This window comes from Lentzea sp. NPDC059081 (assembly GCF_042738015.1).
In the GTDB taxonomy this organism is placed as follows: domain Bacteria; phylum Actinomycetota; class Actinomycetes; order Mycobacteriales; family Pseudonocardiaceae; genus Lentzea.
Window position 1 is genome coordinate 600,694 of the sequence record NZ_JBHYGW010000001.1, and the last position, 57,671, is coordinate 658,364.

35 protein-coding genes (2 of these 35 only partly in view) are annotated in these 57,671 nt (G+C 70.9%); 12 read left to right on the forward strand and 23 right to left on the reverse strand.

What is annotated here, in order from left to right; all coding sequences use genetic code 11:
- The 10 genes from ACFWV3_RS02850 to eccD all read right to left on the reverse strand — a co-directional run.
- A protein-coding gene (locus ACFWV3_RS02850) for a hypothetical protein (protein WP_382407513.1) crosses the window boundary here: on the reverse strand, window positions 1-8,877 show its 5' portion. It extends 21,951 nt beyond the left edge of the window; only the first 8,877 of its 30,828 coding nucleotides appear in the window; its start codon is at window positions 8,875-8,877; its stop codon lies off the left edge, out of view.
- A 49-nt stretch (window positions 8,878-8,926) separates the two neighbouring features.
- Window positions 8,927-9,244: a WXG100 family type VII secretion target gene (locus ACFWV3_RS02855; protein WP_382407515.1), complete on the reverse strand. Its 318-nt coding sequence runs from the start codon at window positions 9,242-9,244 to the stop codon at window positions 8,927-8,929.
- Window positions 9,237-9,698 carry a YbaB/EbfC family nucleoid-associated protein gene (locus ACFWV3_RS02860; RefSeq protein ID WP_382407517.1) on the reverse strand — a complete coding sequence of 154 codons (462 nt, stop codon included), beginning with the start codon at window positions 9,696-9,698 and terminating at the stop codon, window positions 9,237-9,239. The genes ACFWV3_RS02855 and ACFWV3_RS02860 overlap by 8 nt, the downstream gene beginning before the upstream one ends.
- Before the next feature lie 2 nt (window positions 9,699-9,700).
- Complete coding sequence (locus ACFWV3_RS02865) at window positions 9,701-11,698, reverse strand: hypothetical protein (protein ID WP_382407519.1); 1,998 nt, start codon at window positions 11,696-11,698, stop codon at window positions 9,701-9,703.
- A gap of 2 nt (window positions 11,699-11,700) precedes the next feature.
- The gene (locus ACFWV3_RS02870) at window positions 11,701-14,316 is read right to left on the reverse strand and encodes a hypothetical protein (RefSeq protein ID WP_382407521.1); all 2,616 of its coding nucleotides are present in this window, start codon (window positions 14,314-14,316) and stop codon (window positions 11,701-11,703) included.
- A gap of 65 nt (window positions 14,317-14,381) precedes the next feature.
- Window positions 14,382-14,867, reverse strand: a complete 486-nt coding sequence (locus ACFWV3_RS02875; RefSeq protein ID WP_382407523.1) for a hypothetical protein — start codon at window positions 14,865-14,867, stop codon at window positions 14,382-14,384.
- Window positions 14,868-15,120: 253 nt separating this feature from the next.
- The gene (locus ACFWV3_RS02880) at window positions 15,121-15,408 is read right to left on the reverse strand and encodes a WXG100 family type VII secretion target (protein WP_382407525.1); all 288 of its coding nucleotides are present in this window, start codon (window positions 15,406-15,408) and stop codon (window positions 15,121-15,123) included.
- A gap of 48 nt (window positions 15,409-15,456) precedes the next feature.
- Window positions 15,457-15,792, reverse strand: a complete 336-nt coding sequence (locus ACFWV3_RS02885) for a hypothetical protein (protein WP_382407527.1) — start codon at window positions 15,790-15,792, stop codon at window positions 15,457-15,459.
- A gap of 102 nt (window positions 15,793-15,894) precedes the next feature.
- Complete coding sequence (gene eccB, locus ACFWV3_RS02890) at window positions 15,895-17,316, reverse strand: type VII secretion protein EccB (RefSeq protein ID WP_382407529.1); 1,422 nt, start codon at window positions 17,314-17,316, stop codon at window positions 15,895-15,897.
- Complete coding sequence (eccD, locus tag ACFWV3_RS02895) at window positions 17,316-18,713, reverse strand: type VII secretion integral membrane protein EccD (protein WP_382407531.1); 1,398 nt, start codon at window positions 18,711-18,713, stop codon at window positions 17,316-17,318. The genes eccB and eccD overlap by 1 nt, the downstream gene beginning before the upstream one ends.
- Window positions 18,714-18,845: 132 nt before the next feature.
- Here eccD and eccCa point away from each other — a divergent pair, with 132 nt between their 5' ends.
- A complete protein-coding gene (eccCa, locus tag ACFWV3_RS02900; protein ID WP_382407533.1) occupies window positions 18,846-22,820 on the forward strand; it encodes a type VII secretion protein EccCa in 3,975 nt (1,324 codons plus the stop codon).
- Between the two features lie 93 nt (window positions 22,821-22,913).
- Here the strand turns inward: eccCa and mycP are convergent, their stop codons facing one another.
- From mycP to ACFWV3_RS02925, 5 genes are all read right to left on the reverse strand, one after another.
- Window positions 22,914-24,137 (reverse strand): type VII secretion-associated serine protease mycosin, encoded by a 1,224-nt coding sequence (gene mycP, locus ACFWV3_RS02905; protein ID WP_382407535.1) that lies wholly within the window; start codon window positions 24,135-24,137, stop codon window positions 22,914-22,916.
- An 8-nt stretch (window positions 24,138-24,145) separates the two neighbouring features.
- Window positions 24,146-26,671, reverse strand: a complete 2,526-nt coding sequence (locus ACFWV3_RS02910; protein WP_382407537.1) for a hypothetical protein — start codon at window positions 26,669-26,671, stop codon at window positions 24,146-24,148.
- Window positions 26,672-27,113: 442 nt separating this feature from the next.
- On the reverse strand, window positions 27,114-27,650 hold the full coding sequence (locus tag ACFWV3_RS02915; protein WP_382407539.1) for a type VII secretion system-associated protein: 537 nt from the start codon (window positions 27,648-27,650) through the stop codon (window positions 27,114-27,116).
- A complete protein-coding gene (locus ACFWV3_RS02920) occupies window positions 27,647-29,509 on the reverse strand; it encodes a hypothetical protein (protein WP_382407541.1) in 1,863 nt (620 codons plus the stop codon). Before ACFWV3_RS02920 ends, ACFWV3_RS02915 begins: the two co-directional genes overlap by 4 nt.
- A 249-nt stretch (window positions 29,510-29,758) precedes the next feature.
- Complete coding sequence (locus ACFWV3_RS02925; protein WP_382407543.1) at window positions 29,759-31,504, reverse strand: hypothetical protein; 1,746 nt, start codon at window positions 31,502-31,504, stop codon at window positions 29,759-29,761.
- Window positions 31,505-31,746: 242 nt separating this feature from the next.
- Here ACFWV3_RS02925 and ACFWV3_RS02930 point away from each other — a divergent pair, with 242 nt between their 5' ends.
- Window positions 31,747-33,267 (forward strand): nuclear transport factor 2 family protein, encoded by a 1,521-nt coding sequence (locus ACFWV3_RS02930; protein ID WP_382407545.1) that lies wholly within the window; start codon window positions 31,747-31,749, stop codon window positions 33,265-33,267.
- A 98-nt stretch (window positions 33,268-33,365) separates the two neighbouring features.
- Here the strand turns inward: ACFWV3_RS02930 and ACFWV3_RS02935 are convergent, their stop codons facing one another.
- The 3 genes from ACFWV3_RS02935 to ACFWV3_RS02945 form a co-directional block, all read right to left on the reverse strand.
- Window positions 33,366-33,908 carry a LuxR C-terminal-related transcriptional regulator gene (locus ACFWV3_RS02935; RefSeq protein ID WP_382407547.1) on the reverse strand — a complete coding sequence of 181 codons (543 nt, stop codon included), beginning with the start codon at window positions 33,906-33,908 and terminating at the stop codon, window positions 33,366-33,368.
- Window positions 33,909-33,952: 44 nt separating this feature from the next.
- Window positions 33,953-34,420 (reverse strand): sigma-70 family RNA polymerase sigma factor, encoded by a 468-nt coding sequence (locus ACFWV3_RS02940; RefSeq protein ID WP_382407549.1) that lies wholly within the window; start codon window positions 34,418-34,420, stop codon window positions 33,953-33,955.
- Window positions 34,421-34,797: 377 nt separating this feature from the next.
- On the reverse strand, window positions 34,798-37,020 hold the full coding sequence (locus ACFWV3_RS02945) for a right-handed parallel beta-helix repeat-containing protein (protein ID WP_382407551.1): 2,223 nt from the start codon (window positions 37,018-37,020) through the stop codon (window positions 34,798-34,800).
- 461 nt (window positions 37,021-37,481) lie between these two features.
- Between ACFWV3_RS02945 and ACFWV3_RS02950 the strand changes: the two genes are divergently transcribed.
- Entirely contained in the window at window positions 37,482-40,169 is a 2,688-nt protein-coding gene (locus ACFWV3_RS02950) for an AAA family ATPase (RefSeq protein WP_382407553.1), read from the forward strand.
- A 293-nt stretch (window positions 40,170-40,462) separates the two neighbouring features.
- On the opposite strand, the gene ACFWV3_RS02955 is transcribed toward ACFWV3_RS02950, so the two are convergent.
- A complete protein-coding gene (locus ACFWV3_RS02955; protein ID WP_382407555.1) occupies window positions 40,463-41,083 on the reverse strand; it encodes a response regulator transcription factor in 621 nt (206 codons plus the stop codon).
- A gap of 449 nt (window positions 41,084-41,532) precedes the next feature.
- On the opposite strand from ACFWV3_RS02955, the gene ACFWV3_RS02960 reads away from it, so the two are divergent.
- Both ACFWV3_RS02960 and ACFWV3_RS02965 read left to right on the forward strand, forming a co-directional pair.
- Window positions 41,533-42,309: a hypothetical protein gene (locus ACFWV3_RS02960; protein ID WP_382407557.1), complete on the forward strand. Its 777-nt coding sequence runs from the start codon at window positions 41,533-41,535 to the stop codon at window positions 42,307-42,309.
- Between the two features lie 195 nt (window positions 42,310-42,504).
- On the forward strand, window positions 42,505-43,026 hold the full coding sequence (locus tag ACFWV3_RS02965) for a hypothetical protein (RefSeq protein ID WP_382407559.1): 522 nt from the start codon (window positions 42,505-42,507) through the stop codon (window positions 43,024-43,026).
- A 203-nt stretch (window positions 43,027-43,229) separates the two neighbouring features.
- On the opposite strand, the gene ACFWV3_RS02970 is transcribed toward ACFWV3_RS02965, so the two are convergent.
- Both ACFWV3_RS02970 and ACFWV3_RS02975 read right to left on the reverse strand, forming a co-directional pair.
- The gene (locus tag ACFWV3_RS02970; protein WP_382407561.1) at window positions 43,230-45,893 is read right to left on the reverse strand and encodes a LuxR C-terminal-related transcriptional regulator; all 2,664 of its coding nucleotides are present in this window, start codon (window positions 45,891-45,893) and stop codon (window positions 43,230-43,232) included.
- Between the two features lie 131 nt (window positions 45,894-46,024).
- Window positions 46,025-47,209: a WXG100 family type VII secretion target gene (locus tag ACFWV3_RS02975; RefSeq protein ID WP_382407563.1), complete on the reverse strand. Its 1,185-nt coding sequence runs from the start codon at window positions 47,207-47,209 to the stop codon at window positions 46,025-46,027.
- A 392-nt stretch (window positions 47,210-47,601) separates the two neighbouring features.
- On the opposite strand from ACFWV3_RS02975, the gene ACFWV3_RS02980 reads away from it, so the two are divergent.
- Window positions 47,602-48,879 carry an FAD-dependent oxidoreductase gene (locus tag ACFWV3_RS02980; protein ID WP_382407565.1) on the forward strand — a complete coding sequence of 426 codons (1,278 nt, stop codon included), beginning with the start codon at window positions 47,602-47,604 and terminating at the stop codon, window positions 48,877-48,879.
- Window positions 48,880-48,937: 58 nt separating this feature from the next.
- Here the strand turns inward: ACFWV3_RS02980 and ACFWV3_RS02985 are convergent, their stop codons facing one another.
- A complete protein-coding gene (locus ACFWV3_RS02985) occupies window positions 48,938-49,561 on the reverse strand; it encodes a LuxR C-terminal-related transcriptional regulator (protein ID WP_382407567.1) in 624 nt (207 codons plus the stop codon).
- Window positions 49,562-49,963: 402 nt separating this feature from the next.
- Between ACFWV3_RS02985 and ACFWV3_RS02990 the strand changes: the two genes are divergently transcribed.
- The 3 genes from ACFWV3_RS02990 (at window position 49,964) to ACFWV3_RS03000 (ending at window position 54,002) form a co-directional block, all read left to right on the forward strand.
- Window positions 49,964-50,389, forward strand: coding sequence for a cold-shock protein (locus ACFWV3_RS02990; protein WP_382407569.1), 426 nt, complete (start codon window positions 49,964-49,966; stop codon window positions 50,387-50,389).
- A 222-nt stretch (window positions 50,390-50,611) separates the two neighbouring features.
- Complete coding sequence (locus ACFWV3_RS02995; protein ID WP_382407571.1) at window positions 50,612-50,866, forward strand: hypothetical protein; 255 nt, start codon at window positions 50,612-50,614, stop codon at window positions 50,864-50,866.
- A 241-nt stretch (window positions 50,867-51,107) separates the two neighbouring features.
- Window positions 51,108-54,002 carry a substrate-binding domain-containing protein gene (locus tag ACFWV3_RS03000; protein ID WP_382407573.1) on the forward strand — a complete coding sequence of 965 codons (2,895 nt, stop codon included), beginning with the start codon at window positions 51,108-51,110 and terminating at the stop codon, window positions 54,000-54,002.
- Here the strand turns inward: ACFWV3_RS03000 and ACFWV3_RS03005 are convergent.
- Window positions 53,990-54,379 carry a response regulator gene (locus tag ACFWV3_RS03005; RefSeq protein ID WP_382407577.1) on the reverse strand — a complete coding sequence of 130 codons (390 nt, stop codon included), beginning with the start codon at window positions 54,377-54,379 and terminating at the stop codon, window positions 53,990-53,992. The genes ACFWV3_RS03000 and ACFWV3_RS03005 overlap by 13 nt on opposite strands.
- Before the next feature lie 518 nt (window positions 54,380-54,897).
- Here ACFWV3_RS03005 and ACFWV3_RS03010 point away from each other — a divergent pair.
- The 3 genes in view from ACFWV3_RS03010 to ACFWV3_RS03020 are tightly spaced (at most 32 nt apart) and all read left to right on the forward strand, a layout consistent with a single transcriptional unit that may run on beyond the window.
- Window positions 54,898-56,157, forward strand: a complete 1,260-nt coding sequence (locus ACFWV3_RS03010; protein WP_382407579.1) for an FAD-dependent oxidoreductase — start codon at window positions 54,898-54,900, stop codon at window positions 56,155-56,157.
- Window positions 56,154-57,512, forward strand: coding sequence for an MFS transporter (locus ACFWV3_RS03015; RefSeq protein ID WP_382407581.1), 1,359 nt, complete (start codon window positions 56,154-56,156; stop codon window positions 57,510-57,512). The genes ACFWV3_RS03010 and ACFWV3_RS03015 overlap by 4 nt, the downstream gene beginning before the upstream one ends.
- A 32-nt stretch (window positions 57,513-57,544) precedes the next feature.
- Window positions 57,545-57,671, forward strand: partial view of a type VII secretion target gene (locus ACFWV3_RS03020; protein WP_382407583.1) — the 5' end (the start) only. 191 nt of this gene lie beyond the right edge of the window; 127 of the gene's 318 nt are visible here — the first part of the coding sequence; the start codon lies at window positions 57,545-57,547; the stop codon falls past the right edge of the window.

The window sequence follows — 57,671 nt, forward strand, 5'->3', positions numbered from 1 at the left end:
CCCGGACATCGAGTGATCGCTCAGCGCGAGGTCGTAGGCGCGTTTGGCCTCCCACCACGCGCGGGTCGCGTCCCGCTCGGCCGCTCGCCCCGCCTCGACCGCCCCGCGCTTGGTGGCGGCAGCGGCATCGGCGTCCCCGACGGTGTCCAGCAGGCCGCGCAACCGGTCTCGCTCGGCGTTCCAGTGCCGGTCGGCCTTCGCCAGCTCACGGGTGCGCGCCCGCAGCCCGTCCGGGATCTCCTCGGTGCGGTCGGTGCGGCGGATCCGGTAGCCCTTCTCGTACCCGACGTCCACGACGGCCGGGCGCTTGAGCGTGAGCGACGAGGTCGGCTCCACGACGAGCCGGAACTGGGTCGGGTGCGACCAGGTGGTGACGATCGGATCGGGCGCCGTGGCAGACGTCGCGTGCGGCAGCCGTTGTCCACCCGTGGTCACCTCACTGGAGTGCGCGTCCTCGGAGGAGTGGGCGCCGAGGACCTCCATCGGGAGTCCCAGCGCGTTGATCGTCCCGAACTGCTCCCTGCCCGTCCCGGGATCCGCGTGGTCCGCCGGATGCGGCCGACCGGCGGCAACCGTGGGCAGCACGAGAGCGACGTGGGAGTTCTCCGTCACGACGACGTCGCTTTCGGTGCGCGACGTACCCGCCTGCTCACCGAGTGCCATCCGCGCGCTGGCACCGGTCAGCGTCCCCGCGCCGCTGACGTTGGTGTGCAGCGTGACCCGCACCCCCAGCCCGGCGGGCAGGCTCAGCTCGTGGCTGTGCGGCGTGTCACCACCGCGGCCCAGCCCTGCCTGCAGCACGGCGGCCAGCCTGCTGGGCGCCAGTTCCGCCCGCAGCGCGTCGAGCGGGACGTCCTTCGCCGCGACCCTCGCCGCCTCCAGCGCCTGCCGCGCGGCGTCGACCAGATCGGCGCTGTCCCCGTCGAAAGCGGCCACCCGCGACCGTTCGGGGTCACGGGGCAGCGGAGACGACCCGAACGACTCGTGCCACCGGGCGACCGCTGCCGCACTGCCCTCACCGGCAGCTCGCGGCACGCGCACACCACGCCCGTCTCCCGCCGGCTCCCGATCCTCCACGGCGGACAACGTGGTGAACGTCCTCGTGGCGGGCGCCGCGGCGATCCGCTCGCCGTGCCGCTCGACGCGGATGTCGAACAGCACCTCGACCTCGCGCCGCGCGAGCGCGCCGGTGACGGTTTCGGTGTGGGTGTGCACCGTCTCGTCGGCGGCCGACCTCGTGCGCACCTGCTTGAGCCACTCGAACACGTGCGCGAATCCGACCCCGAGGCTCCCGTTGGGAGGACGGTCCGATGCCGAGTGCGACTCGCCGGAGAACCTCGCCACCGGCAGCACGTACGTCGCGAACTCCGCCAGGAGCCGTTTGCGCGACGAGGACGAGCTCGTGTTGACCTTGACCTCCGAGACCGCCGTCATCGTCCCGTGCGTGATGCCCGCCGGCTTGGGAGCGGCCAGCAGCTGAGCGTCCACGACGAGGTGGTAGGTCGCTCCGCTGAGCCGGCCCTCCTCCCGCAGCGGGATGCTGATCCCGACCTTCGCCGAGTCACCCAGCGTCGCCTGCACCTCGGAGAGCCGGCGCTCGATCTCGCGGAAGTTGTCGTGCGCGGTGTCCAGCGGCGAACGCGGGAGCAGCCGGTTCGCCGTCTCCTCACCGAGCCGTTGCTTCACCGCCTCGTGGAGGGCGGTGATGCTGCTCGTCAGGTCGACCGGGTTGGTGACGCCGTCAGCCCAGTTCGCACCGCCGGCGTCGTGCCCGCCCGGCACCGCGGTCGTGCCGCTCACCACCGTGGCGTCCGGCGCGGTGACGGCAGGCGCCTTCGCGGCCGGAACCCCGCCGTCGACGGCCTTCTTCGTCGCCGGCCCGGCGTTCAGCGCACCGGTGCCGCCCGCCGTCGCCGCTGCCCCGATGTCCGCCGCCTTCACCGGCGTCCCGGTGTTCACCGCCTTCCCAGCCGCCGCGTTCCCAGCCGACACCCCCGCGTCCGCCGCGTTCCCAGCCGACGCCTCGCCGGGCACCGCCTGGCTCCTGGCCTCCTCCTGCGCCTGGAGCAGCTTGATCTCGCGCAGCTGTTCGTCGGTGACCAGAACGCGCGCCCCGTCACGCAGTTCGAACCGTTCTCCCGCGGTGAGCGTGCCGGGCTTCTTGAGCAGCCCCCAGCGGTCCCAGGTTCGTTGCCGTTTGGTCTCCACCACGCTGGTGGCGACCAGCGTCGCGTCGACCAGGTGCACCTTCCGCGGTTCGCCCTTGAAGCCCTTGCCGTGCGACGCCAGCAGGGAGCCACCGTTCTTGCGGCCCTCGCCGAAGATCCAGAAGTTGATCTCCTCCAGGAACAGCCCCACGCCGCGGACGACGGCACCACCGAGGTGGGCCGCGCCCGAGCTGCTGACCGTCGCGCTCGCCTCGAACAGGTTGACCCACTTCCACTCGCTGACCTTCTGCGAGGAAGCCAGATCTCCCGCGCGGACCGAGCGGTCCGGGGCGTGCCAGAGCGTCGCGAGCACCACCGGGTCCTTGAGCGAGAACGACACCGCGGCCACGGCGCCGTCCCTGCGCCACCGCCTGCTCCAGAACAGCCCGTCCACCCGCCTGGGACGGCTGAACAGCCGCGCGTCCTGGCGCAGCGCGTCAGCGGAGACCGCTCGGTCCATCAGCTGCGCGTTGCGGCCGGTGCCGAGGTTCCACACCGGGTCGTCGGCCAAGTCGTGCAGCAGCTTGCGCCACGACGACGCCACCTGCGCCGCGCCACGGATCGACACGACGGGAATACCGTCCAGGACGCGGGAATGCCCCTTCTTGAGCTGCGTGCTGCCGTTGATCGGCTCACCGGGCAGCGCGACGACGTTGCGCGGGACGACCTCCGTGGGCCGGTGCGTGTGCGACGGCGGCAGCTCGACCACGACGTCGACGGTGACCGTGCCGGGTTCGCGCCCCTGCTCCGCCGCGGTCGGGTCGACGATCGGGAGAGGACGTTCCTCCGGGGCGTGCCTACCGGGCCGGCCGATCGACACCCCGCGAACGAGGTCGTTGGGGCGCTGCCACTGCGTGCCGGACACCTCCAGCTTCACGGTGGCCAGATAGCGGTGCGGCCGCTCGCCCTGGACGTGACCGGACCGGTCCAGGGTCCCACCGCTCAGCACGCTGGTCGACACTTGCGTCTGCTGGCTGCGGCCGTCCGCGACGGCACTGCTGTACTGCGCCATCCCACCCAGCTGGACCATGCCGGGAACCCGCCGCACCAGCCCGTAGAGACGGCCGACGAGACCGCCTCCCAGCGACCAGTCCCGCGCGGTCTCCCTGCCGCCGCTCACGACCTCGGTCAGCGTGGCCGAGTCGATCGTCCGCGAGACCGCACCGAGATCCTGGAGCAGCCCCTGCAGACTGGCCTTGATCTCGAACGCGGCGTTGTAGTCGTGTCCCCTGCCGGGCTCGGGCAGCAGCTCGAGCTTCAACGGGCGGTCGAAGATCAGACCCGGTGCGCGGCGCGCCAGCTCCTTCTCCGACACGGCGTGGTCGATCGCCGCACCGCGTTCCAGCTTCCGGTTGTCCTTCTCCTCGAGCCCCCTGCCGAGCGAGGGGTCGTCGAGGTGCGTGGTGAAGACCTTGTCCCGCCAGCTCCAGCGGTGGTGGCCCGGGATCTCCCTCGCGGAGTCCCGCAGGACCGAGCTGAGCAGTCTGCTCGCGTCGGCCACCGCGAGTGCGGCGCCCGGCACGACCGCCTCCACCGCCGCGGTGACGGGAAGCGCTCCGGCCGCCGCCCGGACGTCGGGCACGACCGGAGCACCGTGGCGGTCAACGACGCCGGCCTTCTCCGCGTCGCCGCGCTCGGCCCAGTGGACCGCGTCGACCGCGTTGTGGAAGGTGAGCGGCGGCTTGCCGTTCACCCGGATCTCCAGGTCGTACTCGTTGCGGTAGCGGACGATCTCCGACTCGTGCGACCGGCTCTCCGCCGCCGAGGTCCCGCGCTCGAACGTCTGGCTCCTGGCAACTCCGCCCGCCGCCAGGGCTTTGACGCCGCCACCCACCGACACCGCGCCCACGTCGTAGGCCGGCCCGATGGTGATCACTCCCAGCACCGACCGCCCGGCCGTGTTCGAGGCGGACGACGAGCTCGACTCCTCCGTCCCCTCCGCGAACTTCGCGCCGGGGATGGACTCCAGATAGCTGGTGCTCCGCGCGACCAGGCGCATCTCGACCTTCTGCACGCGCGAGCTGAGCAACCGGACGAGCGGATTCCCGCCCCGGTGCAGCGAACCGGACTCGACCCAGCCCTTGCCCGCGGCCGCCTGATCCCGCGACACCGCCATCTCGGGGAGCTTCGCCACGATGTTCGCCTGGCCGACGAACGCGCGCAGGTCGTCCCGGGAACTCCCGCTCAGCTTGCCGACATACCTCTTGACCTGCCGGTAGATGGCCCCACCTGAGTCGTCGGCAGCCCTGCCCTTCCCCTTCCCGCCCGGTTTGCCGGCGCTCACGTCGCGCACGACCGCGTCCTCCACCACCGACGCGGGCAGTTCCACCGGCGAGCGCACCTCCGTGCCGTGGGAGTGCAGTCCCTTCGGCACGTCCAGCCGGATCGCGATCGGACCTCCACCGTCGCCGCGCCCCGCCGCACCGCCGACCGGCTCGGCCCCGTCCAGGCGCACGGGAGGCCCGCTGGGCTCGCCGTGCCTGTCGAGCGGTACCAGTTCGACCACGAGCGGAGTGCGCACCGAGGTCATGCCGATGTAGCCGCTCCCGCCGCCTTCTCGCGGCAGGGTGACGGTGACGGTGGACTTGGCGGACTCGGTGTGGGTGTGGCTGCGCTCTTCGGACGCGGCGGTCGGAACCGCCACGATCCCGGAGGCGAACAGCCCGGGAACCATCGGCGTGAAGTAGATCAGGCTGAACTTCGGGGTCGTGCTGCTCGAGGTGGCCACCGTCGAGCTGTGCTGTGCGCTGTCGGACGCGGACGGCGAACTGCTCGCCTTTCCCGCCTCACTCGCACCGCTCCAGTCGGGGACGCCCCTGACGCGCATCCTGGTGCCGCCCAGTTTGACGATCTCGCCCCTGCCCAGGAACGGGCGGAAGTCGTCCGCGAGGCGAGCGCGCAGGGCTTGCACCTCGCCCTTCGACGGCGTCTTCGCGGCCCGGGAGACGACGGCGGAGACGATCCGCTCGACTCCTTCGAGCCGGGCGACCTGCTTGGCCACTCCGAGCCGCTCACCCTCGTACAGGTAGTCCGGGAGGTCGCGCGCCGCGACGAAACCCTTCTGGGCCGCGGTGGCCGCGGGTCCCGTGGTCTGGGTCGGCACCGTGCCGGCGGCACTCGACGCCGGTCGCAGGGGCGAGATCTCCGGCGGCCGCGCCGAGACCACCGAGAGCTCGAACGCGTCCTCTTCGGACACCAGACCCGTGGTGCGACTCAGCGGCAACCGGGCGGGTACGTGCGCACCCGAGTAGGGATCGCCGTCGAGCGCGGTGCTGGTCCTGACCGGTGCGGGACTCGGGTCGTGGCCGCTGGGCAGGACGTCCAGCGGCAGATCGGTGACCGGCCCCGCGTCGAGCGAGGCCTCGTCGATCCGCTTGACGTCCTCCTCGGTCAGGAACATGTCGCGGCCGGGGCCCATCACACCCCGGCGGGTGACGTCCGCACCGGCCGCGCCCTCGCGCAGCCCGAACAACGAGAAGACCTGGTGCAGCCATTCCCCCACCGCGTCCCGGTGGTCCCAGTTCAGCTGGTCGGAACGGCGACCGTCCACAGCGGACGAACGGAACACCTCGACCGCGACGTTGCGGTCGACGTCCGCGTGCCAGCCGGGAGACTCCTCGTCCGCGATCCGCCCCGAGATGCCGAAGTGGGCATGGTCGCCGTTGGCGAACCGGTACCTGCCGTTGAAGTTCGCGTCGAGCTGCGACTGCGCGTCGGCCAGCCGGTTGCGGCGCGCGGCCTCGCCCACCCCGGACCGCGAGACGAGGTCGAGGGGCACGCTGACCTCCCTCACCCACACACCCGGCTCCACCTCGAACCGGCGCACCTCGAACCGCACGTGCCTGATCACACCGGCCGACGAACCGTCCGTCCCCCGGTCCAGCCGTTGCTCCCCGTGACGAGCGGGCGTCGCCAGCGCACGCCTCTCGCGCAACGTCTCCCGGACCGCGGATGACGGATGCCCCGGACCGAACGTCCCGACCGCGAACGCCTCCGCCCCCACGTGCTGTCCATCCGGCTCCTGAACCCGCTCGGGACCGCGTGCCGACTGGGCAGCGACCTCCTGCGCACCGAGGAAGGCGGCGACGGCCGCGGTCTCGTCCTGCTCGCGCGAACGCAAGCGTTCCTGGTCGGCACGCCCGTGTCCCGACACGACCTGGGGCACCTGGCCGCTGGGACGGGCCGACGCCTCCTGCCGGGCCGCTTCCGCGCGGGATGTCGTCTCCGGACGAGCCGAAGCCTCCTGCCGGGTCGGGGTGTCCTGACGAGTCGGCGTCTCCTGGCGGGCGGTGGCGTCCGGTCGGGCCGGCGTTTCCGGACGTGCCGCAGCGTCTGGACGGGCCACAGCGTCCGGACGGGCCACAGCGTCCGGACGGACTGGCGTTTCCGGACGGGCCGGCGTCTCCTGGCGGGCCGCGGCTTCCGAACGTGCGAGTGCGTCCGAGCGGGCCTCGCCACGGGCAGCGGCGTCCGAACGGACCGGCGTACCCGCCACGTCGGTGTCGTGCCGTCCCTCCACCGCCACGGCCGGCTGCGAGGACGTGCTCGGGCGGTCGACGGACACGGCCGGCTGGCCGGGCGTGCCGTCTGCCCTGGCGGCAGCCGGAGTCGTAGCCGCGGAAGTGGCCGGAGTCGTGGCACCGGCAGTGGGCGCAGTGGTGGGTGTAAGCGCTGCCGTGGCGGGGCGTTGCTGCGGTTCGGAGTGCGTCTGGGGTGCGGTGGAGACCGGCCCTGCCGACGACGTGCGAGGATCCGCCGCGGCCTGAGCCTGGCCGCCGCTCGGACCGGCCGGGTTGCTCGTCGTCGACGGCGTGGTCGCGCTGGCGCCCTGTGGCACAACGGGTTGTGCTGCTGCAGCGATGTTCGGGACGCCGGGCCTGGACTGCGCGGGAGGCGCGCTCTGCTCCTGGCGCCCGCCGGCGCCGGTGCTCAAGTCCGCGCCGGTGGCCGCGCTCGCGGCGGGTGGCGTCGCGGCCGTACCCGATGCGGCGACCGGCTGAACAACGGCCGCCTCACCCCGCCGAGTCGCGTCGTGTGCCGGCTGCGAGACCTGGGATGCGGCCGCATGTTCTTGTCCCGCAGAAACTTCGTGTCCACCCGGCGCCACGTCGGCAGCTACCTGGGCTTGGTGCGCGGTAGCGGTCTGCGCGACTGCCGGCTGCGCGACGGCCGGCTTTGCCGCTTCGGTCCGGCTGGACGCGGTGCCGCCGTCGGTCGACGTCCGGACATCAGCCGGAGCGGTGAACACGGTGCCCAGGGGGCGGCCGGTGGACGTGGTCACCGCGCTCCGCTCGCCCGGAGCCTGGACGACGTCCTCGCCCACAGCGCCCGAACCGGTGGACGCCGTGCTTTCCCGCGGACTCGGGATCACCAACTGGCGGTCCGCCGGTGCATCGCTGTTGGTCGCGGTGTACCGCGGCAACGTGTCCACCGACCCGCGCCGGCTGTCCGCCTCGTCAACCGTGTCGCGCCCACCGGATTCCCGGCCGGCCTCCTCGCCGGCACCGGACTTGCCGGCACCGGACTCGGTCTTGCCCTCCACGGGCTTGCCGCTGTCCGTCCTCAGGATCCCGGCCAGCTTGTCCTTCAACGCCTCCCCGGCACCAGGCCCGCTCTCCCCCGCACCGGCCTTGCCTCCCGGCGTGCCCCCGTGAACCCCGAGGCCCTGCGCCCGCGCCGCCGCCCCCAACGCGCCCTCGTACAACTTGCCCTGCCCGTGCAGCAACCAGTTGATCATCGGATTGCTCAGCGCCGCCGCCAGCACCTGACCACCCGCATACCCCAGATGACCACCCGCGCGAATCCCCCGCTGCACCCACTCCGGCATCCGCGCGCGCAACTCCGGAGTCCACAGCCTCACCACACCCTTGGCGGCCGCGTGCGCCACCCCCGCCAGCGCGCCACCCAGGAAACCGCCCAGGAACGAGCCCTTCAGCGACTGCCCGTCGAAACCGTCACGCGTGTCGGCGATGTTCTGCCCGATCTGCACACCCAGATCCAGGCCGCCCATCAACCCCGCCCCGTACAGACCGAACTTCACCGCCTGCTTCGAGGTCTCCAGCACCGCCTTGCCCGCCTGCACACCGATCTGCTTCCACGGCATCGCGGCGACCTTCGACCCCAGCGCCTTCGACGCCTCCGCGCCCACCCGCCACGACTGCACCACCGCCTGACGCACCGACAGGGCCAAGATCCGCTGCATCAACTGCTTCAACGTCAGCTGCATCACCAGCCGTGCCGCCGCCACCACCGCCGGCACGAACAAAGCGCCGAACAACGTCGCGATCAACTGCGCGACCGTGTAGAAGGTCAGCGCCGCGAAAGCGACCAGCATGATCTTCGCCTTGACCGAGTCCGCCACCGCGGTCTTGACCAGGCCCGACATCGACCGCCCCTGGGCGATCAGCTCCTCCACGCCCTTGACCACGTCATCGCGCAAGAACGCGACCAACTCGGCCGACGTCGCACCGTCCATGCCGTCTTCCAACCGCCGCGCCGCCGCCAGCACCGCGGCACGAACCGCCACCAGCTCACGAACCCACTCGTCCCAGCCCCCCTTCATCGCCTTCATGCCGCCCTCGCTCATGGGCGGCCACTTCAGGCCGATCGTCACCATCAGGAACTTCTGCAGCCATGGAGGGACGTAATGGGTGAAATCCGAACCAGCCACCACGAACCCCTTTGCACGCTGGAGAAGAACGCTCACCGCCGCTGGAACATCACTGTCCGGATTTCACCCGCGCAGCACTTTCCTCGTCGAGCTGCTGGAAGTTCCGCGACGCATCCGCCAGGTGAGCGGCCGCGCCCGTGATGGCCCCGGTGGTGCCCTCCGCGTCCTTCCGCGTGGTCGTCGACGGTGTTCGGTACTTCTGCTCGAACGCCTTGCCGATGTCGTCGTCACCCCAGCAGCCGTCGAAGTGGTCGAGCACGCCGTTGAGCTTGGCCAGTGCGGCGGTGACCGCCTCACCCGCCTCGGTGACCTGCGCGACGGCGCTCTGCACCAGCGCGGGATCCAGGCGGAACCTGTTGTCAGCCACGGTTCGTCCCTCCACCGTCGTGCTCGTCCTTCGCCGACCACTCCCGCAGGCCGAGCCCGTCCAGCATCGGCTCGAACAGCGAGTTCATCGCCTCGAGCGGATCGACCTTGCCGCTCATGAGGCCTTCCAGATCCAACCCCGGCACGGACGTCGTCCCCATGACCTCGGTGACCTTCGCCATGGCGTCCGCACGTGCGCGGGCGACCGTCTCGAGGATCAGGCTGGCGAGCTGCGCGGCCGGCATCGACCGGTACTTCGACCCGCCGAACGACAGGTCGACCAGCTCACCGCGGCCGTCGACCGTCACCGACACCGCGTGGTCCTTGGAGTGCACGACGGTGTGCAAGCTCCACAGCTCGCTCAGGCGCGAGAGCTTCGCCCGTTCCTGGTCGAGATCCGCGGAAGCGGAGTCGACCACGCCCTGCCAGTCCGCGGAGGACATCCAGTCGTTCATCCTCATCTCCTCCGTTCGTCGTTCCTGCCGAGCATCTCCCGCACGGACTCCAGCTGTTCGAAGTCCACTTCGGACTGGTTCCCCCGCGTTCCGCGGGAACCCCGGCCGCCGCTGTCGGTCACCGGCATCGGGCCGGGTGGTGGCGGCGCGGCCGCTTTGGTTTCGGCAGAAGGCTTTCCGAGCACCGGGTCACCCACGTAGGTCGCGCCCACGGCGGACTGCCAGGCACTCGCATCGGCTTGCAACGGCACCTCCGAGTGGCGGCCGGACGTGTGGTGCCCCGGCGTGGACATACCCCCATAGGCCCCCATCGGTGCATAGCCGGGTGCTCCGGCGTTCGTCCCGTTCGCGCCGGCAGGATCGGCGTTCCCGTTCAGCGTGGTGGCCACGACAGCACGCGTGTCCGGCGGAAAGGCCGCGGTGATGTCCGCCGACAGCGGTTGCACGGGCGCCGGTCCGAACGATCCCGCTCGCACGACCGGCTCTGGACCCGCGACCAGCCGCTCCGCGGCGGCCGAACCGAACGCGGCGATGTTCGCCGCGGAGGGGCCCGCCGGCCCTCCGGCGGGCACGGTGCCCGGCGATGCCGCTGCCGCCGGCACGTCGGGAGCGGACGATGGCGCCGGGCCACCGGACGTGGCGGTCATCGGCGCGGAAAGCGGTGTGAGGTCCTGGGACGCGGTGGCGAGCGAACCGCTGGGCGGCGGCCCGGCGGGAGCCGCCACGACCTGCGGCCTGCTGTCGGACCCGCCCGGCACGGCCTCCTGACCGGCGAGCTCCTCCGTGGACTCGTCCGCGCCGGTGGCCCCCGGCGAACGCCGCTCGGCGCGTTTGTCCCGCGCGCCGCCGACGAGACCAACAGGCCCCAAGCCGATCCCTGCGGTCACCGGCACCCACATCGGTGCTCCGGCCACGGCGGAGTCAGATTCGGCGGCACCGGCGAACGTCCGGTCGAACGCAACGGAGCCGTCCGCGCCCCGCCCGTTCGCCGCCTGCCCGTTCGCCGCCTGCCCGGTCGCCGCCTGCCCGGTCGCCGCCTGCCCGGTCGCCGCCTGCCTGGTCGCCGCCTGCCTGGGGGACCCGAGCGGCGCGGTGTACCCGGACGCTGCGGCTGGGACGGCGAACAGCACGCCATCCGAGCCGGCCGCCGCCTCGGTCACGCCCGGCGCGCCCGCGGTGCCCTGTGCCGCCGGCGTTCCCGGCACACCCGGCACGCCGGCGCCGGTCTCCGCCCAGAACTCGGCGTGCCCGGATCCTCCTGACCGGTCGCCGAACGAAAGGGACCCGTCGTCGGCAGCGGTTCGCGCACTGATCCCCATCGGCGCGAACGCGTTCACGCCCGTGCCCGCCGTGTCGCCCCGGCGTGTGGGCGCTCCGGCACCGCTGCCCGGTCCCGCTTCGCCCCCCGGCGCCGCGGTACCCGGATCGGAGGCCGCCTTGCCGGCGTCCTCCGGCATCGGCGTGATCCTCGTACCGATGTCGCGGTAGGCGTTGCCCAGGTCTTGGACGATCCGCAGCGCGAGTTCCTTCTTCTGCACCGCCTGCTGCGCCGCCACGACCTCCGGTGGCGGGGCTCCCTCGACCGGGGGCCGCGCGGCCGCCTGCTGTGCCTCCTGCTCCTGCTGAACCTGTTGCGCGAACAGGTCGCGGAACCGGCGCTGGCTGTAGGCGAGCACGTCGCCCGCCTGGCGCAGCGCGATGCCGTAGCCGGGCGCTCCGGCGGCCTGCGCGGCGGCCGACATGGTCGCGGTGAACCTCTGCTCGAGTCCCTCGAAGCTCGCGCGGAGCTCTCCTTCCCAGGACTCCTGCAGTTGCCTGGACTCGCGCCGGAAGTCGTCCCGGACCTGGCGCAACCGGTCCACCGCCGCGTCGAAGAGGCGCGCGTGCTCGTAGTAGAGGTCCGGACTCCGGTCGAACACCAGGGCGGCCAGCTGTTCGACCGTCATGCCCGCCAGTGCGGGATCGTCGGCGGGGGGCAGCGGATCAGACCCGAAGGCCATGGTCAGTCCCGTCCCAGCACCGGTGAGCGGGGCCTGTCGTCGTTGTCGTCGGCCCAGCTGCCCTCAGCGGCCTGGATCCACACCTGTGGTTCGCGCTCCTTGTCACCGCCGGGGCTCCCGCCCATGCCCCCCATGCCGCCCATGGGAGGCATGCCCGGCGCCATCGGCATCCCCTGCGCACCCGCCCCCGGGAACCCTCCGGCGGGCACACCCGGCGATGCACCGGCCGACACGGACGCGGGCACACCGGGAGGGACGAGGCCGCGTTGGCGGGCCGCGTCGGTGTCGAAGTGGGTCTGCGGCCCGGACGAGGCTCCCGCGGTGCCACCACCGCCGGGGCTCTCGCCCAGACCACCGATCGACGGAAGGCCACCCCCGCCGCCCGAGCCGGCACCGCCGCCGGAACCGGATCCCGTCGCGGGGTTGAGGAAGTCCTCCAGCGCACGTCCCGACGCGGAGGTGCCGCCGACCGAACCGATGCTGTCGATGGCCTTGTGCACGGCCTGTTTGGCCGCGTCCAGCGCCTCCGCCCGCTGCGGCCCGGAATCCGTGCCCGCGAGCCCGTCGATCGCCTGGTCCGCGGCGGCCTTGGCGGCCGCCGTCCTCTCGGCGTAGTCGGGCGCCGAGGGGTCACGCGCGTCGTCCAGCCCGTCGATGGCCTTCCTGGCGGCGTCGACCGCCTGCTGGTGGTCAGCGCTGCCCGCAGGCTGTCCGAGCTGGTCGACCGCCTTCTGCGCCTGGTCCTTCGCGTCCTCGACGGCCCGGTGATGACCGGGGTCGACGGCGTTGTCGATCGCGTTCTCCGCCGTCTCCTTGACCTGTTCCAGCGCCGCCTTCCGCACGGGGTCGTCGGTTCCGGCGATGAGGTCGTCGATCGCCTTGCTCGCCGCGTGCTTGGCATCCCCGTACGCCTCGGCGGACTTCTGGTCGAGTGGCTCGGCGCCCGCGCCACCACCGCCACCGGCTGCCTGCTCCGCCGGGCCGTCCGACGAGGTCGACGGTGTGCCGGCGTCGGTGATGCCGTCGATCGCCTTCTCGGCCGCGGCCTGAGCGTCCTGCAGAGCCTGCTTGCGGGCCGGATCGTCGGTCTGGCCTGCGAGGTCGTCGAGCGCCTTGCTCGCCGCGGCCTTGGCGTCACCGGCCGCCTGCTGCTCGGCCGGGGAGGGCGTGCCGCCGCCACCGGCTCCCGGGAGTCCTGCTCCGGAGTCACCCGTCAGGCCGTCGATGGCGTCGTCGGCGGCCTTCTTCGCGTCGTCCAGCGCCTTCTGCCGCTTGCGGTCGGCTTCCTGCTGCGCAGGCGTACCGCTGCCGCCGGCCGGAAGTGCCCCGCCCACGGGCGTGTCACCCGCACCACCAGCGGGAAGCGAGGACGGCCCGGCGGGCGCGGGCGAGGACCCGTCGCCGGAGGGCGAGGTCACCGGAGCACCGAGCGCGTCGATGGCCTGGTCCGCGGCCTGCTTCGCGGCGTCGAGACCGGCCTGCCGCTCAGCGGCGGCCTGGCCGGCCGCCGGGCTCGCCGAGGTCGTCGCGCCGGACCCGGTGTCGGGAGCAGGGCCGGCGGAGGCCGTCGAGGGCAGGCCTCCTGCCTCTTCGGCCCTGGCGGGGTTGGTGACCTCGGCGTCAGGGGTGGCGCCGTTGTCCCTGGTGACCGTCCCGTTGACGAGTTCCGGTTCGGACAAGGCGGCGCCCAGCTGCTCCTTCGCGTCTTCGTAAGCGGCCTTCTTCACCGGATCGTCCGTCCCGGCGATGAGCTTGTCGAGGTCTGCCTCGGAGGCCTTTCTGGCCTCTCCGAAGGCCTGCCGGTACGCGTCGGAGCTCCTGGGGTCTTCCTTGCCGGCACCACCAGTGGCGCCCTGCTTCTCGGGAAGCTTGCCGTCGTAACGGGGGTCCTGCGCCTTCGACAGACCGCTGATGATCATCAGCGGGACGAGGTCCTGACCCCTCGAGGTGTACTGGCCGCTGAGGTTGGTCGTGAGGTCCTGGAGGGCGGCCAGGAGCTTCTTCTCCACGTCGTCGTCGAGCTTCTTGATCGCCTCGTTGGTCTTCTTGGCCAGCTGGTCGATCAGCGCGCTGACGTCGTTGCCGTTCGCGTTGTTCGCGAGGTAGCGGATCCCCTCCTTGCCCACGTTCTTGATACGCGTGCTCTCCTTCACGCGGTGGGCGTCGTACTTGTCGACCAGCGTCCACCACTCGTTCGCGAACCACTGGATCGCATGGCCGATGTTGCCGACGGACATGCCGAAGTCCCTGCGGCTCAACGTCTGGAAGACCTCCTCGCTCTCCTTGAGCAGGTCCTTGGCGTACTTCTGGAACTCCTCGCCGGCGGAACCCTCCAGCGCCTCACCCATCTTCTTGACCTCGGCCGCGAACGCGTCGTTGACCTCGCCCAGGCGCTTGGTCGCCTTGGCGAAGGCGTAACCGAGGTCGTAGAACGTCTCCGCGGCGTGGTGGGAGGACAACTTGCCCTCGAGGCCGTTGCTCCCGCCACGCGCGCCGTAGATCAAGTCCTTGACCACGTTCGCCAGCGCTTCGTAGCTCGTGTACTGCCGTGCGTTGAACCCTGGAGCCGTGTCGTCGTACGCGCCTACCAGCAAGTCGTTGCTCTGGGTCTCGGCCACTGATCGACTTCCTTACCGGGAGGACTTGATTGGTGGACGGACGAACGTCGGGAACAGGGCCGCCGTCAGTGCTTCGGGGCCGGCGCGGGCGCGGCGGTGGGCGCGGGTGCCGCGGGAGGCGCGGAGGCGGGCTTCGTCGGCTGGCTGTACCCGTCGTCGGGCCTGACGTTCCCACCGGCGCTCGTGAAGTTGTGCTCCCTGGCCTCGGTCTCCTCGGCCAGCCTGCCGACGCCGTCGGCGATCTTCGCCTGGAGATCGGTGATGCTCGTCCTGATCCGGTCGGCGTTCTCACCGTCGGCGTTCTGGAAGTCCTCCGCGATCTTCGTGAGCCCCACCCTCATGCGTTCCATCGCGATCTTCAGGTAGTCCGCGTGCGCGACGACGCCGTTGCGCCGGTCGTCGACGATGCGCTCCAGCCACGCCGCGAGCTCGAACTTGCCAGCGTCGGGCCAGTGCGGTTTCAGCGCGCTGAACGCACTCATGTCGTGCATGATCGAGCCGATCCTGTCGGCCGACGCCTTGACGACTTCCGGGTCGAACTTCGTGGCCATGGTCAGACCTCCTCGGACAGGCGAGTGACGGGCCGTACCACGCCGATCGCCTGGGAAACCAGGACTTTCACTCGAAATACTGCCATCGTGGTGGGCTCTGTCACGATCGACGGACAGGCCCTCCGCACCTGGGGGAAGATCCCTCACCAACCGGTTGTCCGTTGAGGACGGAGACTCCGGTGGACACGCACGAGAGCGACGGCGGACGCGGTGCACCGAGCGGAACCGGCACACCGCGTCGGGTGGAGCAGCACTACCAGGTCTGGATCGACTTCGCGCCGCTGGAGTCCTGCTGCTGCATCCGTTCCGCGGCGTTCACCAGCGCGGTCTTCAGCAGGCCCAGGTTGTCGTGGTTTTGCTGGAGGTCGTTCGCGAGGTCGTTCGCGATCGTGTTGTACGAGTCCGCGGTGGAGCCCTTCCACTCGACCATCGCGCTCTGCACCTGACTGCGCATGTCGTTGGTCTGGCGGAGGATCTCCTCCGCCTTGCGTGCCATCGCCGACACGCACTCGTCGATGACGGTGTAGTCGTAGGTGATCATCTGTTGCGAATCCCTTCGGGGTGTTCGAGAAAGACCCGGCTCTTCCGATCAGGCGCCGGCACCGAGGAAGGAACCGGTGATCATCGGAACGTTGAGGATCGCCTTGTTGGCCTCCTGGTCGGTCCCTTCCTGGTTCTTGCTCTCGCGCACGATGTTGTCCGCCATCGCGCCCAGGTGCGCGAGGACGTTGCGCTCCAACGCGTTGATCCACTCGTCGCAGGTCGACTGCAACGCCGTGGTGGCGCCACTCGTGCTGCGGCTGGCCGTCTCCGCCACGTGGTTCCTGAGCTGCTGCAGCTGGCCCTTGATGTCCTCCGCGGTGGTCCGGTGCTTCTCCGCGAGCCTGGTGATCTGATCACCGTCAACTGAAGTCGAATGGGACACGACGCACTCCTCCTCATCGGGTGTTGCGTTTCCGAGCGTATGTATTCCGAGTCGCGTCTCACGGCGAGCGCGGCACGGGAAGCGCAAGGGGAGGGACTCCACTCACGGCGACCAGGTCCGAAGTGCGGCGGCACGGCTCAGCACCGGCCCTGCCGGCAGCAGGCCGAGCAGGGACGGCGGTGTCGGGACGGCGAGATCTTCCCGGAACCCCAGTGCTGTCAGCGTGTCCGCGTCGGCGATCGGATATCGGACGCCGTTCTCGCTGATCAGGCTCAGGGCCTGGCCCTGCGCCCCTGGCGCGGGCTGGTTCCTGACGAGCGCGCCGCCACCGGGGAGCACCGCCACGCGGTCCGCCACCGCTCCCGCCTCGTGCTCGCCCACGGGTACGGCACTGCCGTCCACAACGGACGCGGGGAGAAACTCGGTCTCCCCATCGGTGCCGCCCGCACGGAGCTCGTACCGCACGCACGCGTAGTTGTCCCGCGGAGCACTCACGATCTTCGGTGGCTGGGGTGGCAGGCCGTTCAGGTAGTCGACGTCATCGGGAACCGGAATTCCCCGCAACGCCACGGGACCGACGTCGACGGGAGCGACCACACCGTCCGGATAGGCCTGCCGGGTGCCGGGCGCCGCGAGCACCAGCGCCGCGGCGGTCCGGCTCAACGGGACCACTCCGTCCTGGCGCAGCAGGTAGAGCTGGTCGGAGTCGACCGCGGGGTTGCGCACGCGCAGCACCTGTCCGATCGTCCGCGGTCTCCCCTCGATGACCGGGCCGGGCCGGCCCGCTCCCTCCGTGCTCGGCATCGAGATGTCCGGCCCCTGCTCGATCGGGTTGAGCCACGCGGCCGTCACCGCCATCGGGCGGGTGTCCCCGTAGCCCAGGGCTTCGAGGAAGTCCCGGCCGGCGACGAGATGACGCCTGCCCTGCCACACGAGGTGGATCTGACCGTCCGGAAGGGATACCAGCAGGGCCTCGCCGTCCGCGACCTTCCGCCCCGGCGCTTGGCCCAGCAGCACGGTGACGACGGGCAACGCACCTGCCGACGTGGACGGTGCGGCCTGCACGCAGGTCGTCCACGGCCCCGAGGAGAGCTTGTCGGCCGCGGGAAGCGCGTCGGGAGCACCGACGATGCCGATCGCCTGGCCGACAGGGGTGTCGCCGAGGGACTTGCGCGACACCGAGTGCACGACGCCGCCGCTCGCGTCGCCGGTCGCCAGTCGCGCGGACGCGTAGTTGAGCACCGGCCGCAGCTCCCCGCCCAGGTAGGCGTACCGGGTGCCCGACGACTCGTCCATGACGATCGAGCCGTTCTGCTTCCAGCTGTCGTTCCCGCCGGGGGCGAAGATTCCGTAGATGCCGAAGACGGCCATCAGGATCCCGGCGACCAGTACTCCGAAAACCGTACCCGTGTTGAGGCGCTTGTACGGCGAATCGAGGACGTCCGGCTTTCCGGTGACCACAGCGGACACCAGCCGGCTCACCACGAAGAAGTAGGCCTGTACCTGATCCCTCTTGGACTGCATCAGCCCGCCAATCCGCGCATCGTCGCGTACACACCCAGGACCTGGAGCAGGATGGGCACCACGGCGATCGCGGTGACCGTCTCCAGGACCTCGACGGCACGGCCCCAGTACGGCCGCAACCGCCTGCCCGCCAGGCGTTCCGCGGCGAGGAGTGCGAGCAGCCCTGCCACAAGGACCGGGACGAACAGGAGCACGATCCGGTTGAGCGCGGGCTGCCCGGCGGCGACGTGCACCAGACTCGCCACGACCGCCGCACCGGCGGGTACCACGTGCGCCCACCGGGGCACGAGCACGCTCGGATGCCTGGACCGCAGCACCAGCAGCAACGCCATCACCAGCGCCAGCACCATCGCCCACACGTGCCCGCTCGCGACCAGGAAGGGCAGCAGCAGCGCCTGGGCGAGTCCCAGCCCCACGTGCAGCGAGGTCGAGTAGCTCACCGTGGCGGCGCCACGTTCCACGATCACCTTGTGCGGCACCGGTTCGATGTCGTCGCTCAGCTCGCCGGCGCCGGTCGGCAGCATGGGCAACGTCAGTCCGGACAACCGGAAGGCGATCGAGGGCACGAACGCGCTCGCGACGAGGCTCAGCGTGAGTCCGATGGCGACCGCTTCGTACGCGTCGACCGGGAACAGCGACCCGGCGAGGCCGGTGGCGCCCATGACGGCGGTGAAGAGGAACGCTCCCGCGAACAGGAGCCCGGAGTCCGCCACCGCGACGAGCCCGACCGTGAGCGCGAGCAGCACGGCCGCAGAAGCGCTCGTGAGCCTGGCCGTCGCCGCCGGGTCCGCGCTGACGACCCGCACCAGCAGATCCCCGCACACAGCGGCATATCCGCACGCCGTTCCCGCGAGGACGGTCGCCGACCGCGGTCTGGCCACGCCACGGGCGACCATCGCCGCCGCCCCCAGCAGCACGACCGCCACGAGACCGGCCAGCGCCGCCTGCACGGCAACCGGTCCCGCTCCCGGCAGGACCACGACTCCGGTGAGCAGCAGGACGGACGAGGCCGCCCTGAGCAGCCACCGCGTCTTCGCGGGGTCCCACGCGCCGGGGTGCTCCCGGACCTGCTCGCCGACACCGTCCACCAGGTCGTCGTAGTCGATCGCGGCGAACTGGTCGGCCCGCGGCCTGAAGTGCACCATCTCCCCGTCGAGCAGGTTCAGCTCCGCGAGGGTGCGGTCCTCGTCGAACGGCGCCTCGCCCACGCGCTGCACCACCCAGCCCTCGTGGTCGGCACCCTCCTCCACGCGCTCGGCACCGAACTGGGGCAGCACCGCGGGCAGGAGCTCCACCAGGGGAACGTCGACGGGAAGCGCGACGTCCATGGTCTTGCTGCCCAGTACGAACCGTAGCTTCGCGGATGTCGTTGTGCGATGCTGTGGCTGTTCTTCCATACGGTGCGCCACCCCTTCCGCTGCGGTTCGTCACCCGATCCAGGCCAGAACCTAAGCCGCGCGCGTGAGCCCCTGGGACCTCCGGGGTTCTCCGACGCGAAATGGGGGAAGTTCACTCACCGAGGAGAACATGTGAGCACGGTCCTGTTCGCGCGCCGCAGCCGGCGGCAGAAGCCGAACGCGCCAGACACCGAGATCGAGATCCAGGAACCGCCTTCGGTACCGGAGAACACCGGCGGCGGGATGAGTTCCGTGCTCATGTACGCGCCGATGGGCCTCGGTTCGATGGCCATGGTGATGATGTTCGTGCGGCCCGGCGCGGGCGCGCTCGCGTACATCGGCGGCGGCATGATGGTGTTGTCCGTCGTGGGCATGCTCGTCGTGCAGCTCGCCCGCAACTCCGTGACGCACAAGCAACAGCTGCACGGTCACCGCCGTGACTACATCAGGTACCTGACCCAGCTGCGCGGCCAGGTGCGCAAAGGCCTGCTGGCACAGCAACGTGCGGCGCGCTGGGTGCACCCGGACCCGCGCGCGCTGTGGTCGATCGCGCTCGGGTACCGGCTCTGGGAACGCAGGCCGACGCACGACGACTTCGGCGAGGTGCGCATCGGCCTGGGCGCGCAGCGGTCGACGACCAGGCTGCTTCCCCCCAGCACCAAACCCGTCGAGGACCTGGAACCGATGGCGGCCCACGCCCTCCGGCGGTTCCTGCGCGCCTACGCGACGCTGCCCAAGGCGCCGATCGCGGTCTACCTTCGCGGTTTCGGCCAGGTCCAGCTCAGCGGGGACAACGAGGCCGTGCTCGGCATGACGCGCGCCATCATCGCCCAATTCGCCACCGCCCACGCACCGGGTGACGCCCGCATCGCGGTGTGCGTCACCGAGGAGCGGAGAGGCCGCTGGGACTGGGTGAAGTGGTTGCCGCACAACCAGGACCTCGAGAGCATCGACGCGGCGGGACCGCGGCGGCTGGTCGCGGACGACATCGGCGCGGTGGAGCTGCTGCTCGGCGGGCCGTCGTTCACCGCCAGGCCCAGGTTCGAGGCGGACAGCCCGGTCACCGCGTCGGAGCCGTTCGTGATCATCGTCGTGGACGGGGTCAGAGTGCCGGAGGACCACCGGGCGGTGGAGGAGGGATACCGCAACGCGATCGTGCTCGACGTCAGCGGCTCGCTGCCGTGGCGGCACCGGCCGGGCGTGCTCTTCCTCGAGGTCGACCAGGACGAGGCCCGCACGGTCGGGTTCGACCGCGTCGGCAAGTCGTCGACGAGTCCTCTGTGCACACCCGACCTCCTCAGCGACGCGGCGGCGGGGGCGCTGGCCAGGACGATGGCGCGGTTCCGCGTCGGCGAGCTGACCGAGGACGACGAGCCGATGGCGGCCGACTACGACCTGGCGGGCCTGCTCGGCCTGGGTGACGTGGCGTTGTTCGAACCGGTGCGGTACCGCAGGGAACGGTCCAGCGCCAAGCGGCGGCTGCGCGTGCCCATCGGCATCTCGAGCACGGGCGCGCCGCTCGAGCTGGACATCAAGGAGTCCGCGGAGGACGGCATGGGACCGCACGGCATCTGCATCGGTGCCACCGGTTCCGGCAAGAGCGAGCTGCTGCGGACCCTCGTGCTGGCGCTGGCCGCCACGCACTCGTCGGAGGACCTCAACTTCGTCCTGGTCGACTTCAAGGGCGGCGCGGCCTTCCTGGGGTTCGACGAGCTCCCGCACACCTCCGCCGTGATCACGAATCTCGCTGAGGAGCTGGAGCTCGTCGACCGGATGCAGGACGCGCTCACCGGTGAGCTCAACCGCAGGCAGGAACACCTGCGCGCGGCCGGGAACTACGCCTCGCGCCGCGACTACGAGGCCGCGCGGTCCCAGGGCGTCCAGCTGGAACCCATGCCCGCCCTGTTCATCGTCGTGGACGAGTTCAGCGAGATGCTGTCCAGCAAGCCCGAGTTCATCGACGTGTTCGCGATGATCGGCCGGTTGGGTCGAAGCCTGGGCGTGCACCTCCTGCTGGCGTCCCAGCGGCTCGACGAGGGACGCATCCACAAGATCGAGTCCCACCTGTCGTACAAGATCGGTCTGCGCACGTTCTCCGCCATGGAGAGCCGCAGCATCATCGGCGTTCCCGACGCGTACGAGCTGCCCAGCAGTCCCGGCAACGGTTACCTGCGCCCCGACACCCAGACGCTGGTCCGGTTCAAGGGCGCCTACTCCTCCGCTCCCTACCGGGCGAAGCGCCGCCAGCGCCGGGAGATCGAGGTGGAACAACGCGTCGTGGCGTTCGGCACCGCGTACGTGCCACCTCCGCAACCGGCGGAGCCGACGCCGGAACCAGAGGCGGAGGCGGAGTCGGAGGTCAACGAGACGATGCTCGACGTGCTGCTGCGCCGGCTGGTCGGTGTCGGGCCGCGCGCGCACCAGGTCTGGCTGGCGCCGCTGAGGCAGTCCGCGACGCTCGACCAACTGCTCCCGCCGCTCGTGGAGGACCCGGCCGCGGGTCTGCGGCCGATGAACGGCACGGACTTCGCGCTGACCGTCCCCCTCGGACTGATCGACCTGCCCGCGCAACAACGACGGGACCTCCTCGTCGCCGACCTCTCCGGCGGCAAGGGGAACGCGGGCGTGGTCGGCGGCCCGCAGAGCGGCAAGAGCACGTTGCTGCGCACTATGATCGCCGCACTGGCGCTGACCCACGACGCGAGCGAGGTGCAGTTCTACTGCCTCGACTTCGGTGGCACGCTCAGCTCGCTCGCCAGGCTCCCCCACGTCGGCAGCATCGCGAACCGCCTCGATCGCGACCGGGTCACGCGCACGGTGCTCGAGGTGACCAACCTGATGGCCAGGCGCGAGACCATCTTCGCCGAGCACAACATCGACTCCATGACGTCCTACCGGCGGGCGCGCAAACAGGGGATGTTCCACGACATCGACCCGTACGGCGACGTGTTCCTGGTGGTCGACGGCTGGTACACGATCCGGCAGGACTTCGACGAACTGGAGGACAAGTTCACCGAGATCGCGGCACGGGGGCTCAGCTTCGGCGTGCACCTGGTCGTCGCCACCAACAGGTGGTCGGAGATGCGGCCGTGGCTGAGGGACGTGATCGGCACCCGGCTCGAGCTGAAGCTGGGTGACCCGGTCGACTCCGAGGTCAACAGTCGTTTCGCGGCAACGGTCCCGGCGATCCCCGGACGCGGGATCACGCCGGACAGGTTGCACTTCCTGGCCGCGCTCCCCCGCATCGACGGACTGTCCGGCACGGAGGACCTCGCCGACGCGACGCTGGAGCTCGCGGAGGCCCTCGCCGTTCCCGGTGGCCCCGCGGCACCGCAGGTGCGGATGCTGCCGGCCACCCTGCGCGTCTCCGAGCTCCCCGCCGCGACCGCGCCGTCCCCGTCGGCCGAGATCCGGATCCCGCTGGGGATCGACGACGTGGACCTGGGTCCGCTGTGGCACGACTTCGACGCCAGCCCGCACCTGCTGATCTACGGCGACGCCGAGACGGGCAAGACCAACCTGTTGCGGCACATCGCGAAGTCCATCGCCGCCCACCACACCACCGACGAGGCGAGGATCATGTTCGGCGACTTCGGGCGGGAGCTGCGCGACGCCGTTCCCGAGGACCACCAGCTGGAGTACGCGGTCGGTGTGGAGGCGCTGACGAGGTCCATCGCGGGCGCGGCGTCCGTGATCGAGAAGCGGATCCCCGGCCCGGAGATCGCGCCGAGCAGGCTGCCCAAGCGCGACTGGTGGAAGGGTGGCCGCCTCTTCGTCGTGATCGACGACTTCGAGCTCGCCGAGTCCGCCGGCGGCGCCGGTCCGTTGCAACCGCTGCTGCCGGTTCTGGCCGACGCCTCCGACATCGGCGTGCACGTGATCATCGCGCGGGGCACCGCGGGTGCGGGCCGATCGATGTCGAACCCCGCCATCCGCCGGATGTGGGAGCTGGGCACGCCCGCGCTGGTGCTGTCCTGTCCCAAGCAGGAGGGGTCGTTCCTGGGACCGCTCAAGCCCCGCACCCTGCCGGTCGGCCGCGGCCAGTACGTCAACCGCCGCCGGGCGGTGCGCCTCGTCCAGACCCCTCAGGTCGACGGGGAGGGCTGACCCAGGAGAGGCGGGTGGAGGCAGGTCAGGGGAAACCCGCGCCACCCGCCCTGCACACCGGGCTGACCGGTGCGCCGAAAGCGGGCGAACCGGTCAGGCCGGCCTGTCCTGGTCGAGAGACACGACCTCGACGACCGCGGCCCGGCGCCAGCCCCTCCTGCGCCCCGCGGAGACCAGCCGGGCACCCAGCAGCACGACGAGCACCAGAACCGCACCCACCGCGGCGACTCCGAGGGCGAGCTGTGCGCCGACGTCGTCGCGCGTCCCCTCAGTGGGCGCCGCAACAGGCGCGGGAGTGACGACCGCGCCGCGCGAGGCCGGCACCTCCTCCGGCAACACGGTGGTCACCGCCGCCATCAGGTTCACCGTTCCCCAGCCGAGACCGGTGTCCGGGAGCACGATGGACGGGTGGTCGGCCGTGACCTCCAGGCGGTGCTTCACCTGCGCGGCGCTCAGTTCCGGCCGATATGCGCGAACCAGGGCGGCCGCGCCCGCGACGAACGGCGCCGCGTAGCTGGTCCCGCTGCCCTGCCAGTGGCCCGGTCCGCCGGGACCGGTGCTCACCACGTCCACACCCGGTGCGACGAGCGACAGGTGCGGCCCGGTCTGCGAGAAGCTCGCGCGCTGCCCCGACATGTCCACGGCTCCCACCGCGATCACACCGGGATAGGCGGCGGGATAGGTCTTGGCGTCGCCTTCGAGCGCGTTGTTGGACGCCGACGCCACGACGACCACGTCCTTCGCGGCCGCGTGGTCCACCGCCGCTGCCAGTGCCTCGGACGGTGCCGTCGTGCTGGCCGACACGTTGACCACCTTCGCGCCCGCGTCCACGCCGGCACGGATGCCCGCGGCGATGCGGTCGGGGGTGAGCACGCCGGGACCGTCGTCGCCCACCGAGGTCGCGCACCGGATCGGCAGGATGGTCGCGTCCGGCGCCACCCCCGCGAACGCCGTGCCCGGCACGGCACGCGCCGCGATGATGCCGGCGAGGAACGTCCCGTGCCCGTAGCAGTCGGAGTCCGCCCTGCCCCGCTGCGCGGTCGTCACGTCGATCCCCGGCAGGACCCTGCCGCCGGCGAGCTGGGGCACAGTGCCGTCCACACCGGTGTCGACCACCGCGACCGTGACGCCCGCTCCCCTGCTCACCGGCCACACCCGTTGCGGCGCCAGAAGCTGCTGAGCCCACGGCACGTCCGTGGCCGTGCCCTCCGGAGGTTGCAGGCATCCCTTCTGGTTGCCGGGAACCGGCTGCGGCTGCGCACTCGCCGGTGCCGTCGTCAGCACGGCCAGGACGCACGCGGTCACCAGTGCGCTCACCGGGCGCATCAGGAGGCCGCCGCGGTCCGGTCGGCCGCCGCCGGCGCATGCCACTCGATCATCGAACCCGTGAGCCGCGCGACCAGTTCGGGATCCTCCACGACCCGCAGAGCCGTCCGCTGCCGGCGGGCGAGAGCCCGGTCCAGCTTGCCCAGAGCCGCCTCGTCGCGCTGGTCCAGCTCCTCCGCCACCTCGCCCTCCTCCGGCGCGAGCTCGCGGAAGAGCACCGCGATCCTGGGTGCGGCCGGGCCTTCGTGCTCGGCGTCGGCCTCGAGCGTGCGGACCGCCAGCTTCTTGAAGCGCGCCGCCGGAGCGAACACGGCCTCGGCCAGGGAACGACTCGCCACCAGGTCGGCTGTGCGGCGTGCGGTCGCGGGCCAGATGAGCACGTCCAGTTCGGCGTCCACATGGGTCACGTCGAGACTGGTGGCCGCGATCAGGACGCCCGGCTCGGTCAGCACCGTTCCGGTGCTGCTGCGGTATTCCAGCGCCTCGGCTTTCAACGCCTGCCGCAACACCGGGCCGCGGTGCACCGGCAGCCGCCGGACACCGGACACGAGGCACGGGAGGAACCCTTCCACCGACGGCTGCCGGCCTGCCCGCACCGCGTCGCCCACCGCGGCTCCCGCCAGCTCGCCCCGCCCCAAGAACAGGCACACGGCGACGTAGTCGGCCTTCAGCCCCGCCGACTCCCCCTGCCGCAGCGACGGCCAGTTGGCCATCGCCGAGTTGACGGTCGCGAGCGACTCGGTGAAGGCCTCGCCCGCCATCAGCGCGAACCGGCTCTGCTCCGCCGCCGTGCTGTTGCGGTCCGCGATGGACAGGGGGCTCGCGTTCGCCGGCGGTGGCACGTCCTGTGCCGGCACGCCTTCACCCGGCTCGACGACCAGGTCCGCCGGCTCGGTGACGGGACCGGAGTCCGGGCCGGCCGCAGCGGCCATCTCGGCGGCGGGCGACACCTCGATCTCGGGCAGCTCGGGTTCCGGCACCGGGGCCGCCTCGGGTCCGGGTGCGGCGGGGTCGAGCACGACCAGCTCGGACTCGGGCGACACGGGTTCGGACACCACGGGTACCGGCGCCGAGGTCGTCATGATCATCGGAGGAGCGGAGAAGGCGAATCCCGACGGCGGAGCCGCAGCGGGCGGTGGCGCCGCGGGAACCGGCGTGACCGGCGCGACCGCCGGTTCCGCGACGCGCTGCACAGCGGGTCCGGCGACGGCCTCCGGTTCCGGGGCCGGCCGCGACCGCACAGCGACCTGCGGCTCCGCGTCCGGCCGTGGCCGTGCAGCCACCTCCGGCACCGCGGGCTCCGGTGGCACCGGGTCCCTGCCTACCAGTGACCTCGCACGGCGCAGCGCCGCACTCGCCTGGTCGTCCAAGCCACCGGGAACGCGTACCCGCACCACGGCCCGTTGAGCGGGCTCCAACCCGGCGATCAGCTGTTCCGCAACCGCGAGCAGGGCCAGGCCGGCGGGCTCGTCCCTGGTTCCGAGGTAGAGGTTCCAGTACGACGGGTCGAAGGGCAGCGGAGGCACGACGGGAGCGGCGGAGGCGGAACGCACCACCAGGCCGGAGGGCACGACCTGCGCGACGAAGTCCGCACCGGTCGACGGACGGTAGGCGCAGGCGCCTTGCCGCACCCAGCCGCGCGGCGGTGGCGCGGATTCGACGACCACCTGGTCCCCGGTGCCCGCCGGTTGCCGCAGCAGCGCGGGGAAGGGGTGGAACGCCACCTCGCCCGTCGCCACGGCCGCGATCGCGCCGTTCCCGGCCACCTCCTGCCGGCCGGGCACGAACTCGACTGCGCGACCGGCCGCGAGCGCCAGTTCGAGCTGCCAGGACGACGTCGTCACCTCCGGTGTGGAAGCGACCAGCACCGCGTTGGCGGGCACCAGCGAGGTGAGGACGGAGGCGACCGCTCCGGGACCGGGTACCGGCTCCGTGCCGTCGACGACGACCTTCGGGCGCGTGTTGTCCCTCGGCACCGCGAACGCGGGATGTGCCGCGTCGGCCGGCTTCGCCGTGGCGGAGCGGACGAGCACTCCGGCGGGAACGGGCTCCACCACGACACCTCCGCTGCTGACCGCGGTGGCCAGCACCTGGGACTCCCAGCGCGGGGCGGGCAACCGTGCGCCGACCAGGCGCGGGGACGCGCCGGGCCGGAACGCCCACCACCCTCCCGCGCAGGCGTGGAACCCGCCGGGGCCGCACACCACGGCACCTCCTGAGCCGAGGACCTCGCGTCCCAGTTCGCGGGCGAGGTACCGGGCGGCGGCCTCACCCGAGTCGAGGACCAGCACCGGTGTCGCGGCTCCGGCCTCCTCGGCCAACGGCCGGAGCAGATGCGGCAGGTGCTCGACCACACCGTCGCCGCTGGCTCGTCCGGAGAACAGGACGAACGTGAGACCGGGCACGACCGGCAGGGACGCCGCCGGCCGCGGCTCCGGTTCGGACCGGTGCCGGACCTGGAGGTGCCGACCGAGCCGTGCGACGACGAACCCGCCGAGGACTTCCTGTTCCACGAGCCGACGCATCCTCACTCCTGCCGTTCCCCGTGGCTGTGTCCGCGAGGTCGTCGTCCGGTGGTCGCCTCCTGCCGGGACGACCGGTTCACCGTGAGTCCGGCGCCGGAGGACTCCGACAGGCCTCCACGATCCACAGTGGACTCACGTGAGCGACTTCACCTTCACGACGACCGAACTCCCGCCAGAGCCGAGGCGCCTCGCGGAGCCCCGTCCACAGCCTTCCCGATGCCGCGGTGTCCACGACCAGGTGCCGATGCGGTCGCAGACGCGCTCCCGCATCGATGGCATGCCACCACGAACGCACATTAGGGCGCCTCCGCGGGCCTCGGCCGGAGCCTGGCCACACCCTGGCGCACCAGAGGGACAACCCTCACGAAGCGTGATCTGCCACCACCACGGTCACCAACGCCTGCGAGCCGTTGTCGTCGTGAGGGCGGACATGTGCCACCCGTCAGCTGCCCGCGATCTCCCTGATCACGTCGGCCGGCACCACCATCGACGCGGCAGCACCGGGGTTGAGCAGCACCTCCACCCCGCGCTCCGGCAGCGCCGCCGCCAACTCCCGCACATCCACCTCGAGCCAGTCGTCGGCGTTCACCCGGTCACGGTGACCGTAGGCGGTCGCGACCAGGACGACCGCCGTGCCGTCCGGAGCCGAGCCGACGACCGCCGTGCCGTCCTCCCCGAGCGCGACGCTCAGCACGACCTCGCCCAGCAGCTTCGTGAGGTCGTCCGCGGCCTGCCCTGCCGCGATCTCCCGCATCAGCGCGTCCACCGGGTCGAGTGGAACGTCCGATGAGGACGGACGGTAGAACGGGCTCGGCCGGAACCGGCCGTGGTGGGTGGCTGTGAACGTCCAGGCGCCCTGCACGGCCTCCAGCGGTGGTTCCGGTTCCTCGGCGGTGGCCGTCCACGCCGGGTCGACCAGCAGGAGGAACTCCGGCTGCGGTTCCGCGTACTGCGCCACGAGGGGCTGTTCGCCGGTCATTCGACGAACCCCGGCAGTGCCTCGAACTGGAACGCGACGGCGGCGGGAACCCGTTCCTTCGCCGGCTCCCGAGCCCAGCGATCTGCCGCGCGGGACAGGGACAACAGCACGAACCTGTCCAAAGCGGACTCGTCGGCCGGCGCACCGCCGTCGGTCGCGGACCTGTCCACCGACAGCTCCCTCAGCACGATCCGGCCGCGGACCGCGGGCGTCGGCTCGGCGACGCCGAGGACCTTGAACCGGGTACCGGGCAGGAAGACGACCCTGCCGTCGACCCGCTCCGCTCCGGTTTCGAGCTCCGCGCAGAGCCGGCCGGTCACCGACCACACCACCAGGTCCACGTCGCCGTCCTGAGTGGCGCATGGCGCGGTGAGCGCGTACGAAAGGCCTTGCTGGGTCAGCACGTCACCATGCCGGTAGATGTTCCGCTGCTCATCGGTGAGTGTCAGGGTGACGATGGTCGCGCCGCGGTGGTGGGGTTGCGACCGCAGTGCCTCGACGTCGAACAGCCCGTCGCCGGAAGCCGCCGCGCCGGACTCCGTCTTCTCGTCTCCCACCGTGCGCGCGTCCGATGCGACGGCCACTCCGACCGGTGCGGCCGGCTCCTCCGCCGCCGAGTACAGCGACGGGTCCACCAACCTGCTGAGCCAGAGGAGATCGGGCTCTTCGTCACCCGGCGCGGGTTCCGGCGGCTGCGGCGCCGCTTCGTCCGGGCCGACGTGCCGCCAGAAGGGTTCACCGACCGGCACCACGGGAGGCGCTTCCGGCCACGCGACAGGAACCAGCCGGCTCACCGCGCGGACCGGCTCCTCCAGGCGGTCGGCCAGCTGGAGCGCGGCCTCGCACAGGGCCGGCTCGTACAGCAGGACGTGCGAGCCGGGATCGAGGGGAACGGCCCGCACCTCGTCGGCGTGGGCGGGAGGCACGGGCGGTCGCACCCAGAGCCCGGCCCTCACCACCTCGACGAACGCCTGCGGCGACCACCGGTAGGCCCCCGGTGAGACCTCCTCGAGTCCGTCGACCGGTGCACGGTGTTCCCTGAGCCGTGGTGCGGTTCCTGGACCGGAGGAGAACACCTGGGCGAAGGTGCACCAGCCCAGCTGTCCGCCCGGCAGCACCGTGCGGGCCCCGGAACCGAGCTCCGGTGCCACCGGAAAGCCGTTGTAGCAGCTCACTTCCTCGCCCAGCAGGCCGGCGAGCGCCTGACCGAGGTCGCGTCCCTGCGGCAGGTTCACCGGGCCGTACTGCGCGAACCGCGCCCTGGCCCGGTCCGCAGGCGTCAGCGTGGCCCAGAACCGCGCCACCGAGCCGAGGTCGAGCTCCGTCTGGCCGGCACCGCCCAGCACGACGACGAACGCCGCCGACTGCCGGGGAAGCACCCGTTCGAGCTCGGCGCGGCGCTCCGGCAGCCGGAACCGTTCCCACTCCGGCCGCAGCCACACGCCGACAGGCAGAGTTTCGGCCTGCGAGGAAGGGGTGGCCGGCCGCCAGTCCTCCTGCGTGGCCAGGTCGCTCGGCAGCGGGAACCCCCGGACGTCCCACTCGGGTGCGCGCCCCGGCTCGATCCTGATCCACGTGCCGCCCCCCGCACCGGCCGCACTGATCAGCGGGTCGCTGGGATCGGAGGGCACGAGGAACGTCCTGAGCAGGTGGGCGGCGAGCCAGCGGCCTACGGCGACCGCCTGCTCGGCACCTGCCCCGGGAAACATCAGCCGGACGCCCCGCCGCCCGCGTGGCAGAGCATCCGCGAGCGCCGTCAGCAGTGGTGCGGGCACGGGGATGCCGATGTCGACGACCACGAGATCGTGGTCCGGGTCGCGAGGGAGTGCGGCGGCCAGCGCCAGAGCCGCGGCACTCATGCCGTGAGGAGGGTGCAGGACCAGCGCACGACCGTGTGCGGAGGCGGAGAGCTCGGGGGCCGCGGTGGTCTGCCGGGAACTGGACCTGGTCGGCAACGACATCGCCCGCCTTCCTGTCGGCTTGGTCAGCGACTCATCAGAGGTGTCGCTCCCTGCCAGGGAGGCTGGCAGCACCGGCATGCCTCCAGGGCGCGGCGACGGGTGCGCACACGAGATTGCTGGATTTCCCTCGGGAACATGCGACGGTGCTCAACCGGTGACGCCCTGACCGACGCGTGGTTCCCGCACGGCCCACGTCACCGCACCGGAGTCCGGTGGAACGACGCGCAGGCTGCCGGTCGTCGCCGAGATCACCGCGCGGCTCGGCGAGTTGTGCACCGTCAGCGTTCCCCTGGCGCTGATCGAATGACCAATGGAGGAGCCGAGGTGAACAGTGGTCCAGGACAGCCCACGAGCACCCGAGTCCAGTGCGATCATCGCGAAGTCGGACGCCTCGTCCTCGACCACCGCGCAGAAGTCCCTGTCCAGAGCCATTTCCGGTTCGATCGTGAGCCGTGCCGCACCGAACCGCAAACGGGCCGTCAACGCGTCGTCCAGGTGCAGCACGGCGGTGCCCTCCTCGCCGGTCGCCGTCACGACGACGGCTCCCGTCGGACGAGCCGACACGACGGTGCTTGCGTACGACGTCGTGCTGAACGTGGCGCCCGTCGCGCGGTCCACCTCGGCTCGCAGTCCTCTGCCGTCGTCGATGAGCGCGCTGTCGCCGCGCGCCGACACGAGCCATCGACCCGGTCCCCGCCCGAGTGCCCGGAACACCAGTGCGGGCCCGCCGTCCGCCTCGGCCTCCCTGGTGATCACGCTGGTACCGACGCAGACCTCGCCCTGCGCGGTGACCTGCCACTGCTCGGCGGCGTTGCCGGCCGTGATCCGGCCCGGCTCCACCCGCACCTCCCGGCAGCCCGCGCGGACCAGCACGCCCGTGGCAGGTGAGGCACCGTCGGCGGCGTGCCGGGTGCCGGTGACAGCGATCTCGTGCTCACCGATCGACAGGGTCGTCGTTGCCGGCGTCCAGTAGACCTCGCAGAAACCCAGGTCGAGCACTCCGGCGCCGGACTCTTCACGCATGGCCGGAAGTGCGGCACCGCACGTCTCACACGCGATCGCCGTGTCCTTGTCGACGACGAGCTCACCGTGCTCGCAGAGAACCACCGCCACCTCGTCCGTCGGTCGCCTCCACCGCACCGTCTTCCCACCGCGGACCAACTCCCAGCAGTCGCGGTTCGCGCGCACCACGCCGTGTCCACAGCGCAGTTCCACGTGATCTTCGTGGAGGGCGAGCAGCACTTCTCCGTCCCGCACCAGAACCCGGTCATCCTCCAGCAAGATCGACGTGCGGCCGATCATCGGCGACACGACCATCCGGCCACCGGGGCCGACGGTTCCCACCACCTCGTCAGCGAGACGGATGGTCGTCCGGTCCTCACCCACGCGGCCGACGATCGAACGGCTTTCCCCGATCGGTACCCTGACCACCCCGCACACGTGGTCGTAGGACGCACCGAACGCGGAAGTGCCGAGGCCCGTGCTCACACGCACCCGCACCCGGCTTGCGTCCTTCTGCACCTGCAGTCCCGCCGCGGACACTCCGGCCCCACCGACGCCGTACCGCAGCTCCATCGCACTCGCGACCGTGATGTTGTTGCGTGCCAGTGTGAAGGTCGAGAAAGGCCGGTCGCCGAGAACCAAGTCGAGCCGTTGTTCGTCGTCGTGCAGGTGTCCTTCCAGGCGACCGAACGCACCCGTGGTGACGACACCGCGGGAGAGGCTGAGCGTCGTCACCAGTTGATCTCCCGGCAAGGGCGTGAGAACCATCGAACCGCCCAGGGTGCCGGCGAGCACCTCGCCCTCGGCCGTCTCGATCACGCACCGCTCGCCGAACCGCGCGTCGGACTCCATTCGCTTGACGAACTCGGCACTCGCGCGCTCGGCTTCCACTCCGCCAGTGCAGCAGACACGGCCGGCATCGCGGACTCCCGCGGTGACCGCCACCTGGGACCGGGGAACTTCCCTCACGGGCGGCAAAACAGGTCACGCCACCAATTCGTCCGACGTCGTCGTCCCCGGCTCGCAAGGGAAAGCCCTACTCATGGCCGCGGGGCAGGCCTGGGACCGCGAAAACAGGGCTTGACATGCGGAGAGTGCGCAAACCGGTGCCGAGCTGATTCGGGAGCGTCGACATGGCCGAGGTACCCGCCACCCCGTACGAGGCCTACATCCGCCTGCCCGAACTCAGTCGCACCTGGCCCGACCTGTCGGCGGGGGTGGACCTGATCCGGTTCGTGTGCGGGTTTCAGGCCGTCGAGCTCCACCTCCGCCTGACCGAGCAGATCCTCGACGACCGCAGGCCGGCTGCCGACACACCCCGCAGACTGGACGAGGTGGTCCGCGGCGCGGCGGCCGGCTTGAGGTACGTCGCCGCGGGCCGAGCGGACGCGCACCCTTCCAGACCGGTCTCCGGGGGGACTCCCCTGTCCGCGGAGGCGAGGCGCATCCTGCGGCGCTTGCCGGCGCGCCACCAGCGAACCCTCGACGAACTCCTCGACGGACTCACCTGGCCGGGGCCGGAAGACCACGTTCTCGTGCGTCCGGACGAGGTGCACGCCCTGCGGGACTTCCCGTGGCAGGGCCCGGAGGACGCGATGTTCCGTTCCGTGCACCAGATCACGGAGTGCTGGCTGCACATCGCGTTGAGCGAAGGCGCGGAGGCCGCCGAGTGCGTCGGGACGGCGGACTGGCGGGCGGCAGCGGCACACGTCACCTCCGCGGCCGGTGCGGTCCGGCTGGCGATCGACACGAACGACCTGCTCGAGCTCATGGTGCCCGCGGACTTCCACCCGCTCCGGGTCCGCCTCCGCGACGGCACGGCAGCACACTCGACCGCGGCCAGGCGGATGATGAGGCTTCCAGCGGAACTCACCACGCTCCTCTCCGGCGGCTCCCGGGACCAGGCCGTGCTGTTCGACCTGCTGGACCAGCCGGACCGCGACCTCGACCGGTACGCCTACCTCCGGTCCGTGTCCGAGCTCGCCAAGAGGGCGCAGACCTTCCTGTGCCACCACTACCTCCTGGTGCTCGACATGCTCGGCACCGACACCAGGGGCACGCTGGGGCAGGAGGTGCGCAAGCTCGCCGAACGCGCGACCAGACCTGTCGTCCCCGACCTCGACCAGGCCCGGCACGACGTGGCGCTGTTCGCGAGCCTCGAGCACGGTGCCACGTCGGGCACCTTGTCCAGCTCCAGCGAAGCCGCGGCCGGAATCCGCCTGCCGGCTTCCCGTCCTGGACTTTCCGACTGCCCCGACGCCGCGGTCCGCCAGGGGATCAGCCGCTACTTCCGCGCGATAGCCGAGCGGGAGCCGTCCGCCTGGGTCGCGTTGTTCGCCCCGGTGTCCGGAACGCTCTTCGACGTGCGCGGCACCCGTCCCCACGTCGGCGCCCAGAAACTCCGGCTCTTCATCGGTTCGACCTTCGAGGCGTTCAGCGAGATCCGGCACACCTACGTCATCGACTCGATCGACCGCGGTGTCGCCGACGTGCGGTGGACGGTGGACGCGGTGTCCTATCTGGGCACGAACGCGACGTTCACCGGAACCGAGAGGTTCTACTTCAGCACCACGGGCGAGATCGCACGCGCCGACGCCGAGTGGGATCCAACCGACGTCGCACGGCAGATCCGGCCCGGCCGACCACGAACATGACGCGGCCGGCCACGACAAGCACGGGACGGCTCGGGAAACCTGCGTCCAGCCGCTGATCCTGTTCACGATCCGGTCTCAGCGGCACCGAACCGCAGGCGTCACGTGATGATCCCGGCGCGCAACGCGGCCAGCACCATCGCGGGCCGGCGCCGCTTGCCCAGCTTCCTGCCGAGCCGCCGGAGGTGGTCCCCCACGACCTTCTGCGGCAGGCCCGTGCTCACACTGATCTCCGGGTTCGACTGGCCTTCCGCAACCAGCTCGAGGACGCGGATCTCCGCGGAGCTCAGCAGCGGTGAGCGGACGGCGAGCGGCGTATGGCACCCCGGCTTGGTCAACCAGGAATCCGCTCCTGCCACAACGGCTTCACGGACGTCCGCCTCGTTCTCCACGAGCGCGATGATCGCCTGCGTCCCTTCCGCGCGCAGCCCGCCGATCAGTTCCACAGCGGTCGACAGCTTCACGTCCACCAGCACCAGGTCGTGCCGCACCGGCCGGCCGGGCAGATCTGCACCGAAGCTGACCGAGTGCACACCGGTCGACACGAGCAGATCCCTGATCGAGGCGCGGAGTTCGTGGTCTCCGGTCATGATCAGCACGGAGTACGCGTGCTCGCCGCAACCATCAGGGACTCCGGTGACCATCCGCAGCACTGCCGACCTCCGCCTGCCCGTCGCGATCTACGCCCTCATGAAAGCGCGGACGTGCCGCACCGGCCCCGCTGCGAGGGCACTTCGTCACCATCGGCCGTCGTGCGGTCGGCGAAGTAGACCTCCCGCACGACCGCCCGCAGATCAGGTTCCAGCATGTCTACGAGCTCGCTGAGCACGACGTGGTCGACGAGGCTGTCGGCGTGGTCGGGAACCTGCGAGTCGTACCGCGCCTCGTCCTCCTCGCACGCCTCCCAGAGCTTCACCTTCCGCGTTCGCGCCTGGTCTATCAGGATGTTGCGCGTCACGGTCGTGAGCCACGCCCAAAGGCAACCGCGGGCGTCCAGGGTGTCGGCGTGCCGCCACGCACGCACCATGACCTCCTGGACGACGTCTTCCGCAGCGGACCAGTCCTTCGTCCGCCCCGCCACGAAACACCGCAGGCGTTGTCCGTAAGTGGCGAACAACGACCTGATGAGCTCATCTCGCACGCTGTCCTGCTGCATCGTCGACCACCTGCCGGGCCACGGATCAGAATCGTTACCCGCAAAGAGAACCACGTCATCACCGCCATCAGGCCGACAAGTCCACGGCACCCGGCGCACGGCGGGAGAACACCCGCCAGTCCGCCACCGGTTTGCCCAAAAGCGTTGTCCTCAAAGTCTTTCTGGACCGCCATGGGATCCGCGCATGGCGTTTCCCCGTGGAGTGTGTCCATCCTGGACACGTTGGCGACCGGAGCTCCCGACCTCCGCCTCGGACCGGCTGGCCAGACGTCAGCGGGTCCGCCGACAGGTCAGGTGCCCGACGCGCGTGAGCGTCGGGCACCTGACCGCTGCGCAAGTCTCTTCACCCGCCTGAGCGCCGCCCTCCGCGAGCGCTACTACATCATCACCGCGTCCTGCAACGTGAGCAGCGACAGCTCGGCCGCATCGGAGACGTCACTCAAGGCCAACCGAGACGCCTGCTGGTCGGCCATGCGCTCGAACACCCTGCGCGCGGTGCGCCCGTTGCCGAACGTGCCGTCCTTCGGAATCTTCTCGAAGTACTCCAGCAGGGCTGCCGCAGCTTCGTCGTCGAGCCGGTAGTCGTGCCGCACGCACTGGGACCGCACGATGGTCACGAGCTCATCGGCCGTGTAGTTGGCGAACTCGATGGTACGGCTGAACCGGGACTCCATACCGGGGTTGGCCGACAGGAACTGCTCCATCTCATCGGAGTAGCCCGCGGCGATCACGACGATCTCGTCCCGGTGGTCCTCCATCAGCTTCACCAGCGTGTCGATCGCCTCCCTGCCGAAGTCCGGCCCCGATCCGCCTCCACCCTGGCTGAGGGTGTAAGCCTCGTCGATGAAGAGCACCCCGCCCATCGCGGTCGTGAAGGCCTCTGTGGTCTTGATCGCCGTGCCACCGATGATCTGGGCCACCAGGTCGGCCCGCGCCACCTCGACCAGGTGCCCCTTCTTCAGCACTCCCAGGTCGGCGAGGATGCGCCCGTAGAGACGAGCCACCGTCGTCTTGCCGGTTCCGGGAGCACCGGCGAACACGAGGTGCCGTGCCATCGGCGGTGCCGACAACCCGGCGTCCTTCCTGCGCTTGGCCATCTTGTTCAGGTTGATCAGGGAGTTGACGTCGTTCTTCACCCCTGCCAGCCCGACGAGGGCCTGCAGCTCCTCGAACGGGTCCTTGGCCGACTTGGCGCGCTGCCGCGTGCCGTCCGGTCCGGCCGGAGTGGCGGGGGCGTCGGCGACCGCGGCGGTGCCGTAGCTGTCGGGCACAAGATTTCCGCTGGTGATCACGTCGACCACCTCGATGGCGGAGCCTGGTTTGGTCTGGCGCACCCCACTGCCCCGGTTGTCCCGGACCGTGCACCCGCGAACCTTCACGGCCTCGGCGGTGTCCAGCCTGATGCCGTCCGAGGCGCCACCGGAGAACTCGGAGTCGAGGACCGAGCCGGAGGCGCCTTCGGAGAAAACGGTGCCGTAGCCGGCGCTGTGCAGCACCCGGCAGCGTTGCAGCGAGACGTCCGCCACCCCGCCGACCAGAACGCCGTCACCTCCCACGTGCTCGATCGCGCTGTCCGCCAGTGCCAGTGCCGCACCGAGAACGCTGATGCCGGCACCCGCCGTCCTGCGCACGCTCAGGCCCGTGGCGACGAACCTGGCGGACTCGCTGACCGACAGACCGGCCTCCCCGCCCTCCACCTCGGAGCTCTTCAGCGTGCCGCGGGCACCGCCAGCCACCGAAACTCCACTGCCGCCGCAGCCGGACACCCTCAGGCGGCGCAGCAGCGGGTCGGCGCCGCCGTCCACCAGGACACCGGACGACGTGCAACCCGACACGTTCACGCGGTCGAACTCGGTGGTGCTCCGCGCGCTGACCGCGACTCCCACACCGTCCACATCGGACACGTCGCAGCCCGAGACCGTTCCACCGGCGCGGCCGCCGAAGTAGAGTCCGCGTCCGCGCACCTCGCGCACGATGCACCCCCTCACCAGCGGAGCACAGCCCTCGGCGACGAACACGCCTTCCGCTCCCGCGCGCTCGACCCGGCACTCCTCCAGCACCACCTCGCCGCTGCTCGCCAGGTAGAAGCCGATCGCGGCGGCGTCGGTGACCGCCAGCCGCGTCGCCGCCAGGGTCGCTTCCTGCTCCACCGCGACGGCGGGCTTGTTCGTACCGGACACCGCGGAGTCCTCGACGGTCAGCCGGCCCCGGCCGTTCAAGCAGATCCCGTTGCCGTCCGCGGTCTTCACCTCGCACGCGCGCATGCGCAGCCTGCCGCCGTCGGCCACCACCACACCGGACGTGCCGAGGTCCACGAGAAGGCACCCGTCCACCACGTTCTCCTGCGCGGACGTGACGACGATGCCCGCGCCCGCGGCGTTGCGGACCTCGCAGTCCCGCATGACCACGCTTCCCTGGTCACGGGCGAAGACGGTGGCCCAGCTCGACGCCTGCAAAGTGCATTCCGTGATTCCCAGCTGGCCGCCGACCGCGAGCACGGCGGGGGCCTCCGAGTCCGCGGTCGACACGACGAGACCGGACAACGACACCGACTCGGAGAACAACGACACCGCGATGCCGGAAAAGGCGGTCAACCGCACCGAACCCAGTCCGTCTTCGGCCGTGATGGAAACAGGTTTTGTCAGAACGACATTTTCGTTGTACTCACCCGGAGCGACAACAATGAGCGATCCCTCGGCCGCATCGGCCACCGCGTCACCGATCGTGCGATATCCGCGTCCAGGTGTCGGCGAGACCACGAGCATGTTCCGACTCACGTTCCCGCTCCTCCGCTTCACTCCCCCGAGCACCCGCGCTCACAGCCCGGAACACGCAGGTGGGACACCTCGACCACAGTAGGGCGCCGTCCCGGCTGTGACCGTTGCCGAACCGGGAGGAGGCGCGCACCGGAGGGACAACCCTCACGAAAGCGCGGGACTGCCCGCTTCGCGGGACGCTATATTGGGATTCGCTCGCTCCGGAGCCCTCGGACATCACCGATCACGCGCCCCTTCCGGATGCACAGCAGTGGAGGTCTGACGTGCCGGAAAGTTCCGTGGCAATGCACAACACGTTGACAATCCTGACCGGACCGGCGGGCATCGGCCGCACGACGAAACTCGCTGAAACAGCGGAGAAGACCACTGGGGCAGGCGGCGCCGTTTTCTCGATGCGTTTCACCGAAGGTGGCGCCGCCATGCCGACGCACTCCTACGCCGCCGGCACGCCGGCCCAGCAGTCGGCTCTTGCCGGGACGGTGCCCAACTGGTCCGCGATCGGACCGATCGCGGGTGCGTGGCACAACAGGGAGATCGCCGACCGGGCGGCCATTGCGACGGCTGCGGCACTGCTGCGTCTGGGCGGCGAGGTGGTGCTGCTCATCGACGACGCGCAGTGGATCGACCTCGACTCGCTCGCGGCACTCGCCGCTCTCGCGCAGCGGCTCGCGGGCACCTCCGTGCGCTGCGTGTGCGCCGTGCGGACGCTGTCCGACGCCGCGAGGCCGGAGCTGCTCACCGTCCTGCACGATCTGCGCCGAGCTGGATTGGTCGACACCGTCCGCCTGCCGCGGTTGTCCCGCCGGCAGGTCTTCCAGCAGATCTTCACGACGCTGCAGGCCACGCCCGAGCCCGCTCTGGTCGACGAGGTCCAGCGGCTCGGCAGGGGCGTTCCGGCCGCCGTTCGCGATGCGATCGAAGTGGTGTGCCGCAAGGAGAACGTCAGGATCGTCGACCGGTCTGCCTACCTCGTGGGACTCGCACCCCCGACCACCCCCCTCACCAGCGACCAGCTCCTCCGGCACATCCGCGGACGGGACCCCCTCGTCTGGAGCGCGGCCAAGGCCGCCGCCGTGCTCCACCCGCTCGGACCCGCACTGCCCCGGCTCATCGCCCGCACGCTCGACACCACCACCGCCATAGCCCACGACCTGCTCGACGAGCTCGTCCACACCGGCACCCTGCACCGCGGCAAGCACAACACCACCTGGCGCTTCACCACCCCCGTCACCGCCACCACCATCACCGCCACGCTCGGCCCCTTCGAACAACGCCACCTCGCCGCCACCGCCGTCAACGCCCTCTGGAGCGGCACCGCCCGCACCTCCGACCCCCACTACCTGCCCGACAACATCACCAATGCCGGCAACCTCGTCGACCGCCGGCACGCGCTCGAGGACCTCCTCCACCACGCCGGCGACACACCCCACCTCGACGCCGCACGCCGCTGGCTGGCCGCCGCCGTGAAGCTCGCCGCCGACCGGCCGAGCCGCGCCAGGGTCCTCTTCAGGTACATGTCGGTCTGCCACCAGGCGGGTGACTACCCGCAAAGCCTGCAAAGCTCGCTCTCCCTGCTCGACGACCACAGCGACCTCCTGTCCCCCGAAGCCGCGCAACAGGCCCAGATCGTCGTCGTGCAGGCCATGCACGGCACGGGTGACGTGGCCGGTGTGCTGGACATCGCCGAACTGCGGCGCAGCTGGTGCCAGGGACCCGAGCACACCGTCGTCACCAGGGCGGTGGCGTACGCGGCCCTGGGCCGGTGGCCGGACGTCGCGGACCTGCTCACCGGCGAGGATTACGTCTGGCGAGACGGCAACACCGTGTCGGCGGCTCTCGGACAGACCGTCTGCACGCTGGCCGCGCTGTGGAGCGGGAACTCGGGGAAGCTCTCGCTGGAGAAGGCACTGCGTCACCTGTGGCAGACCGACGGCCGCGCGGACGGCGGGCTGGACGAGCTCAACTGGCGGCTGATGGCCGCCCTGGTGGTGGGTGAACTGTCCGCGGCCGAGAAGCTGCTCGCCCACGAGAGGCTGCAGGTGGGTGAGAACCTCCTGCCGCTGCCCTCACGGGCGATGCTCGCGGTCTACCGGGGTGAGGCGGACAAGGCCGTCGACCTCACCCGCAGGGCGGTGGCGGCCACCGGTGACCGCTACGACTCCGCGCACACCGCCATGGTCATGGTCGCCGTCGGGCTCTTGGCGGCACAGGGGCGTGTCACCAGTGCGCGCGAGCTGCTCACCAGGGCGAAGAGCGCGTCCCCGTCGCTGGGCCACCTGCTGACCATCGCCGAGGGCCTGTTCGCCAGGGTGCTCGGGGACGACGAGCAGGCGACGGCCCTCCTGAACGACGCGCTGGAGCAGGCCACGAGCCGCGGCCTGCTGGTCGGCCTCGACCTCTGCCGGCAGGAGCTGGTCGATCTCGCTCTCGAAGCCGGTGACCGGCAGGCGGCGGAACGCGGCTTGTCCGCCCTGGAGCAGGTGACCGCCGCGATGCCGACCGAACGCGCCAAGATGTACGCGCTGCTGGCGAAGGCCCTGGTGCACAAGGACGCCTCCGCGGCGAACCAGTGCGTCCAGGCGGCGCGCGAGCGCCTGCAACCCTTCGAGCAGGCATCGGTCTTCTCCCGGCTGGTCCTGCGCGGCGTCGCTCCACCCGAGCTGCTGGTCGAGGCCTACGACATCATGGGCGAGCTCAACGGCCTGCAGATCCGCGCGATCCTCCGCATGGCGATGCGCTCCCGCGGCATCACCATCCCCGGACGGCAGGAGGTGGTCGCGGAGAACGAACAGCTCCTCGCCAACCTCGCCTCCGGCGGCCTGAGCAACAAACAGCTCGCCATGGCGTTGCGCACCAGCGAGAAGAGCATCGAAGGCAGGCTCAGCAGGCTCTTCACCCGCACCGGCTACCGCTCCCGCATCGAACTCGCCACCGCCATGGTCAACGGCACCTACGAGCCGCCGAGCGTGTGACACCGGCAAGCCGGCGTCCGTCGCGGATGTCGCCGAGCAGGCCGGACGGCAGGGCGACAACGGAACGCGCCCGTCACCGCGAGGTCCCGACCCTGTACCCCCGACCTGGGACCGACCGGCGACCCACCGACCAGGCCGACACCGAAGTGCGTGTCCAGCCCGGTCACCGGTACGAACACCAGTTCCCGTTCACCCGACGTGCCGGCCGGCGCAGGAGCTCCGTTCCTCACTCCGCGCAGCGGCAAGCTCGCGGAATCGGGGAACTTCCCTCAGCTGGGAGCACATCTCGCCGATCAGATGAGTCCCGCTCTCATCGCGTAGGCGACGGCGTGCGACCGGTTCCTGAGCTGCAGCCTGCCTATCAGGGCCGAGATCACGCCCTTGATGGTCCGCTCGGAGTATCCCAGCGCCGCCGCGACCTCGGCCGTGTCGTTGCCGTTGGCCACCAGCCGGAGGACGTCGATCTCCCTTGGCGCCAAACCGAAGCGGTCCGTGCCGTTGATGTTGGTGAACTCGTGGTGCAGTCGCTGCACCTGTGCCATGAGATCGGCGAGCATGGTGGGTGGCATGACGGCGCCTCCCGCCGCAGCGGTCAGCACGGCGTGCACCAGGCGTTCGACCGTCACCGTGGTCCGCTGCATGACGGCGACCACCTTGCACTCGACGATCGTGAGGAGGTCCTTGTCGCTGAGCTCGTCGACCACGAGGACCGCCGTGCGGTACAGCGCTGACTCCTGCCTCAGCCTGGCGATGAACGAAGGCCGCAGCTTGTCGACGGCGAGGACGACGACCTGGGCTGACTCGCGTTCGGCAGCGGGGAGGACGACGAGGCCGGAGTGCGTCTCCAGTGCACCCTCGATCCCGATCCGCATCAGCTCCTCCGATGCCTGAACGACAACGCCGACCTTCTCCACCGCAGCCTCCTGAGCCACCGGACCGAATTCGGCCACCTGATGGGCGGCCTCACCCCGTGTTCGCCCAGACGGTAGGGCCGTGGAACCCGCACAACCGGACGGGAGAAGTTCCGGCACCGACAACGAGGAGAACCACTCACGGACGTCCAGCCGGGCCACCCGATGGCCGAACCGCCATCACGTCGTGGTCCAAGGGGACGAGAACCCGCTCTCACCTTCACCCGCGGGCCGGTCCCGTGCTGTGCTGTGCGACCGCTACCGCACGCCGCGATCAGCGCGTCAACCTCCTGTCCCCAGTCGAGCCGTCGGGGTGCACCGTGCCCATCACCGAGAGCCGCAGCCGGCCACGGCTCGGAAGCCACGCGAGAACGTTGCGCATCGCCGTGCAGTGCGCCGGCACCGATCTCCGCAGCGTTGCACATCTCCCCGCAGGGACAAGGCTTGTCCTGTTGAGTGATTCGCTGAGCAGGCAGACCGAACCACCGCTCGTCTTCGCGCGCCTGTTCGCGGTCGTCGTCGCCGGCGCGGCAGGCGGCTCACCGCAGGCCGCGATGCCGGTGTCGGTGATGTCCTCCCTGTGGTGGGCCGGAATCGAGGCGCAGTCGAACCGCGCCTCGACGGAACTGCCGCTGCGCCATCTCCGGACCCTCCGGATAACGGAGCCCCTCCGTCAGGCGTGGGCGGACGACCTGGAACAGGCCGCCGCGTTCCCGGAGCCGCACCCGCTCGGACACGACGACGTCGAGCAGGTGCTGAAACCGGGAGCGAGCAACAGGAACACCGCGTACGCGCGCGACGCACTCATGGCGGCACGGACCTGCGGTGTGGCGGACACTGCGGAGTGGTACGCGTTCGGCTGCCTCTACGGACTTCTGGTGGACCAGGCCGCCGCGAACTCCGGCGGACCGAGCGAGATCCCACCGCTGCTGGTCGCTCACGCCTGCTCGCTCATGGACGAACGCCGGCGCGGCCACGTGCGGCAGCTGCGGCACGACGCGACCTGGGACGTTGTCGCCAAAGCCACACTGCGAGACGTCTTGACCGCGCCCGCCGCCGTGGAGCTGTACAACGAAGAGGTCCGGCGACTCCACTCACGTGCGCTGGCGGTGTTGGCCCGCTCCGGTCAGCCGAATCCTTTCAGCGCTTTGCTGCGTGCCCGGCTCGACGGGCTGCTCCAGCACTCGGGCGTGCGTCCGCGTGAGGTGGTCGGCGTGTTCTCCGCCTAGCAACTACTGGTTCGCATTCGCCGAAACCGTTCAGGATCCCGCGAGCGGGTGAACGTTCGGGAAGTCTTCTCGATACAAAGGACGTGAATCTCGTGCCGAGCTGTCGGCGACGCCGCTGGCACGTGACCCTGCGAGGGTGACCAAACCCGCGAGCAGTCGAACAGCGCGGCCCGCGCCGGACATCGAGGGCCAGCCATGAGTGTGTGGGACACCTGCGCGGACGGAACCTTGGTCGGCGTGATGCCGAGCGAGGAGATCACCTGCCTGAGGTCGTACGCCACCGGCTACGTCCAGCTGGCCGAGTACGGACTCAGGTCGTGTTCCTGGGTCGAAGGGCACACGGTGGACAGCGGCAGGCTGTTCCCCGGTGCGGCCATCCTCGACGAACGGATCATGGCCATCGTGCGCGCCAACGTCCCCGCCGAGTCACCCGACTGGGAGATCGCGCTCCTCGCTCCGGACTGCCTGCTGGAGGGGATCGAGGCCGCGGAGCGAGTACGCCGCACGTTGCCCGAACACGACAGTGTGGTCGTCCTGACCGCACCGGAAGACTTCCACGCCTGGTCCAGGTTGATCGGCGACGTCCTCGCCGCGATCGTGCCGTACGCGGCCGGTTCCTCCGCCCGGACGCGGCAACGCGCTGCCGAGACCGAGGACTGGCTCCGCTCGCTCCGCGAAGTGGTGATGCCCAGTGCGGCGGCGTGGGGCGCCCGCTGAAGCGACCGCGGACCGGTGACGCGTCTCCGGCCCTATGCGGTTGGCGCAGAACCACTTCATCGACGAGTGGAGCTCGGAACGTACGGCCGGCACGGCGCGGGCACGGCCGGCACGGCGCGGGCACGGCCGGCACGGCGCGGGCACGGCCGGCGCCGCAGCGGGAGTTCGCCGCGGAACCGGTGGGAAACAGGCGAAAGGTCGCGTCACTGCTCGCCGAACCCCGGTCCCCCGGCGAGGCTCGACGCGACCAGGCCGTAGCGGGTGCGGCACCCGGCCTTGGCGAAGAGCTTCGTGAGGTGCTTCTCGACGGTCTTCACGCTGATCCGCAGCTCACTGGCGATCTGGCGGTTGGTGCGCCCCGCACGGACCAGGTCCACCATCTGCAGCTCCGTGTCGGAGAGGTGCGAGCGGCTGGCTCGCCGCGCCGGCACGACCATTCCGTTGTCGCCCATCACTCTCCTGGTCATGGCCGAGAGCCTCGTCGCACCGATCAGCTCGGCGATCTCGTACGCCTCGTCCAGCCAGGGGCGCGGTTCCCCGGTCGCGCGCGCCATCACCTGGCAGGCCAGCGCGAGTTCGACCCGGCTCCCACGCCCGCGAATCATCTGTTCCGCGGCCTGCGCCGAAGGTACCGACCTCTCCAGCAGACCGCGGATGAAGTGCAGTGCCGTCAGGAGCTCGGTCGACCTGTGTGCGGTGTACCTCCTGGCGGCTTCTGCCAGGACGTCGCGCCCCTCTCGGGTGCCGCCGGTGCCGACCGACAGGGTCGCCAACCGTCGCAGCAGCCGCGCCGCGTCCACCTCGGTGGCCGCCTCGTCACCCGCCCAGCGTTCGTACGCCGACCACCCCACCTGCCAGGCCTCCTCGTCGTCGCCCGTGTGGTCGAGCAACCCGACGCGGACCCAGGCGCGGAACAACGGACGGGTGCCGTCCTGCGGTACCGCCTCCACCCAGCTCCGTGCCTGCCGGTCCGCTCCCTTCCAGCCGCACATCTCGGCGGCGAGCAGCCGGGCACCGCACATCATCACGGAATCCGCGCCGGACTCGACGAGCTCCAGCTGCCGGGCGGCGCTGAGCGCCCTCTCCCAGTCACCTCGGTCGTAGCCGTTCAGCACGCGGTGGTACAGCGCGACGGGCCCTTCGCCGGGCACCGCGTACTCACCGCCGAGCGCGGCGCGGAGAGCAGGCACCAGGTCCCTCTGGGCACAGGCCGCGCGCATGTCGTCGGCGGTGGAGGCGTTCGCGGTCCAGGTGGTCTGCGGTGCGATCCCCCCGCTGTCGCGGTCGCCTGCCGGGGCGAAGCTCAACGCGACGTCGACGGGGTCGGCGTCGTGGCCGGCGAACCACCTGTCGGCGAAGGCGAGGGAAGCCGGCGCGGCACCGGTCTCCACCAGCGCGGTGCGCAACCGCGTGGGAACCGATTGTCCTGTGTGGACGTGTGCGAGAGCGGCGAGGCGCATGAGCTCCACCGCCTCGTCCTGCTCGAAGGAACCGCCTTCCGCCACCACCTCGTCCACGAACGCGGCCAGCTGCCGGTGGTCGCCCACCCGCACGAGCGACCCGCAGATCTCCTGCCGCAACCGGACCTCGGCCGGTCCGCGACCCGCGTGCCACCACGCCGCACGGCGGATCGCGAGACGGGCGTGCTCCGTCGCCGCGTTCCTGGCCGCTTCCTCCAGCAATAGCGGTACCAGGTCGGGACGGGCGCGCATCGCCCTTCCCGCCGCGGCGACGTGGCCGGCGACCGCGCGGCTCCAGTGCGGGGTCCGCCACTCGTCCTCCAGCAACTGCTCCGCCATCGACCGGTGCAGGAGGAGAATGTGGTCCGCCCCCGTCTTCTCCGCCACGGCCGCGACGAGTGCCGGCACGGGGCACGTCACCAGTCCGGCGGGATCACAGCTGAGCGCGCCCGCCAGGACGAGGACGTCCATCGCGTGCCCGTACGCGACGACGCTGCGCCCGGTGCACTCCGCGATCGCCGGCAGGTCGTCGAGGCAGAAACCGACCTCCGCCGCGGCCAGCAGCACGAGGTCCCTGCCCGCCTCCGCGAACAGCTCGACCAGGTTGCACAACTCGTGCTCGGCCGGCAGGGCCACGGGCTCCAGGAGATCTCGCAGGACCAGCTGACCGCGCACCTGGACGAGACGGCGGCGGCGGCGCAGGTCGCCGAGCACGGCCACCACCGTGCCGGGATTGCCGCACAGCGACCCCAGGGCGTCGCGCAGCCGCCGACGCACGGAGAGGTCCGCCGGCGCGCCTGCGGCCTGGCCCAGCACCGCCTCGATCTCGTCGTCGCTCATCGGGGGGAGGTCGACCACCTGGTCGACGCGCGAGCACAGGTCCGCGGCGGACACCGAGCCGGAGTCCGCGCACGAGGCGACGACGAGGTGCCCGGCACCGACGACCGGCGCGAGTCCGATCACCGGGTGGTCCATGCGGTCCGCGTCGTCCACGAGGAGCGCCACGGCGCCCCGGCGGCGGATCAGCGCGAACAACGAACTGAGCGAGCTCAACATCACGTGGCGCCGCCACGACGAGGCGTAGGCCCCAGGGGTGCACACCCTCCTGAGCGAGTCGAGGGAGTCGATGATCGTCGCGTCGTTGCCGAACGCGTCCAGGTTCGACCGCACGGCGTCCATCACCGTCGTGATCCGGTACGCGTCCCACACCGGCCTGCTGTCGTCGTCGCACCGGACCTGCAGGACGACGGTGCCCGACTCGGCGAGGTTCCTCGCGAGCTGCCCCAGCACCGCGGATCTTCCGCTGCCGCTCGCGCCGCGCACCACCCGCAACGCCGGGCTGTGGCCGTCCCACCGCAACGCGTCGAGCTGAGCCGAGCGTCCGACCAGTTCCAGGCGCTGGAGCATCGCTCGTGGCCTCCTGTCCGCCGCAGACCGTCATCAAATCACATGGCGGAACCGGCCCACTGGACGAAACCTCGGCTCTGCACGGCGGGACCGCGCGAGGTCGAAGCGCGCGCCGCGTCACCGTTCCGGCGTCACCGCTCCGCCTGCGCGGGCTGCTCGGCATGCTCGGGCGGTACCGGTTGCCCGGCCCGCTCGCCTGCCTGCCGCCACGCCGCCTCCGCCTGCTCCTGGACGTCGGTGAGGTGCCGGCCGGTGACCAGTGCGACCTTGCCTGCCAGACCGACGAGGTTGGAACTGCTCTTCGCGTCGCTGACGGTCTTGACGCCGGCGAAGAGACGGGGGTGGTGGTTCTTCAGCCACTGCTCGACGAACCGCACCTTCTGCCGCGAGCCGGCCAGCCCGACGTCGTCGAGCCAGCGCTGGTGCCGCTTCATCCACGACACCTCGTAGTCCCCGATCCACGAGCGCGGCTCGGCCGGAACGGCGCGCTCGGCCGCCGCCGGTGAGGACCGCCGCACCGCAGCCGATGGCAGAGCCGGCGCCGACGACGGAGCCGGAGCGTGCGCGGGCCGTGCCGCGGAGGAGGTGCGCAGTTCCCGCAGCCGGTACGCGGTCCGCGCGGACAGCTCACGCGCTTTGCCGATCTTGGCCATCGAGCGCACCACGGCCGCGACGGCGGAGAGCACGCACTTCGTCACGCCGACGACGATCGAGACGCCCGCCGTGATCCAGGAACAGGCGATCGCCATGAGCATCGTCGCGACGATGTCCCCCAGCACCGACGTGACGATGTCCCTGACCAGTGCGCGCACCGCGGCGATCACGGCCATCGTGGTCTCCACGAGGTATCCGGCGGTGTCGACCGACTCCGCGGCGGCGTCGACGCGCACACGCAGCTCGTCGGCGGCGAAGCGGAAGCTGTCCGCGCTCTCCCCCGACCACGAGTCCTCCGCCCGCCGGACAAGCCCGGCCAGCTCCTCGGACGCGCGCCGCACCGACTGCGCGTCGCGGTGCAGGGTCTGCGCCATCAGCTTGATCTCCGGAGGGTCGCCGGCGATCAGGTCGAGCGGTGCGCGCAGGAACGCGACGTGCTCGATGAGCCATCCCAGCCCGGCGGCGACGAGCTTGCCCAACGGGTCGATGGCCGTCGCCGCCAGGTCCAGCGCGAGCGCGACGGACCCGATGCCGAGCTCAGCGGCCACCGCACCGACGTCACCCTCGTGAGCCCGCCGCACGGCCTTGGCGACGAAGCCGGCGGAGTCGAAGATCCCGGCGCCGGCCGACCAGTTGCCGGAGTCGACCTCGAGCTGCCCCACGGTCACCCACCCCCGGACGGGACAGACGGGACGTCGCCCTTCGGCTTGTTCGAAATCTTCATGCGATTCCGCTCGATCGGCAGCACGTGCCGACGATCATTCATGCCACCCGTGAACGAACCCGCAAAGCGAAGTGAACCGCGCACCAACATCGGACACTGCGAGGTTCCGGAAACGCCTTTTCACACCGCGAAGTAGTCCTTTTCCCCAAAGTGCCCCGCTCCCTGCACCCGATAACACCGCACCTCGGTTCGCTGCACGAAGGACACCAGTTCAACGCACGATCGACGCTGACCGTTGTGACCGTCACTCCACACTGCTGTTGTTTCCGCGGAATGCGGTGTGCTGCCGATCCGACTGTTGCCGGCGACCTGGAAGAGGAGCACCAAAGGATGAGGAACCACGCGGTGGTGCTCGGAGCGGGCATCGGCGGGCTGGTGGCCGCCGCCGCACTGCGCGAACAGTTCGCCGAAGTCACCGTCGTGGAACGCGATCTGCTCCCTCTCTTGGCGATGACCAGGCGCGGAGTGCCGCAAGGCGCCCAGGTCCACGGCCTGCTGGCGCGAGGCATGACCGCCCTCGGCGAGCTGTTCCCGGGTTTCGACGCCGAACTGCGGGAGCTCGGGGCGCCGCACGGCGACATGCTGGCGGACATCCGCTGGTACTTCGACGGTCACCTGCTCCACCCCGCTTCCTGCGGCCTGACCGCCTTCGGCGTCAGCCGGCCGGCACTCGAGCACCTGCTCGGGACACGGGTGCGCGGGTTCTCGAACGTCCACCTGCGCGACGGCACCGCGGTGCGGGGTCTCGCCACCGGCGACGGCCGCGTGACCGGCGTCCGGCTCGACGACGGCGTTCTCCGCGCCGACCTGGTGGTGGACGCGACGGGACAGGGCTCGCGCACACCGGTCTGGCTGGGCGAGCTCGGATACCCGGTTCCCACCAGGGACGAGGTGCGCGTCGACGTCTGCTACGTCACCCACCTGGTGCGGCGGAAGGCAGGACACCTGGACGGCAGGATCGGCGTCGCGCTGGCGTCCTATCCGGACAGGCCGCTCGGCGCGTTCGTCCTCGCGCAGGAGGGAGACACCTTCGCCGTCATGACGAGCGGGCGCAACGGCACCGTGCCGCCGGTCGACCACGACGGACTCGTCAGGTGGATGCGCCGGCTCGGCGCACCGGACGTCGCGGAGATGGTGTCGACGGCCGAACCCGTCGGCGAGCCGCGGTTGATGCGCTATCCCGCGAGCAGGAGGTACCGGTACGAGCGGCTGCGGTCCTTCCCGGACGGCTACCTCGTCATGGGGGACGCGTTGTGCTCGTTCAACCCGCTCTACGGGCAGGGCATGACGGTCGCGGCGATGGAGGCGCTGTTGCTGCGCAGGCTCCTGTCCGCCGGGGACGACCGCCTGGCGCCGCGGTTCTTCCGCGAGGCGGCACGACTGCTCGACGCGCCGTGGCGGCTGGCGGCCGACGCCGACATGCGGTTCGGCCCCCAGCCACCGGCGAAGAGGGCCGTCAGCTCGTACCTGGGCAAGCTGTACCGGGCGGCCGCGCACGACCCGGTGCTGAGCACGCGGTTGTTCCGGGTCGCGAACCTGCTCGACTCCCCGGCACGACTGCTGCGGCCGGGCACGGCGCTACGGGTGCTGCGAGGTGCCCGGTCCTGAAGGAAGGCGCTCACGGACGCCGACCCCGTGCTGTCCGTTCCTGCGGTCGGGTGACCCGTCAGATCAGGCCGGCTCTCATCGCGTAGGCGACGGCGTGCGAACGGTTGCGCAACTGGAGCCGTCCCACCAGCGCCGAGATCACGCCCTTGATGGTGCGGGCGGAGTACCCGAGCGCGGCGGCGACCTCGTCGGTGTCGTTGCCCTCGGCGACGAGCCTCAGCACGTCGATCTCCCTGGGGGCGAGGCCGTGGAGGTTCGTCCCGCTCTGGTCGACGAACTCGCGGTGCAGTCGCTGCACCTGGGCGATCAGCTGCCCGAGCAGGGCGGGGGGCATCAACGCACCGCCAGCGGCCGCGGTCAGCACGGAGTGGGTCAGCCGGCCGGGAGTGACGTGCGATCGCGGCAGCACGGCCATGACCTTGCACTCCACCATCGCGAGGAGGTCCTTGTCGTTCAGGTCGTCCACCACCAGGACGACGGGGGTGCCGAACTCCTCGTAGTCACGGCGCAGCTTGGCGATGACGGGCGGACGGGGTGTGTCGACGGCCATCAGCACGACCTGGGCGCGCTCGCGCTCCTCACTCCCCAGTACCTCGATCCCGCTGTGGGTCGCCAACGCGCCCTCCGCGCCGAGCTGCATCAACTGATCGGGTGCCTGAACCACCACGGTGACCTTGTCCATAGCTGCCCTCCTGAACCACCAGACGAACACACGCACCTCGTAGGCACTCATTCACCTGGTGTGAACGTAGGACAGGGCCTCGTGCCCGATAGGCCCGCAAGATCTGCCGACCCCAACAAGGGGGCAAACCACTCGCGGACTTCCGGCCCTCGCCCGGATGCCGATCCGCCCTGTCAGGACGACCGCTCCGGTACGGACGCACCACCCCGGGGCGGTTGCCCCGCGGTACCTCGGCACCCGCACTTCGGGGACCACGCACGCCCGGCGCTGCCCGAACGACGCGCTCGTCCCGCGCCGAGCAACGTCACAGCCCGCGGAGTCCTTGCACCCCGCCGTTCCACTTGCTGTCCTGACCTCGTCCGCGACGAAGCGGCCGCGGACGTGCGGGCGGAAGGTGACGGCGTGCTGACCGGACGGATCATCAGGTTCGACGACGCGAAGGGCTTCGGCTTCATCGCACCGGACGGAGCGAGCGGGCAACCGGACGTGTTCCTGCACGTGAACGGCTTGACCGACCGGTCGAAGCCGATAGAGGCGGGTACCAGGGTGGCGTTCCAGATGATCGAGGGTCAGCGTGGTCTCAAGGCCTACGACGTCCGGGTCCTGAGCGAGGACGAGGCGGCGCCCGGCGAATCCGCGCTCTCCGCCGCACAACAGCCCGACCTGCCGGAGGCGGACATGTGCGACGCCCTCTCCCGCACCGAGCTCGCTTCCGAGCTCACCGAGCTCATGCTCACCGAGGTGCCCTCGTTGACGGGAGCGCAGATCGTCGAGCTCCGCACCGCGCTCGTCAGGTACGCGAAGTCGCACGAATGGATACTCGACTGACCGCGCGGAGGTGAGCGTCGTGCCCAGGCCGACGGCGAAACCGGAACTGCACCGATGTCCACCACCGGAAGGCACAAGGTGCAGCACGCTGGAAAGCACGAGACCGCCGGTTCACGATGAGAAACGCGAAACCGGTGCGGAGGAACGGAAGTCACCGGTCGCACCGTCGGCTGTTCGGCGGATGAACCCACCGGCAGATGACCGTCCCCAGTGGAGAGCGCCATGACCGCGACCACCGACGTCGGGCTGGCCGACCTCCGAGACCGGATGGCCCACCTCGACATGCAGATCATCGAACTCGTCCGCGAGCGGATCGCCCTGTCCGACGAAGTCAGGAGCATCCGGCTGGACGCGGGAGACACCAGGGCCGACCTCTCAGCGGAACGCACCACCTTCCGCACGTACCGGACGAAGCTCGGGCTGCACGCCACGGGCCTCGCCCGGTCTCTCCTCGTCCTCTGCGGCGGCACGCTCTGACCCGGCGAGCAACGACCGGAGTCCGGTGAGGACGGCGCATCGACGTACGGCAGCACACCTGAGGACCTGCGACCAACTCCGGCACACAACCGGTGACGCAGAGCGACGACACGGGTTCCCCGTTGCTACGTCCCGGTGACAGGACTGACGTTCGCCCACAAGGGACGTATCATCCCCGAATGCGTTGAGCGGCGGGGGTTCTGTGTCTAACGGCGGCAGGAAATCGCGTCCCACCATCGGAATGGTCACGGTCGGCCCTCTCATCGAACTCGCGGGTGAGCAGTGGCGCGGTGTCAGCGACGGCGCCCGGCACCTCGGATGTGACCTGCTGTGCTTCGCGGGCAGCGAGCTGCACCACCCGGACCGGCACAAGAACCGCGCCAACGCCGTCTACGACCTCGTCTCCCCCGAGCACGTCGACGCCCTCGTCGTGTGGACCACGCGGCTGGGGCAGCTCGCCGGCGAGGACGGCGTGCTGGAGCACGTGCGGCGGTACGCGCCCATCCCCGTCGTCAGCGTCGAGACCCCGCTCGCGCGGTGGCCGAGCATCGTCATGGACAACCGCCACGGTATGGAGCAGGTCGTCGACCACCTCGTCGAGGTGCACGGCAAGCGCAGGATCGCGTTCGCCAGAGGACCGCGGACCCACGCGGGCGCCCAGGAGCGTTACCACGGATACCTCGACTCGCTGCGCAAGCACGGTATCGCGTTCGACCCCGCTCTGGTGACAACCCACGACTCGTCCTCGTGGGAACCGGGAACGGCGGCGAACGCGGTGCGCGAGCTGCTCGCGAGCGTCGTTGAACTGCCGGACGGCTTCGCCGCGGCCAACGACGACTACGCCATCGCGGTCGTGTCCGCACTGGAGTCGGCGGGTCTGCGCACTCCTGCGGACATCGCCGTCGTCGGGTACGACAACTACACGAACATGCGCACGCGCGATCTCGGCTACATCTCCGAGGGATCGGTGTCCTGGGTCCTGAGCACGGTGAACATCGACGCGTCGACGCCGTCGTTCACGACGGTGCGGGCGCCGTTCCACGAGATGGGCTTCCGCGCCGCGGAACTGGCGCTGGCGCTCGCGAAAGGCGAGCCCACGCCCCAGCTGGAGATCATGCCGACCGAACTGGTGGTGCGCAGGTCGTGCGGGTGCCTGCCGTCCGAGCACGGCCGCCACGCCCCCGCGCGCGGCCTGCCGGGCCACCCCCCGCCCACGACCGCGACGACGGTCGCCGACCGGCTGCACGCCTCCCTCGGACCAATCGCGGCGACGATGCCGGAAGGATGGGCGGAGCGGCTCGTCGGGGAGCTGCTGGCGGTCGGCCGCGGACAGGCCGACGGCGCGGACTTCCTCGAACTGCTGGCGGACTACATCCGCCTCAGCGCACGCGCGGGAGGTGACGCGGCCCGGTGGTGGTCACCGCTGCTGGACCTGCGCCGGTTCGTGACCGCCGATGTCACCGCCCCGGCGATCATCGAGGACCTGTGGCTGCGCGTGCAGCTCCTGGTCGGCGACGCGTTCGCGGCGGACGCCCGGTTCACCTACCTGTCCCAGGAGCGCCACGACCAGACGGTGCGCGAGGCGGGGCAACGGATCCTCGCGTCCCGGGACGTCAACGAACTGACCAAGGCGCTGAGCGAGGAACTGCCCCGGCTCGGCATCCCCGGCTGCCACGTCATGGCCTACGACGGCCCGGGCACGGTGCGAGCGCTCGTCCGGTACGAGAACGGCGAGCTCCTGTCCGCGCCGGAGTCGCCGTTCCCGATCCGGGAGCTGACGCCGTACCCGTTGCACCGCGCCGAACCGTTCAGCGCGCTCGTCGCGGCGCTGCACACCGACGAGCGGCAGCTCGGTTACGTGATCTTCGAGAAGGGACCGGAGCCGGGCTGGATCTACGAGGCCGTCCAGCAGCAGCTCAGCAGCGCGTTGCACGGCATCGGGCTGCTGCAGGAGCTGAAGGACGCACGCGAACGGCTGGAGGAACGCGTCGACGAGACCGAGGCACAGCTACGGCACGCGCAGAGGCTGGAAGCCATCGGCAGGCTCACCGGTGGTATCGCGCACGACTTCAACAACATCCTCACCGTCATGAACGGCAACAGCGAGATACTGCTGGAGCACACGATCGAGGACGATCCCCGGCGCGCGGCGATCGAGGACATCCAGCGCGCGGGTGACCGGGCGGCCGACCTCACGCGGCAGCTGCTCGCGTTCACCCGTCAGCAGGTCCTGCACCCGGAGGTCCTGGATCTCGCGGTGAGCCTGACCGAGATCCACTCGATCCTGCGCACGCTGGCGGGCGACCGCATCGACCTGGTGCTGCGTGTGCGGGACGACGTGGCACCCGTGTCCGCGGACGCCGGCCAGATCGAGCAGGTGCTGTTCAACCTCGCCGTCAACGCGCGTGACGCGATGCCCGCCGGCGGCACGCTGACGATCTCCCTGGAGAACCGCGTTCTCACCGGTGACGACGCGGACGGGATCGTCGGCGTGCAGCCCGGTCAGTACGTCGTGCTGAGCGTCGAGGACACCGGCACCGGCATGACCGCGGAGGTGCGGGCGCAGGTGTTCGAGCCCTACTTCACGACCAAGCCGGTCGGCAAGGGCACCGGGCTCGGCCTGTCCACGGTGCTCGGCATCGTGCAGCAGTCGGGCGGGCAGATCGAGCTGCGCAGCTCGCCGGGGGAAGGCACCGCGGTGGAGGTGTACCTCCCGGCGCACCTCGAAGGCGACAGCGCGCCGGCCGCACCGCCCGCGCACCGCGCCGCCGCGCACCGCGGTGTCGGCACCGTGCTCCTCGTGGAGGACGACCCCCAGGTCAGGGCATTGGCCCGGCGCTCGCTGGAGTCGGCGGGCTACGAGGTGGTCGAGGCGGGCGACGGCATGGAGGCGTTGCAGAGTGCTACGGCACACAGCAGCGCGATCGACCTGGTGCTCACCGATGTCGTGATGCCGAAGATGGGTGGCCCCGAACTGGTCCGGCAGCTGCGCTCCGGCGGCGCCACTCCTGCCGTGATCTACACGTCGGGCTACACGAGCGAGGAGTTCCTCGACGTCGAGGTGCTGATCACCAAGCCGTACCAGCAGGCCGAGCTGCTCGAACGCGTGCGCGAGGTGCTGGCTCAGGAAGTCTGAGCGCTCTGCTCCATCACGGCGGAGATGGTCTCCTCCAGCGTCTTCAGCCGGAACGGCTTCTGCAGGAAACCGGCCACGGAACGTCCCGCCAACCGGCGCTGCATCGACTTGCGGTCGTGACCGCTCGTCAGCACCACCGGCACCGCCACGCCGGCGCTCGCCATCTCGTCCAGGACGTCTTCGCCGGACAGGCCGGGCATGGTCTGGTCGAGCAGCACGACGCTGATGGTCTCCGCCCGCGACCGCAGGATCGCGATCGCCTCGGCACCGCCACTGGCCTGCAGAACCTCGTGGCCAAGCCGCTTCAGCGAGGCCGCGGTGTACTTCCGGACGGAGTCGTCGTCCTCGACCACGAGCACCAGTCCGGCTTGCCGCATGCGCGTCAGTATGTCAGAACGCATTCTTCCCTCAGCCTCACGAAACGGAAGGAACGGGGGTGCACTCGCACGACCCTCAGCGCTTCCGGCCTTGACAGGGCCAGCAGCGCCGTGAGGACCACCGGCTCGAACTCCAGGACGGATCGGCCCCTCCTGTCCGGAACGACTCACACGACGTTCACCGCTATCGCGCGGATGGGATGACCGATCATCAGAGCGGCGAAGGTGGGCCGACAAGCCCGGTGACCGCCCTCTGCACCTTGGTTCAACGAGGTTCGTTCGATCGCGCAGCGGCAGAGCTGCCGCTGTCGAGGCCGCCGGTGGCGATGTCCGGCGGGACACGGTCCGGCGTTCGAACGTACTGGAACCTTGTGGGCTTGGTCGCCCAGGCACGACTGTGATCAGCGACCGGACTTCGAGCCCACAGGTGAATCGGTGCGGGCGTTCGTCCGCGACGGCAGCACATCCGCGAATCGGCCCACCTTCGCCGCGTTCCATCCAGGAAAGCAGATCCCACCATGCGCAGCACCGCTCGATCGTCGCTCTGGGAAGCCGACGTGGTGATCGTCGGTGGCGCGGTCGGTGGCGCCTGCACGGCACTCGCGCTCGCCGCGCTGGGCGTCTCCTCGATCCTGCTGGAGCGCTCAGGAGACTTCCCCGAGCTCAACCGCGGCGATGTCATCCAGCCGCTCTCCCTGGCGCTGCTGGACAAGTGGGGCGTCCTCGCGCACGTGCGGGCGCTGGGAGGCTACGACGTGGTGGCGTCGAGCTTCCACCACCGCGTCCACGGGTTCCTCGGGGAATGGAGCTTCACCGGGCTGGACATGGATCATCCACATCAGACGGTGCTGCGGCACACGAACCTGCACCGCGCGCTGTACGCGGCCATCGACGGGCACGACGGCCTGGTGTCGGTGCGACGTGGGGCCAAGGTGTCGTCGTTGCTCTTCGACGACAGTGGTGACGCTGTCGCCGGCGTCACGGGAACCTGTGGCGACGAGCCGTTCCGCGCTCTCGGCCGGATCGTGGTGGCCGCGGACGGACCCGCGTCGCGGCTGCGCACCGCCGCGGGGATCAGGTTCGACCAACGTCACACCTACGACCACGCCTACCTGACGCCGACGTGCGGCCGCCCCGAAGCGCCGGAGCTCGATCGCCGCACCGTGCGCTACGTGGGCGGCGACGGCCTCACGATGCTCATCCCGCTCGACGGCGGCACGCAGGTGCGGGTGCCGTTCCAGATCCCGGTCGCCGCGGAGAACCACTGGCGTTCTCTTGCTCCGCACCAGCTGTGGCGCGAGATCGTCGAACGTGCCCCGGTGCTCGAAAGCGCTCCGGGAACCTTCGACGGGACCACGCACCTCTACCGGGTTCACCTCAGCCACGCGGACCGGTACGTCGAGCGCAACCTCTGCCTGGTCGGCGACTCCGCCCACGTCGTCCCCCCGACCCTGGGTCAGGGGATGAACATGGCCATGCTCGACGCGGACGTGCTGGCGGCGGTGGTGCGGCGCAACCTGGACGACAGCAGGGTCAGCCTGTCCCACTACGACCGGTTGCGCAGGCCCGCGAACGAGGTCGTGCTGACGACGTCGCACGAACAGACGCTGAGGCAGGCCGCGACCGGCCCGGCGGTGGACGAGAACGTGCGCCGTGACTACGCGTGGCTGGCCGATCCCGCGCGTCGTCGCGAGGTCGCCGAGCGCGTCGCGGGTGTGCACAACAAGACCGCGGAACAACTCGGGATCCTCGACACACCAGGAGCGCTTCTGCCATGACCACTGTCGACAGCCGGGGCGCGCAGATCGCGGCTCGCCTCGACCGGCTGCCGATGTCCAGGCTGGCCCTCCGGGCCCGGCTGGTCATCGGCGCGGTCACGTTCTTCGACGGCTTCGACCAGCTCCTGATCGCGTACGCCTTGCCGGCGTTGCGCGCGGAGTACCACCTGAACGCCGTCTCCACCACGTTCACCATCACCGTCGGCGCCGTCGGCATGCTCATCGGCGCCCTGCTCACCGGCAAGCTCGCCGACCGCTTCGGCCGCGTACCGGTCGTCACGGCGTGCGTGCTGGTCTACTCCTGCACCAGCCTGTTCGCCGCGCTCGCTCCGAGCCTCGAGGTGCTGCAGCTGGCCAGGTTCCTGCAGGGCATCGGGATCGGCGGCGAGGTGCTCGTCGCGGCCACCTACATCAGCGAGATCATCGGCCCGAAGACCCGCGGGCGGTTCGTCCTCGTCTACGAGTTGACCTTCGTCTTCGGACTGGCGGCGGCCGCCCTGGTGTCCACGTGGGTGGTGCCCGCCCACGGCTGGAGGGCGCTGTTCGCGGTGGGCGCGCTGCCCGTGCTGCTCGCCGTGGCGCTGCGGACGGTCCCGGAGTCACCGCGCTGGCTGGCCGCGCGCGGCCGCTACGACGAAGCCGAAGCGGTGCTCGTCCTGCTGGAGGCCTCCGCTCGCGCACAACACGGCATGCTCCCCGACATCGTGTCGTCGGTCCCGGGACCCGTCGCCGAACGCCCGAGCGTGCTCGAGCTGTTCCGAGGCAGGTACCTGCCCCGCACCCTCGTCGTGTCGGTGCTGTGGTTCACCTCGTTCCTCGTGAACTACGGCATCGCGTCCTGGCTGCCGACCATCTACACGAGCGTGTTCCACCTGAACGTGAGCACCGCCCTCACCTACAGCATGATCACCACCGTCGCAGGCCTGCTCGGCAACATCGTCATCGCCACGACCGTCGACCTGGTCGGCAGGCGGGCCGGCCTGATCACGGGCATGCTCGGCGGGACCTTGGTGCTGGGATCGGCCGCGGCAGTCGCACCGACGCAGGGAACGCAGGTCATGCTGTTCGTCTCCGTGGCCGCCTTCTTCGTCTTCTCGGTGAACCTCGCCCTGAACCTCTACGGCCCCGAGCTGTACCCCACTCGGTCCCGCGCGGCGGGCGCCAGCATCGGCGGTGTGTTCGCGAGGCTGGGCGTCATCGCGGGGCCCATCGTCACCGGGCTCGCGTTCGGCACGGGCGCGGGCATCGCCGCGGTGTTCGGGGTGCTCGCGGTGACCTGCCTCATCGGCGGTGCCACCGTGGCCCTGTTCGGCGTCGAGACCGCTCGGCAGCCGCTCGAGTCCCTCTCACCCTGATCCCATGCTTCTTCCTCTCGGAGGGCCGTACGGTGACCGCGAACGTCTTCGGCGCGGATTCGGCAGAACTGCGAAAGGTCGCCGACGGCCTGGTGACCGAGGTGTCGGCCGAGCTGGCGCACGTCCGCAAGTCCGTTGACGGGCTGTGCGGGTTCAACG

What these genes read in the sequence shown, in the direction of transcription:
- ACFWV3_RS02860 (WP_382407517.1), bottom strand. Translation starts at nt 9,698, where the DNA reads ATGAACGACTGGATGTCCTCCGCGGACTGGCAGGGCGTGGTCGACTCC.
- ACFWV3_RS02865 (WP_382407519.1), bottom strand. Translation starts at nt 11,698, where the DNA reads ATGGCCTTCGGGTCTGATCCGCTGCCCCCCGCCGACGATCCCGCACTG.
- ACFWV3_RS02875 (WP_382407523.1), bottom strand. Translation starts at nt 14,867, where the DNA reads ATGGCCACGAAGTTCGACCCGGAAGTCGTCAAGGCGTCGGCCGACAGG.
- ACFWV3_RS02880 (WP_382407525.1), bottom strand. Translation starts at nt 15,408, where the DNA reads ATGATCACCTACGACTACACCGTCATCGACGAGTGCGTGTCGGCGATG.
- eccB (WP_382407529.1), bottom strand. Translation starts at nt 17,316, where the DNA reads ATGCAGTCCAAGAGGGATCAGGTACAGGCCTACTTCTTCGTGGTGAGC.
- eccD (WP_382407531.1), bottom strand. Translation starts at nt 18,713, where the DNA reads ATGGAAGAACAGCCACAGCATCGCACAACGACATCCGCGAAGCTACGG.
- ACFWV3_RS02910 (WP_382407537.1), bottom strand. Translation starts at nt 26,671, where the DNA reads ATGCGTCGGCTCGTGGAACAGGAAGTCCTCGGCGGGTTCGTCGTCGCA.
- ACFWV3_RS02915 (WP_382407539.1), bottom strand. Translation starts at nt 27,650, where the DNA reads ATGACCGGCGAACAGCCCCTCGTGGCGCAGTACGCGGAACCGCAGCCG.
- ACFWV3_RS02920 (WP_382407541.1), bottom strand. Translation starts at nt 29,509, where the DNA reads ATGAGTGCCGCGGCTCTGGCGCTGGCCGCCGCACTCCCTCGCGACCCG.
- ACFWV3_RS02930 (WP_382407545.1), top strand. Translation starts at nt 31,747, where the DNA reads ATGGCCGAGGTACCCGCCACCCCGTACGAGGCCTACATCCGCCTGCCC.
- ACFWV3_RS02935 (WP_382407547.1), bottom strand. Translation starts at nt 33,908, where the DNA reads ATGGTCACCGGAGTCCCTGATGGTTGCGGCGAGCACGCGTACTCCGTG.
- ACFWV3_RS02940 (WP_382407549.1), bottom strand. Translation starts at nt 34,420, where the DNA reads ATGCAGCAGGACAGCGTGCGAGATGAGCTCATCAGGTCGTTGTTCGCC.
- ACFWV3_RS02950 (WP_382407553.1), top strand. Translation starts at nt 37,482, where the DNA reads ATGCACAACACGTTGACAATCCTGACCGGACCGGCGGGCATCGGCCGC.
- ACFWV3_RS02965 (WP_382407559.1), top strand. Translation starts at nt 42,505, where the DNA reads ATGAGTGTGTGGGACACCTGCGCGGACGGAACCTTGGTCGGCGTGATG.
- ACFWV3_RS02970 (WP_382407561.1), bottom strand. Translation starts at nt 45,893, where the DNA reads ATGCTCCAGCGCCTGGAACTGGTCGGACGCTCGGCTCAGCTCGACGCG.
- ACFWV3_RS02980 (WP_382407565.1), top strand. Translation starts at nt 47,602, where the DNA reads ATGAGGAACCACGCGGTGGTGCTCGGAGCGGGCATCGGCGGGCTGGTG.
- ACFWV3_RS02985 (WP_382407567.1), bottom strand. Translation starts at nt 49,561, where the DNA reads ATGGACAAGGTCACCGTGGTGGTTCAGGCACCCGATCAGTTGATGCAG.
- ACFWV3_RS02995 (WP_382407571.1), top strand. Translation starts at nt 50,612, where the DNA reads ATGACCGCGACCACCGACGTCGGGCTGGCCGACCTCCGAGACCGGATG.
- ACFWV3_RS03000 (WP_382407573.1), top strand. Translation starts at nt 51,108, where the DNA reads ATGGTCACGGTCGGCCCTCTCATCGAACTCGCGGGTGAGCAGTGGCGC.
- ACFWV3_RS03005 (WP_382407577.1), bottom strand. Translation starts at nt 54,379, where the DNA reads ATGCGGCAAGCCGGACTGGTGCTCGTGGTCGAGGACGACGACTCCGTC.
- ACFWV3_RS03010 (WP_382407579.1), top strand. Translation starts at nt 54,898, where the DNA reads ATGCGCAGCACCGCTCGATCGTCGCTCTGGGAAGCCGACGTGGTGATC.
- ACFWV3_RS03015 (WP_382407581.1), top strand. Translation starts at nt 56,154, where the DNA reads ATGACCACTGTCGACAGCCGGGGCGCGCAGATCGCGGCTCGCCTCGAC.